The organism is Myxococcus sp. AB056, assembly GCF_006547365.1.
Taxonomy (GTDB): Bacteria; Myxococcota; Myxococcia; order Myxococcales; family Myxococcaceae; genus Myxococcus; species Myxococcus virescens.
Genome location: NZ_VHLB01000049.1, coordinates 1 through 57,671 on the forward strand (window position 1 = coordinate 1; position 57,671 = coordinate 57,671).

Annotated in this window: 14 protein-coding genes (1 of these 14 running past the window's edge); 7 read left to right on the forward strand and 7 right to left on the reverse strand. The window is 70.0% G+C overall.

All coding sequences use genetic code 11. The features are described from left to right. Positions 1 to 182: 182 nt before the first annotated feature. The 6 genes from FMP39_RS21370 to FMP39_RS21395 form a co-directional block, all read right to left on the reverse strand. Positions 183 to 1,370 (reverse strand): hypothetical protein, encoded by a 1,188-nt coding sequence (locus FMP39_RS21370; protein ID WP_141592143.1) that lies wholly within the window; start codon positions 1,368 to 1,370, stop codon positions 183 to 185. A gap of 2 nt (positions 1,371 to 1,372) precedes the next feature. Beyond that, complete coding sequence (locus FMP39_RS21375) at positions 1,373 to 2,101, reverse strand: ImmA/IrrE family metallo-endopeptidase (protein ID WP_141592144.1); 729 nt, start codon at positions 2,099 to 2,101, stop codon at positions 1,373 to 1,375. After that, entirely contained in the window at positions 2,098 to 2,475 is a 378-nt protein-coding gene (locus tag FMP39_RS21380) for a hypothetical protein (protein WP_228558189.1), read from the reverse strand. The genes FMP39_RS21375 and FMP39_RS21380 overlap by 4 nt, the downstream gene beginning before the upstream one ends. Next, positions 2,462 to 2,998, reverse strand: coding sequence for an RNA polymerase sigma factor (locus tag FMP39_RS21385; RefSeq protein ID WP_228558190.1), 537 nt, complete (start codon positions 2,996 to 2,998; stop codon positions 2,462 to 2,464). Before FMP39_RS21385 ends, FMP39_RS21380 begins: the two co-directional genes overlap by 14 nt. Before the next feature lie 756 nt (positions 2,999 to 3,754). Further along, on the reverse strand, positions 3,755 to 4,972 hold the full coding sequence (locus FMP39_RS21390; RefSeq protein WP_141592146.1) for a glycoside hydrolase family 19 protein: 1,218 nt from the start codon (positions 4,970 to 4,972) through the stop codon (positions 3,755 to 3,757). A 171-nt stretch (positions 4,973 to 5,143) separates the two neighbouring features. Next, a complete protein-coding gene (locus FMP39_RS21395) occupies positions 5,144 to 6,511 on the reverse strand; it encodes an MFS transporter (protein ID WP_141592147.1) in 1,368 nt (455 codons plus the stop codon). Between the two features lie 357 nt (positions 6,512 to 6,868). Here FMP39_RS21395 and FMP39_RS21400 point away from each other — a divergent pair, with 357 nt between their 5' ends. Further along, positions 6,869 to 13,333 (forward strand): MupA/Atu3671 family FMN-dependent luciferase-like monooxygenase, encoded by a 6,465-nt coding sequence (locus FMP39_RS21400; protein WP_141592148.1) that lies wholly within the window; start codon positions 6,869 to 6,871, stop codon positions 13,331 to 13,333. Between the two features lie 20 nt (positions 13,334 to 13,353). On the opposite strand, the gene FMP39_RS21405 is transcribed toward FMP39_RS21400, so the two are convergent. Beyond that, positions 13,354 to 14,139, reverse strand: a complete 786-nt coding sequence (locus FMP39_RS21405) for a phytanoyl-CoA dioxygenase family protein (protein ID WP_141592149.1) — start codon at positions 14,137 to 14,139, stop codon at positions 13,354 to 13,356. A gap of 691 nt (positions 14,140 to 14,830) precedes the next feature. Between FMP39_RS21405 and FMP39_RS21410 the strand changes: the two genes are divergently transcribed. The 6 genes in view from FMP39_RS21410 to FMP39_RS21435 are tightly spaced (at most 14 nt apart) and all read left to right on the forward strand, a layout consistent with a single transcriptional unit that may run on beyond the window. Next, complete coding sequence (locus FMP39_RS21410) at positions 14,831 to 21,820, forward strand: type I polyketide synthase (RefSeq protein WP_305036074.1); 6,990 nt, start codon at positions 14,831 to 14,833, stop codon at positions 21,818 to 21,820. Continuing rightward, complete coding sequence (locus FMP39_RS21415) at positions 21,817 to 27,405, forward strand: type I polyketide synthase (protein WP_141592151.1); 5,589 nt, start codon at positions 21,817 to 21,819, stop codon at positions 27,403 to 27,405. The genes FMP39_RS21410 and FMP39_RS21415 overlap by 4 nt, the downstream gene beginning before the upstream one ends. Positions 27,406 to 27,419: 14 nt before the next feature. Next, entirely contained in the window at positions 27,420 to 32,993 is a 5,574-nt protein-coding gene (locus FMP39_RS21420) for a type I polyketide synthase (RefSeq protein WP_141592152.1), read from the forward strand. A gap of 12 nt (positions 32,994 to 33,005) precedes the next feature. Then, positions 33,006 to 48,554, forward strand: coding sequence for a type I polyketide synthase (locus FMP39_RS21425; protein ID WP_141592153.1), 15,549 nt, complete (start codon positions 33,006 to 33,008; stop codon positions 48,552 to 48,554). Next, positions 48,551 to 54,991: a type I polyketide synthase gene (locus tag FMP39_RS21430; RefSeq protein WP_141592154.1), complete on the forward strand. Its 6,441-nt coding sequence runs from the start codon at positions 48,551 to 48,553 to the stop codon at positions 54,989 to 54,991. The genes FMP39_RS21425 and FMP39_RS21430 overlap by 4 nt, the downstream gene beginning before the upstream one ends. Continuing rightward, on the forward strand, positions 54,988 to 57,671 hold the 5' portion of the coding sequence (locus FMP39_RS21435; RefSeq protein WP_141592155.1) for a non-ribosomal peptide synthetase. The gene runs 1,864 nt beyond the window's last position; only the first 2,684 of its 4,548 coding nucleotides appear in the window; it begins with the start codon at positions 54,988 to 54,990; the stop codon falls past the right edge of the window. The genes FMP39_RS21430 and FMP39_RS21435 overlap by 4 nt, the downstream gene beginning before the upstream one ends.

Sequence of the window (57,671 nt, forward strand, 5' to 3'; positions counted from 1 at the left end):
GGGTTGGTGGGCCTCGCCACGCGGTGGCCGGGCGGTGGATCGCCCCAATTGCCTGGATCCTCCGACACGCCACCCGACCGGGTCGCAGCCGGTCCTGCTGCGGCGGGTTGCCCCCGGAAAGTCCCGGCACCCGGCGCGCGTTGCCCCCTGCCGTCGTCAGCCATGTTCATGGTCCCCCTGGCCTATTGGCGCTTGCTGTGCTCGTTGAAGAACTCGAGGTTGGCTCCAGCCTGGGCATAGGCGTCATGCACGAGGCCCATGAACCCATCCTCACCGAAGGCACTCCGGCACGACGCTTCCGCGACATCGAGCAGCATGGGGAATCCCCGCTCGGGTCGGAGGATGCTGTCCGCCATGGCGACTCGCGCCGCGAGGTGGACGTGGTCGCGATGCGCATAGAATGAGCGGGGAGGGGTTCGGTCGGATGCGCGAAACACACCGGAGATGACTTCGGGGCAGCATTCCTGCACGAACCTCGCCGCGAAGTTCTGGCTGCGGTCCCCGTACTTCCATTGCTCGATGACCCGCCTCCCAAAGCGCTCGAGCGTTTCGAAGATGACGTACTCGCCAGCCTGGAGCGCATGACCGATGGTCAGGATGCCCCGCTCATCGAGGGTGCTCGGAACGAACACGAACTTCTTCTGCTGGAGGATGAGACGCCTGAGCACATTGATGGATTCGCGCAGGAGGCTCATGTAGCCCGAGCCCGTAATCAGTTCGTAAGCGCATGGATTGCCATGCCCGATACGCCACTCCGCTTCGGACTTGTCCACGAGCACGGCCCGTTCGGCGTAGGTCTTGATACCGCGACGCGCCAGTTTGGAAAGCGACCTCTCGTTAGGACTGGCCGACCTGTCCATCCGCTGGTTGATGCACGCGAGTGCCTCTTGAACTGGATTCGAACGCTGGTCCGACATCTCCTTCCGGAACAGCCGCTGAGAAAATGTTCCGCTCGTCCCTCCGTAACCCACCGCGGCGATTCCAATCTGGGTGATTCCGATTGGAAGGCTCTCGTGGCTCGTCGAGATGCTGTTGACGGCCTCCACCTTCCCGGAGAAGAGCAGGCTCTGATGGACCGTGGCCAATTCTTCGGGCGTGGCCCTGTAGACCCCAGCCTCCTTGGCACCACCACGAGAGTTCGCGGAGATTTTCGGAAGGACTTGTTGCCGGATGATCTTCTTCACGACGCCCTCCTTGTCCACGGCACTGGCGATTTCCTTTCGGAACCGCGCCATGACGCTTGCCAGGTCGAGCCCCTGCGACCATGTGTCGAGGTTGAGCGTCGTCAGCAGATCCTCTCCAAACGCATCGAAGAAGTCGTCGTCACCGACGAGGTCCGCTCCGTCTTCGGCGTGAAAACCACCCGCCATGCCTAGCTCCTGTCTTCGCCAAGAAATTCGATGATGGAGAATCGCTGGGCGCGCTCCTGTCGCATGAGCGCGCGGGCATGGTCCCTGGCCTTGTCTTCAGGGAGACCGAAGCGGCGGGCCACCCGCAGGACGCCGTCTTCTCCTGGGGTGATACGGAGCATCCGCCGCACGAGCTCTGCTGGCGCGAGGAACTCGAGCGCCAGCCGGTCGGCACGGCGTTCGGCTTCCGCAATGGCTCCGGAGGCCAGGTGCCCGGATGGGGTCCTGTCCATGAGCTTGACCTGGACGCCCAGTGGGACCTGCCCGAAAACCGAGGACAGTCTTTCCTCCAGGCTTGGGTTTCGCTTTCCGTCGAGGACGGGGAGGATTCCTTCTCCGAAGTAGCGCAGGGCTCGCTCGCGGGGAATCACATGGTCGAGCACGAAGTGCGCGACCTCATGTGCCACGGTGAAGCGCTGTTCATCCTCCGAGTCACCCGTGTCGTGGAAGAGCAGGGCGCTCCCTTTCCAGGCGACCATGCACCCGTAGATTTCCCGGTGGGTGTCGGAGATGGGGTGCGGAACCTTCCGCTTCGATGTCCACGCCGCCACGTGCGCTGTCGTGAGCCTGGGGATGGGCACCGTCTCCACGGACAGTTGGTAGGGGGCCTCTACGGCCAGGTCGCGTGGATAGGAGGTGCACTCCTGGAGCCCACTGATGGCCATGGCCTCATCCAGCCAACGACCCATCATGGAGTCTCCTCATCGTCACGAATGCGGTCCCTCGCCGCGATTTGGATGCGACTGGCGCCGGTCACCGCCTCGCCTTCGTTATCGGAGGTCAGGGCGTCGATGACCTCGACGTGTCGAAGCACTCGGACCAGGACTCGCTCGTTGACCGCGAAGCGCTGAGCGACCGCGATGGTCTGCCTGGCAAAAGAAGCGCCAACGGGACGTCGGCAGAGGGACAGCCAGTGAAGCGCTTCCAGCGAGCAACCCAGTTCGTTCGCGAGGTCCGTGGTGGTGATGCCTTCAATCGCGCGGTAACGCTCGAACGCATGGCCAAGCATCCAGGCTTTCTCTGTGCTCCGCCTGGCCGCAGTCTCAAGCCAATCAGGATTCGTCACCGAAAACCTCCCTTCCAAAGCGCACCAGCCACTTCATGATGCGGTCACGGTTGCGCTTCACTTCGCGCTGGATGTCGACTGCGGGGAGCGCCCCCAGGCCGAGGACCTCGGCGAACCGCTGGGTCGACCGTTCTCCCTGGAGCATGAGTCCGAGGAACGCGCGGTCCACCTGGGACAGGTCGGATTGTTCGATGCGTTCCACGACGCGCTTCACCTCCGCGGATTGCTCCAAACAGTCTTTCGGAGACCTCCCCAGAAGTTCGAAAAGGAGGCCGAATTTTTCTTCGCGCGCCTGGCGCCTCGTCGCCGAGCGCTGCCAGTCAGTGACGGTGTTCTTCGCGGATTGCGCCAGGTAGGAGAACAGGCGACCTCGCTGCGGATCAAAGCGCTCGGGGGCTTCGAGGTAGTCGAGCAACACGTCGATGGCGGCGTCCCGGGCCATTTCGTGGGTGCATCCTCGGGCGTACTTCACGGCCGCGATGATGGGGTCGACGAAGACCGCAAACGCGTCCACGTTCGCCACCGACTCTCGCTGGAGGATGCGCGCATGCAATGCGACGTCCTCGTCTCGTGTTGGAATTCCCATCCTGACTCCTCATCGGAAGTTTCCGTGGACGCGCTCGATACGTGCGCGCATGTGATCCTTCGGAGCCGCACTGGTGAGTTCGACGGAAACATGCATCTGCGCCACCCAAATGGTTCCTGGCAGGCGCGCCGCGTGTCTGTACCTCCCGGGTGGTATGTTCATGGACGGTAATGCAGACAGTGGAGTCAATGCACCTGGGCTCCATGCGTTGGCGTGGGCGAGTCAGGTTTGCCAACGGCGCAGGTCGTCGCGGACTCGGCGTCTGCGAAGACACCCTGCTTCAGTGTCTGATGTTGTGATGCACTGCGTGGTCTCCTGCATTCCAGCCGGAGAGGAGCGGGGGCTTCGCGAGACACGGACTGTTCAGGAGTTCCGGCGCGCGTTGCCCATACCACCCAGGTGGTAAAGACAGACCCATCCCTCAACTGCACACTTCGGGGCGGATGCTGAACTTGTCCGATGCAACCCAGGGCGGCTCGGGGGGACGTTCCGGGAGCGCGGCCGACGCGGGGAGCGCCGTCAGGCGCGGCAGCGCGTTCCTTCGGGAGACGGGGCAGGGGGCTGCCCGGTTCCGGACGCGGGTGCTGCCGGGGCGTGGTGCTGGAGCCGGGCGGCCTGGAACAGGAGGCCGCCCGGCGTTCGGCGTTCGGCGTGAGGTGGAGGTGCGATCCATCCCCACCTTGGTGACGCGGCTCAGCAGCCCAGGTTGCCGCCAGGGCTCACGCCGAGCATGTTGGTGAAGTGCTGATAGTTGTTGATGCGGCTCTGCACCTGGCCCGGGTTGCCACCGTTGCACTCCAGCGAGCCATTGATGGTGCGGATGGTCTCACCGAAGCCATAGCCGTCGACCATGGCGCGGTGCGCGGACATGGTTCCGGCGCCGGCCTGCGTGGTCCAGAACCAGAACGCGGAGCGCCACGCGGCGTTGGCGTCCTGGGCCAGCAGGTCCGGGTTGGTGTGAAGCGGCAGCCCCAGCGCGGCGCCGGCGGCGCAGTAGTTGCCATTCCAGGACAACTGGATGGGCCCACGTCCGTAGTACTTCTTGCCCGCGACGCAGTAGCAGCCCGGTGGACCCCATGAGCCGCAGTAGTCACCGCGATTGATTTCCTCCACGTACACGTAGTTGCCCGTCTCATGGGCTGTGTTGGCGAAGAAGGCCGCCACCTCGCGCTTGCGCGTCTCCAGTGAGCCCGTGTTGGCGAAGGCCGGGAAGGTGTTCGCGGCGGCGATGAGGCTGCTGTACGTGTAGAAGGGGTTCCGGTTCGGGAACATGGCGTTGAACGTGGACTCGCTCAGGATGGCGGCCAGCCCCGTGCCGGGGTTGCCACCGCCCCCGTCGATGCGGTCGAGCGTCCAGCGCTGATTCGTGCGCTGCTCGTAGGGGTACTGCACCAGCTCCGTGCCGTTGGCCGTGTTGCCCCAGTACACGTCAATGGCCATGTCCGTGTGACGCGCGCGGATGCTGAACTCGCTGCCCACTTCCTTCACGAAGCGGAACTGCTGGTTCGCTCCGCCCCCGTAACTCCATTGGTGGACCAGCGCGTTCGGCGCGGTGCTCACCTCCTTGATGTCGAGCGCCTTGTTGCTGTTCACGTTGATGATGCTGAAGTAGCCCCCGGACGTGGGCGTGACGCGGAAGCGCTGCGCATTCGTGCCGTTGCAATCCCATTGCTGCACCTTGGCGCCGTCCGCCGTGCTCGACGAGGCGACGTCGATGCACTTGTTCGTCATCACCGAGCGGATGACGTAGGTGCCTTCGGTGATGGTGTCGACAATGGCGGCGCCTTCCACCTGGCCCACCGGTTCGAGGGCGGCGGGCACTGGCTCGGCGTCGCCACAGCCTCCCAGGGCGCTCAGGCCCCCACAGATTCCCAGCAGGGCCAGACTGCGTGACACGAACTTGCCGGACATGCTTGTGCTCCTTGCGGTCGAGGGTTTCTCGGGCGCGCCGCGCCTGGGGCGGGCGGAGGCCTTGGCTCCGGGGGCCGGAGCCGCAAGGACTGTATGGCAGTCGGTAAAACAGGAATAACCTGACGGCGCCGCCGGGCGCGAAGCGTTGACCAGCGGACGCGCCGCGGCGGCTCAGGCTTGCTGTTGCGCCGCGGGGATACCCTGGGGCAGCAGCGCGTCTGGGAGCTCGTCTTCCACGCCGCGCACGCGTGGGGAGGACGCGGTCAGCACGACGCAGCCCGCCAGCAGGAGGCCCAGGACGACGTAGAGCAGGGCGATGCCTCGACCCGGGCCGGTGCCCAGCACCTGGCCGAAGGTGTTGGCCAGGGCGCCGTCCGGCGCCATCCAGGGGTCGAAGACCTTGTCCGTCAACGGGCCCGCGAGCAGTGCGGCGATGGGCGGGGCGACCAGCGCGAGCATCCGGCGCGTGGCGAACACCCGTCCCTGGATGGCGGGAGGCACCTTGCTCTGCCAGATGGCCTGCGAGCAGCCCATGGCCACCGGCGCGGTGAACATGAACACGAAGGCGGCGCAGGCGACGACGAACACGCTGGCGGGGAGCGCCGCGGCCAGCAAGGCCACGCCCGCGACGAGCTCCGCGCCCAGCACGCCCCGGATGCGACGCTTCGGGCCGCCCCAGACGCCCATGGTGATTCCACCCGCCACCATGCCGACGCCGGAGCAGGACACCACCAGGCCCAGCGTCGTCGGGTCCGTGAAGCTCAACACCAGCGGGGTGATGAGCACCGTCACCAGCACGGTGATCAGGTTGACGGCGGAGCTGAAGCCCAGCAGTCCGAGCAGACCGGTGCGCTCGCGGATGAAGCGCCAGCCCAGCGCGATGTCCGTCCACAGCGACTTCCTGGCCTCGGTCCGCGCGGCGTCTGGTTCGGGCTGGGGGATGCGCACACTCAGCAGCGTGGCCACGGCGAAGAGGAAGGTCGCCATGTCGATGAGCAGCACGCCTTGCAAGCCGATGCGCACCACCAGCACGCCCGCCAGCGCGGGGCCCAGGAGCTGGCCCGCGCTCATGGCCAGTTCCACCATGCCGTTGGCCCGGCCCAGGTTCTGCTTGGAGACCAGCAGGGGCGTGGTCGTGGAGAAGGCCAGGACGCGGAAGGTGCTGAAGGCGGCGCTCATCGCCAGGGGGGGATAGAAGTGCCAGTTTTGAAGGGGCCACAGCCCGGCGCGGTCCGCCGCGACAAGACACCACATCAACCCGATGGCTGTCATCGCGCCCAGGTCCGCCAGCAGCATCACCCGCTGACGGTTGCTGCGGTCCACCATGGAGCCCGCGACGGGCGCGAGCAGCACCATCGGGAGGAACCCGAAGAACGACGCCAGCGAGTACTCCGTGACGGAGTCGCTGTTTTGGTAGACGTAGACACCTACCGAGAACTGGGTGAGGCCCGTCCCCAGCGATGAGATGAGCTGACCCAGCCAGATGAGACTGAAGACCCGGGCAGGGTTCGTGACGACGTTCCTGCTTGAGAATGCCATGCCGTCAGCGGGCCTTCCGCGGGCGTGCGCCGCTCGGTGTCAGATGCATGGCTAGAGTCTTCGTGAGCAAGGCCAGGACGTCTACCTGGATACCACGTTCTTTTTATCAGGAACCGCTATCGCTGTAATAATCGTTCTTATCGTTTATATGGACAAGCAGGCAATGTCGGTGGCACAAGCTGCGCTGTATCAAGGGGGCGGGCTCAAGCGAGGTCCGAGCGTGCTTCCTCTTCCGGGTGAAGCGGCATGTTGGCTCGGGGGGCCTTGGCCGGAAGATGTTTGCCGGGAGGTTCTCCGTGCTCAGCCGGATGTCGTGGCCGCGTGTCAACCCGGGCCGTGTCCAGCGCAGGAGAAGACATGACCGAGCACATCGAGCCGCGAGCTCACCGTTTCCCCACCCTGGTGGACGTGTTGTGTCAACGCGCCGAGTCCCAAGGCGACGCGCTGTTGTATCGCTTCCTGGAGACGGGAGACGTGGACGGCCCGGTGGAGGAGTGGACCTACCGGCGGCTGGATTCACGGGCGCGGTCGCTGGGGGCTCGGCTGCGTGCCCTGGGGGCGCAGGGGGAGCGGGCGCTGCTGCTCTACCCGCCCGGCCTGGAGTTCGTCGCGGGCTTCATGGGCTGTCTGTATGGCGGCGTCATCGCCGTGCCGTGTTACCCGCCGGACCCCACGCGGTTGGATCGAACGCTGCCGCGCCTTCGCGCCATCGCCCGGGACTGTGGCGCGCGCTACGTGCTGACGACGAGCACCATCCAGGAGATGGCGGAGTTCCTCACGCCGCAGGCTCCCGAGCTGGCTGAATTGCAGTGGATTGCCAGTGACGCGGTGCCGGAAGCCGAGGCCGCGGACTGGAAGCGCCCGGACCTGACGTCCGAGTCGCTGGCCTTCCTGCAATACACGTCGGGTTCCACGGGCAACCCGAAGGGCGTCAAGGTCAGCCACGCCAACATCCTCCACAACGAGTCGTTGATTACGCGTGACTTCGGGTTGCAGGCGGAGCGCTCGGTGGGCGTGGGCTGGTTGCCCATGTTCCATGACATGGGGCTCATCGGAAAGGTGTTGCAGCCGCTCTACCTGGGCTTCCCGTGCGTGCTGATGTCGCCCATCGCGTTCCTTCAGCGGCCCTTGCGCTGGCTGGAGGCCGTCTCTCATTTCAAGGGGACGTGCAGTGGTGGACCCAACTTCGCGTACGACCTGTGCGCGCGAAAGGCCCGCGCCGAAGACGTGGCCCGTCTGGATTTGAGCCACTGGGACCTGGCCTTCAACGGCGCGGAGCCCGTGCGGCGCGAGACGATGGAGCGCTTCGCGGAGACGTTCGCGCCCGCTGGCTTCCGGCGCGAGGCCTTCTATCCCTGCTATGGCCTGGCAGAGGCGACGCTCATCGTCAGCGGCGGCGTGAAGGGAACGCCTTGTGTGCAGGAGCGCTACGACACCGGCTCGCTGGAGCTGGGGCGCGCGAAGCCCGCGTCCGACGCGGCGGAGGGGCCCACGGCGCGCACGCTGGTGTCCTCCGGTCAAGGCGCGCCGGACCAGCGGCTGCTCATCGTGGACCCGGAGACGCGGATGCCTCGGGCCTCGAACGAGGTGGGTGAGGTCTGGGTCGCTGGCCCCAGCGTGGCGGGTGGGTATTGGGATCGTCCGGAGGAGACGGCGCATGCCTTCGGCGCGCGGCTCGCCAACGGAGAGGGGCCCTTCCTCCGCACCGGTGACCTGGCCTTCCTGTCGCCGGAGGGCGAGCTCTTCATCACCGGCCGTCTCAAGGATCTGCTCATCGTCCGGGGCCGGAACCTGTATCCGCAGGACCTGGAGATGACCGCGGAGCGCGCGCACCGCGCGGTGCGTCCCGGTTGCAGCGCCGCCTTCTCCGTGGACGTGGAGGGGGAGGAGCGGCTGGTGGTGGTCTCCGAGGTCGACGTGCGCGAAGGCTTCGACGGCGCGGCGGTGGTGGGCGCGCTGCGCCGCGCGCTGGCCGATGAGCACCAGGTGCATGCGCACACGGTGGTGCTGCTCCAGGCCCGGAGCATTCCGAAGACGTCGAGCGGGAAGATTCAGCGCCGCGCCTGTCGTGATGGCTTCCTGGCGGGCTCGCTGGAGGTGGTGGAGGTGTCGGGCGAGGAGGCCGCTCCGGTGCCGGAGGCCGTGCCTTCCACGCCGTCCGCGCCCCTGCGTGAGCGCCTGGCCCTGGCGTCCGAGGAGGCCCGTCCGGCGCTGCTGGTGGACTTCCTCCGCGTGGAGGCCGCGCGGGTGCTGCGCACGGCGCTCGCGTCCCTGGCGACGGAGACGTCGCTGGCCAGCCTGGGGCTCGATTCGCTGATGGCGCTGGAGCTGCACGGCCGGCTGGAAGAGGAACTCGGTGTGTCGCTGCCCGTGGCCTTCCTCTGGCAGCACCCGACGCTGGGGGCCGCCGCCGCGCACCTGGTGGACGCGTGGAAAGGCTCCGCTGCGCCCGCCGCGCCGCCGCTGAAGGCCGGCGCGCTGGATGGCGAGCTGCCGCTGTCTCCCGGTCAGCAGCGCCTGTGGTTCCTGGACCGGCTGGTGCCGGAGAGCGCGCTGTACAACGTCCACTTCCAGCTCCGGCTCTCCGGGGCGCTGGACGTGCCCGCGCTGGAGCGTGCGCTGCAAGGGCTCCTGTCGCGTCACGCGGTACTGCGCGCGGCCTTCCCCGAAGTGGAGGGCCAGCCGCGCCAGCTCCTGCCGCCCGTGCGTCCGCTGGACGTGGCCCGCGAGGACCTGCGGGCGCTGTCGCCCGCCGAGCGTGACGCGCGGCTGAATCAGCTGGCCCGGGCCCAGGGCGAGGCCCCATTCAATCTCTCAGAGGGCCTGCTGGTGCGCGCGGCGCTGGTGGCGCTGGAGGACCAGGAGCACGTGCTCCTTATGACCCAGCACCACATCGTCACCGATGGCTGGTCCATTGGCGTCCTGGCCCGGGAGCTGGCCGCGCTGTACCGCGCGGAGGTGGCTGGCGCCGCCGCGTCGCTGGGCGCGCCCGCCTTGCAGTACGTGGACTACGCGCGTTGGCAGCGCGGGCTGGGCGGCGCGCTGGACGGGCAGCGTGCCTACTGGGCGCGGAAGCTGGAGAACCTGCCGCGCCTGGAGTTGCCCACGGACTTCCCGCGTCCCCGGGAGCCGGGCTTCCGCGGCGCGCTCCACCGTTTCGCGCTGCCGGCCGAACTGGTGGATTCGCTCAAGGCGGTGGGCCGGAGCGAGGGCTGCACCTTCTTCGTCACGCTGGCGGCGGCCTGGGCGGCGCTGCTGCACCGCTATAGCGGTCAGGACGACTTCGGCCTGGGCACCATCTTCGCGCAGCGGGACCGGGCCGAGCTGCGCGACGTGGTGGGGTTCTTCGCCAGCACGCTGGTGCTCCGCGCGGACGTGTCGGGTGCGCCCCGTTTCCGTGAGCTGCTGGGCCGCATGCGGCACACGTTCCACGAGGCCCTGGCGCACGCGGACCTGCCCTTCGAGGAAGTGGTGGGCGCGTCGCGCGCGGTCCGTGGCGGCGACAACCCGCTGTTCCAGGCGAACCTGGTGTTGGAGAGCCTGCCGCCGGTGGACATGGACGTGCCGGGCATGCATTGGCGTCCGGTGCTGCCCGTGCCGGACGGCGCGGTGGAGGGCACGGCGAAGTTCGACCTGCAGCTCGCCGTCGTGGAGACGCCGCGAGGGCTGGAGGGCGCGCTGGAGTACCGCTCGGACCTCTTCTCGGCGGAGACGATGGCGCGGCTCGCGGGACACCTGGAGGCGTTGCTGAGGGGCATCGTCGCTGCTCCGGACGCGCGAGTGGAGGACCTGCCGCTGCTCGACGAGGCGGAGCGCCGTTCACTGCTGGAGCGCTGGAACGACTTCACGGCGCCGCTCTCCCAGGACCCTTCGCACTGCATTCACGCGCAGTTCCGTGAGCAGGCCGCCCGCACGCCCGACGCGGTGGCGGTGGTCGCCGAGGACGGGACGCTCACCTACGCGGAGCTGGCGCGCCGTGCGTCCGCGCTGGCCTTGCACCTGAGAGGCCTGGGCGTGGGCCCCGAGGTGCGCGTGGGCCTGTGCGCCGAGCGTTCGGTGGAGATGGTGGCGGGGATGCTCGGCATCCTCGAGGCGGGCGGCGCCTACGTGCCCCTGGACCCGGACTATCCCCGCGAGCGGCTCACGTACATGCTGGAGGACTCGGGCGCGCGCGTGCTCGTCACGCAGTCCCATCTGGCGGGGACGCTGCCCGTGGCCGGCCTGCACACCGTGCTGCTGGATACGGCGGAGCCCTACGCGGCGACGCCGGCGTCACCGCTGGCCCTGGGGACCACGCCGGACAACGCGGCGTATGTCATCTACACGTCGGGCTCCACGGGACGGCCCAAGGGCGTGGTGGTGCCGCACGGGGGCGTGGCCAACTTCTTCGCCGCCATGGACGTGCGCGTGGGCCACTCGCCCGCGGGCGCCTGGTTGGCCGTCACCAGCATCTCCTTCGACATCTCCGTCCTGGAGTTGCTGTGGACGCTCACCCGCGGCTTCAAGGTGGTGGTGCAAGGGGAGGGGGCCTCACTCAAGGCGCCCGCTCGCGCCGCGGGGGCCCGGAAGCGCCCCATGGACTTCAGCCTGTTCTACTTCGCGGATGACGCGGAGGTGTCGCGCGGGGAGAGCAGCTACCGGCTGTTGCTGGAGGGCGCGAAGTTCGCGGACACCCACGGCTTCGCGGCGGTGTGGACGCCGGAGCGCCACTTCCACGCCTTCGGCGGCCTGTACCCCAATCCCTCCGTGGTGGGCGCGGCTGTCGCCACCGCGACGAAGCGCGTGGCCATCCGCGCGGGCAGCGTGGTGCTGCCCCTTCACCATCCCGTGCGCGTGGCGGAGGAGTGGTCCCTGGTGGACAACCTGTCCGGCGGGCGCGTGGGCATCTCCGTCGCTTCCGGCTGGCACGCCAATGACTTCGTCTTCGCGCCGGAGAAATACGAGAAGCGCCGCGAGCTGATGATGGAAGGCATCGACACCGTGCGCCGGCTGTGGCGCGGGGAGACGGTGCGCTTCCCGGGCGGCGGCGGCGCGCAGGTGGATGTGAAGCTGCGCCCCCGTCCCGTGCAGGCGGAGCTGCCTGTGTGGCTCACCGCCGCGGGAAACCCGGAGACGTTCATCACCGCGGGCCGGCTGGGGTGCAACATCCTCACGCACCTGCTGGGGCAGACGTGGGAGGACCTGGAGAAGAAGCTGTCTCTCTACCGTCAGGCCTGGCGCGACGCGGGCCACGCGGGCGAGGGCCACGTCACCCTCATGCTGCACACCTTCATCGGCGAGGACATGGCGAAGGTGCGCGAGGTGGTGGAGCAGCCCTTCCGCAACTACCTCAAGAGCTCGGCCGACCTGATGCGGGGCCTGGGGAGCACGCTGGGCATCGACATGGATTCGGCCACGGAGGCGGACCTGGACCGGCTCGCCGGCCATGCCTTTGACCGCTACTTCGAGACGAGCGGCCTGTTCGGCACGCCGCGTTCGGTGCGCGAGCGCGTCGGGCAGCTCCAGGCCCTGGGCGTGGACGAGGTGGGCTGCCTCATCGACTTCGGCATTCCCGCCGACACGGTGCTGGCCAGCCTGCCGCTGCTGGACGAGGTGCGGCAGCGCTGCGTGCGGGACAGCCGCCGCGCGGGCACGGCGAAGACGATTCCCGAGCAGCTCCGCGAGCACGGCGTGACGCACCTGCAGTGCACGCCGTCCCTGGCGCGCGCGCTGCTGTCCGAGCCCGAGTCCGTCGAGGCGCTGGGAGGCCTGCAACGGCTGCTGGTGGGCGGCGAGGCCCTTCCGGGCGCGTTGGCCGCGTCCCTGCGCAAGGCGTTGCCGGAGTCCGCCGAGCTGCTCAACATGTACGGCCCCACGGAGACGACCATCTGGTCCTCCACGGCGCGCGTGGCCCCGGAGGAGACGGCGGCCGTCGTCTCCATCGGCACGCCGCTGCTGCGCACGTGCTTGTACGTCCTGGACGCACGACTGCAGCCGGCGCCGGTGGGCGTGGCGGGTGAGCTGTACATCGGCGGCGCGGGCGTGGTGCGTGGCTACCTGGGCCGGCCCGAGCTGACGGCGGAGCGCTTCATTCCGGATGCCTGGGCCCGTGAGCCCGGGGCCCGGCTGTACCGCACGGGGGACCGCGCACGGTGGCGGCCCGACGGCACCATGGAGTTCCTCGGCCGCGTGGACCACCAGCTCAAGGTGCGCGGCTTCCGCATCGAGGCAGGGGAAATCGAGGCGGCGCTCACCGCCCAGCCCTCTGTGCGCGAGTCGGTGGTGGTGGCGCGCGAGGATGTGCCCGGCGACGTGCGGCTCGTGGCCTACGTGGTGCCCGCGCAGGGCGCCACCGTGGAGGTGTCCGCGCTGCGCGACGCCCTGGCTCAGCGGTTGCCGGAGCACATGGTTCCGTCGCTCGTCATGGAGCTGCCGGCGCTCCCGCTGACGCCCAATGGCAAGGTGGACCGCAAGGCCCTGCCCGCGCCGAACGTGGTGCGCTCCGCGAAAGCGGCCTTCGTGGCGCCGCAGGGGCAGCTGGAGGAGCAGATTGCCCAGGTGTGGCGCAGCGTCCTCCGTGTGGAGGAGGTGGGCGTGCACGACAACTTCTTCGACCTGGGCGGCCACTCGCTCCTGATGGTGCAGGTGCACACCCAGCTCAAGTCGGTGCTGGGACAGGACCTGCCCCTGCTGAAGCTGCTGGAGCACCCCACCATCAGCACCCTGGCGCGTTTCGCGCGGCAGGGGCCCGCGGCGGCGCAGTCCCAGGTGGAAGCCGCGCAGGACCGGGCCAAGCGGCAGTTGGAGAGCCTCAAGCGTCAGCGTCAGCGCGCCAGGAAGTAGCGACGCGGGGCGCGTGCGGGCTACGCGCGCGTTTCCTCCAGCGCCTGCCGGATGGCGCGTGCCACCGGCGAGGCGTCGTCCTCCGGGCCCTGAACCGCGAAGGGCGTGCGGGACAGGAGCGGCGGCTGGGCCATGAAGCGCGGCCGGGTTCCCTGGTGCGGCTGGGCGGCATGGACCAGGAAGGGGTGGCACAGGTACACGGTGCCGGCCTCTCCCGTGGCGAGCGCGAGCGGCCGGTGGGCCGACACATCCAACTTCCCGGCGAGCTCCATGAACGTCAACCCCGCGTCTCCCGCAGGGGCCAACACGCGGGCGACGTCCCGGTGGGAGCCTACGCGGATGCGGGTGGGGGCGTCGTCCTCGCCCACGTCGGAGCAGAGGAAGAGCATCAGCAGGGCGCGGCCTTTCGACGCCACATTCACCCGCCAGGAGAAAAATGAACTCGGGTCGTCACCTGGGAAGCTGGCATCGACATGCCAGCCGTCGTCTCCAGGTGCGTCCGGGCTGGGAAAGCGCACGGGGAAGGTGCCCAGGCTGCCGCGAGGGAGCCAGCGTCCGGGGCCCACCAACTGGTCGAACGCGCCTCGCAGCCGGGGCGTGTTCGCCGCCAGCCGGAAGGGCTCCTGCGCATAGTCCCCGAGCCGGATGACTGGCTGCTTCCAGGTGGCCGGATTGTCCGGGGCACAGCCCGTGTCGCGCCAGAGCAGCTCGCGGCACGCGTCCGCCAGCTCGCGGGGAAACGCCTGGTCCAGCCGGACGAATCCACGCTCGATGAACTGCTCCACGTCGCTTGGGGAAAGTTCCATTCGGTTTGCCTCCTCGTGGTCTGGGGCTCGTCGCCCGCAGCGCGGCACTGTATTGATTTATCATAAGAATTCATACGCCCGGTGATTGCTTCGCGGCGCGGAGCTCGGGCTGCCCATCAGGTGGAGCCGGCTGGCGTGTGCAGGACACATCCAGGCCATTGCGTTTGCTGGTGGAATCCCCTGGGCATCGGCCCTGGGGGACGCTGTGCGACTGATAGGCTTTATGTATATGGGTTCTGCGATTTCCCCGAAATGGAGGCGGCGCTCGCTCTGAGTGGCGGGTGTGTCACGTCTGGGGAGTGTTTTGTTCGCAATTAGTTCTACTGGAGTCACCCATGTGTTTGCTTCGGGGTTTGTTGATTCTCAAGTCAGGCATGCTTCATTCGAAGTCTTGGTGAACGAGAGACATGGGTTGCTCCGTTTGGAGTGTCCGGTTCTCGTGAAAGTGCACGAAATGGCTTCGTGCTGACGGGCTTGCGCCGTCGTTATGGATTTGGCATTGATCCGTTCTTCCTTTTATCGGGTCTATCGAGGGGGGAGGCGGACTGCGTCCGTCGTCATCTCGTTTGCTGCGTAAAAGCCCGGCTTTCGAGCGTGCCAGTTAGAGGTCCGAGTGTCGCCACAAAATGGGTTGTCGAAGGCGGGTTTGGCCGAAGTGCGGGCTCGTTTGACCGCGGTCCTTGCTCAGCGATTGGGAATCGAGGCTCACACGCTGGATGTCCGAGAGCGCTTCAGCCTGTATGGGCTTGATTCGCTGAAGGCCACCGGCTTCATCGCGGAGGTGGGGGCGATGCTGGGGCGTTCATTGTCGCCCACGCTTGCCTGGGAATATCCCACGTTGGATGGGTTGGCCCGCTACCTCGCGGGTGAGCAGGATGGCGCGTCGTCGCATTCCCTGGCACGTATCGCCCGGGCCCATGAGCCCATTGCCATTATTGGATTGGCCTGTCGTTATCCCCAGGCGGCGAATCCAGAGGCCTTCTGGCGCCTGCTCGTGGGCGGGACGGATGCCATTACGGAAGTGCCGCCGGACCGGTGGGACGTCAACCGCCTTTATGATCGAGACCCCGCGGCGCCCGGCAAGGTGATTTCCCGCTGGGGCGGCTATCTGGACCGCGTGGATGGCTTTGACCCGCTCTTCTTCGGCATCTCACCGAAGGAGGCGCTCCACATGGACCCGCAGCAGCGGCTCATGCTGGAGCTGAGCTGGGAGGCGCTGGAGGACGCGGGCATCGCCGCGGACCGGCTGCAGGGCTCACCCACGGCGGTCTGCTTCGGCGCCGCGTGGATGGACTACGAGATGACGCTGCAGCGCTTCGGCATGAAGCGCATCTCCTCGTACACGTCCACGGGCTACCACCACAGCGTCCTGGCCAACCGGGTCTCCTACGTCCTGGGGCTGCGGGGGCCGAGCTTCTCCATCGACTCGGCCTGCTCGTCCTCGCTCACGGCGGTGCACCTGGCCTGTGAGAGCCTGCGCAGGGGCGAGTCGACGCTGGCCCTGGTGGGTGGTGTGAATCTCACCATCGCCCCCGAGAGCACGGTGTCCCTGTCCAAGCTGGGGGCCCTCTCTCCAGACGGGCGCTGCTACACGTTCGATGCCCGCGCCAACGGCTTCGTGCGCGGCGAGGGCGCGGGGGTGGCGGTGCTCAAGCCGCTCTCCCTGGCGCTCGCGGACGGCGACGCCATCTACTGCGTCATCCGCGGCAGTGCCATCAACAACAACGGTGGCAGCAACGGCCTCACCGCGCCCAACCCGAAGGCGCAGGCGGAGGTCATCCGCCAGGCCTGCGCCAATGCGGGGGTCGAGGCGGCGGAGGTGCAGTACGTCGAGGCGCATGGCACGGGCACGCAGTTGGGAGACCCGCTGGAGGCACAGGCCCTGGGCGAGGTGCTCGGCGCGGGACGGCCCGGGGGCAAGCCCCTGCTCATCGGCTCCTGCAAGACGAACATCGGGCACCTGGAGGCCGCGGCGGGCATCACCGGGCTCATCAAGACTGCGCTGTGCATCAAGCACCGCGCGCTTCCGGCCAGCCTCCACTACGAGAAGCCCAATCCGCTCATTCCCTTCGAGGCGCTGGGCCTGGCGGTCCACCACACCCTGGGGGATTGGCCGGAGCCCGACCGGAAGCTCATCGCGGGCGTCAGTTCCTTCGGCTTCGGGGGCGCGAACTGCCACGTCCTGATGGAAGAGGCCAGTCTTCCTGAGGCACGGCTCCTCCACCTGTCGGGTGAGACGACGGAGGCGCTGCGGGGCGCCGCGCAGGGGCTGCTCGACCGCGTGACGGCCCGGGAGCACCTGCCACTGGCCGAACTGCTCCGCGCGGCCGAAGCGGACGCGGGCACGCAGGCGCACCGCCTGACGGTGACGGTCCGGACCCGGAAGGACCTTCGTGCGGGCCTGGAGAACTTCCTGGCAGGCGTGCCGCGCCCGGGCGTGTCCGTGGGGACGGTGGCGGAGGACGCGGTCCGTAAGCCGGTATTCGTCTATTCGGGACACGGCTGCCAGTGGCCCCGCATGGGCCTGCCGTTGCTGGATACCGAGCCCGTGTTCCGGGCGACGCTGCTGCGCTGCGATGCGCTCATCCGGGAGTACGAAGGTTGGTCGCTGCTGGAAGTGCTGGCCGCTGACGACGCGGCGGCGCGGCTGAGCCGGCTCGACATCGGACTGCCCGCGATTGTGTCGGTGGAGATGGCCCTGACGGACCTCTGGCGCTCGTGGGGCATCGAGCCCGGCGCCGTGGTGGGGCACAGCATCGGCGAGGTGTCGGCGGCGTATGCGGCGGGAGTCCTGGACATCGAGGACACCATTCGCGTCGTCTGCGCCGAGAGCCGGCTGATGCACACGCAGGCGGGCAAGGGCAGCCTGGCGGTCGTGGGCGTCCCGTGGGCGGAGGCCGCTGAACTGCTCGTGGGCTACGAGGGGCGGTTGTTCCGTGCCATCGACTCGGGCGCGGGTTCGACGGTGTTGTCGGGGGATGTGGACGCACTGGCCGAGGTGCTCGCGTCGCTGCAACAGCGCGGAGTCTTCTGCCGGCAGGTGGACATCGACGTTCCGGTGCACAGCCCCCGCATGGACGTGCTGGCGAACGCGTTGACCGAGGCGCTTCGGGACATCCGGCCCCGCCCGGCGCGTGTTCCCCTGATCTCGTCCATCACCGGCGCGGAGATCGACGGCGCGAGCGCGGACGCCTCCCACTGGGTGCGGAACATCGCGTGGCCCACGCTCTTCACCGGCGCGCTCTCCCACACCATCCAGGAGGGCTACGACACGTTCCTGGAGGTCAGTCCGCATGCGATTCTGCGGCACCCCATCGACGCGACGCTGAAGCACCTGGGGCGGCAGGGCCGCGTGGTGCCCTCCCTGCGGCGGCAGGAGGATGAGCGCGCCACGCTGTTCGATTCGTTGGGCGTGCTCTACGCGGCGGGGCAGCCGGTCCGGTGGGATGCACTCGTCGCGCGTGGGGTGGACCACGACGGGGAGGCGGTGCACCTGCTGCCCCTGTCTGCGCGGAGCCCGGAGGCGCTCAAGGCGCTGGCCGCGGATTGGCGCGACTTCCTGGCTGGGGAGCCGGGCGCGTCGCTCGATGATGTCACCTACACCGCGAGCGTGCGTCGCGGCCACCTGTCCCACCGCTTGTCGGTGGTGGGCGGCTCACGACGGGAGCTGGCGGAGGCGCTGGACGCCGTCACGCGGGGGGAACTCCCGCCGGGTGTGAGCGAGGGACGGGTGAGTCCCGAGGGACGGGCCAAGGTGGCCTTCGTCTTCCCGGGACAGGGCTCCCAGTGGTTGGGCATGGGGCGTCAGCTCCTGCGTGAGGAGCCGGTGTTCCGGTCCGCCATCGAGGCGTGCGAGCAGGCCATGCGGCCGCACGTGGACTGGCCGCTCACGGCGGAGCTGCTGGCGGACGAGCAGCATTCGCGCCTGCAGGACATCGACGTGGTGCAGCCGGTGCTTTTCGCCATGCAGGTGGCGTTGGCGGCCCTGTGGCGCTCGTGGGGCATCGCGCCGGACGCGGTGGTGGGGCACAGCATGGGCGAGGTGGCCGCGGCGCACGTCGCGGGCACGCTCTCCCTGGAGGACGCGGCGCGCATCATCTGCCTGCGCAGCCAGCTCCTGCGCCGCAAGAGCGGGCAGGGGGCCATGGCAGTGGTGGAGCTGGGGCTGGCGCAGGCCCGCGAGGCGCTGGCCGGCTACGAGACGCGGCTCTCCGTCGCGGTCAGCAACAGCGCGCGCTCCACGGTGCTCTCGGGTGACACCGACGCATTGGAGTCGCTGCTGCCGAAGCTCGAAAGCCAGGGTGTCTTCTGCCGCCGGGTGAAGGTCAACGTCGCCTCTCACAGTCCGCAGATGGACTCGCTGAAGGACGACCTCCTTCGGGTGCTCGACGGTGTCGCGCCTCAGGGGGCGCCCGTGCCCATCTACTCCACGGTGACGGGCCAGACGAGCGACGGCGCGGACTTCCACCCGGCCTACTGGGTCAGCAACCTGCGCGAACCGGTGCTGTTCCACGGTGCTGTCGAGCAACTCCTGGCGGATGGCTTCACGGTGCTGGTCGAGGTGAGCCCACATCCGGTGTTGCTCGCGCCCATCGAGGAGACGCTGCGCGAGTCGAAACAGGGGGCCATCGCGCTCGCGTCCGCGCGGCGACAGATGCCCGAGCGCCGCTGCCTGCTGGAGTCCCTGGCGGCGCTGTACGCCTGGGGTTGCGCGGTGGACTGGAAGGCGCTGCACCCGGTGCAGGGCCGTGTCGTCGCGCTCCCACGGTACCCGTGGCAGCGGGAGCGCTTCTGGCTTCCGGACGAGGCGGAGGTGGATGCGCAGCCGGAGGGCGTGGCCCCCGCGGACCGGAAGGGACATCCCCTCATCGGTGGTTCGCTCTCCTCGTCCGTCCAGCCCGGGACTCACTTCTGGGAGCGGACCGTGAGCACGGCGGCGTTCCCGTATCTGGCCGACCACTGCGTGTGGGGGGACGTGGTCTTCCCGGGCGCCGGTTACGTGGAGATGGCGCTGAGCGCCGGCGCGGAGGTGTTGGGCGAGACGGGGCTCGTGCTGGAGGACGTCTCCTTCAGTGAGATGCTCGCGCTGGAGCCGGGCCAGTCGAGGTGCGTGCAGGTGGTGCTGTCCGAGGAGGAGCCGGGCCGCGCCACCTTCCAGATTGCCAGCCGCGCGGAGGGCGAGACGTCCTGGCGCAAGCACGCGTCGGGGACGGTGCGGCGGGAGTCGCGTGCGGGCGCGGCTGTTGAATCTCCCGAGGCGCTCCGGGCGCGCGTCACGGTGGCGGTCTCCGCTGAAGCGCACTACCAACGCCGGCAGGCGCAAGGCCTCATGTACGGCCCGACGTTCCAGGGGCTGCGGGGCATCTGGCGCAGTGAGCAGGAGGCGCTGGGACGCCTGGAGGTCTCCGACACGGTGGCCTTGGAGGCGGGGGCGTACCGGCTCCACCCCGCGCTGCTGGATGCGGGACTGCAGGTGGCGGTGGAGCTCCTTGCCCCGCTGACCGCGACATCCGCTCCGGCGACGCATGTGCCGGTGGGAATCGGGCGGATTCGTTTCTTCCAGCGTCCCGGGCGCGCGGCCTGGGCGCGAGTGAAGGTCCGTGAGGAAGGGGCCGCGAGCGAGCGCGAGCGCACTTTCGACTTCTGGTTGCTGGATGAGCAGGGACAGGTGCTGCTGGAGCTCGAAGCGCTGCGCCTGTACCGCCTGGATGTGGGCGCCTCCGCCCGCAAGGAGCTGGGCGCGTGGCTCTACCAGGTGGACTGGGAGGAGCGGCCGCTGCCGGCGGAGCTGGCGTGGCCCGAGCACACGCCGGGAAGCTGGCTGATTCTCCAGGACGGCGGCGGGGTGGGGCAGCGGCTGTCCGCGCAGCTCCTCACGCGAGGCGAGACGTGCGTGCTCGTCGCGCCCGGTGAGGCGTACCGGCTGACCGGGCCGCGGAGTGCCGAGGTGGACCCCCGGAATCCGGAGCACTGGCGCCGGTTGCTCACGGACCTGCTGGGCGCGGGCGTTCCGCCTTGCCGCGGCGTGGTGCACCTGTGGAGCCTGGACCTGGCCTCGACGGAGGCGCTGACGCTCCAGGCGCTGGAGGACTCGCGGCGGCTGGGGACCACCAGCGTGCTGCACCTGGTGCAGGCGCTTTCGGGGGCGGGCTGGCGGGATTCGCCCCGGCTCTGGCTGGCCACGCGTGGGGCACGTTCCGCGGGCAAGGCGGCAGAACGTGTCGCGGTGGCGCAGGCTCCCCTCCTGGGGTTGGGGCAGGTGCTGGCGGTGGAGCAACCGGAGCTGCGCTGCACCCGTGTGGACCTGGAAGGCGGCGCGGACGTCGCGGCGGATGCGCTGCTGCGGGAGCTGTCATCGACCGCGTTCGAAGACCAGACCGCGTGGCGGGGTGGTACGCGACGGGTGGCGCGGCTGTCTCGTGCGGCGGATGCGCTGTCTGCCCGTGAACCGGCGACGCTGCTGCGCGAGGATGGCACCTACCTCATCACGGGGGGCCTCGGTGGCCTGGGGCTGGAACTCGCGCGCTGGCTCGTCTCCCAGGGCGCACGTCACCTGCTGCTGATGGGCCGTCGCGCTCCCTCCGCGGAGGCGGAGCAGGCGCTGGCGGCGCTTCGTGAGGCCGGCGCTCGGGTGGAGCCCTTCCAGGGCGACGTCGCGCGGCTGGAGGACGTGACGGGCGCGTTGGCTCGGGTGGAGGGCGCGATGCCTCCGCTGCGTGGCGTGTTTCATGCCGCGGGGCTCCTCGAGGACGGACTGTTGCTCAACCTCACCGAGGCGCGCTTCGCCTCGGTGTCGGCACCGAAGGTCCTGGGCAGTTGGAACCTGCACGCGCAGACCCGGCACCTGCCGCTGGAGCACTTCGTCCTGTTCTCCAGCGTGGCCGCTTCGCTGGGCACGCCGGGACAGTCGAACTACGCGTCGGCGAATGCCTTCATGGACGCGCTAGCCCAGGCCCGCCGGGCGGAGGGGTTGCCCGCGCTGAGCATCAACTGGGGCACCTGGACGCAGGTGGGCCTCGCGGCGGCGCAGTCCATCCGCGGCGAGCGCCTGGAGGCACGTGGCCTGGGTGGCATGGCGCCGGACAAGGCGCTGGCGGTGCTCGGCATGCTGCTGGGACAGGAGCGGCCACAGCTCAGCGTCATGGCCTTCGAGCCGCGCCAGTGGCTGGGCTTCTATCTGGCCGCGGCACAGTCGCCGTACTTCACGAAGCTGGCGCAGGAGCCGTCCAGCCGGCCCGCTGTGAGCGCGGGCAAGAGCCGGATTCGGGAGCAGCTCGAAGCGGCCCGTGCGTCCGAGCGTCGCGGCCTGCTGGATGCGCACCTGCGCGAGCTGATTGGCGGGGTGCTGCGGATGGCGCCCGCGCGCATCGAGCCACGGACACCGTTGGTGACCTTCGGGCTCGACTCGCTGATGAGCATGGAGATTCGCAACCGCCTGGAGGCGGCGCTCGGGCTGAAGCTCAGCGCGACGGTGGTGTGGACCTATCCGACGGTGGCCGCGCTGGCGCCGTTCCTGGCGGAGAAGCTTGCGCTTCCGCTGGAGGACTCCCGCCCCGAGCCCGCGCTGGAGGTGGCACCGGCGAAGGCCCCCCAGGCGGATGTGACTGCCAGCGAGATTGACGACCTGTCGGAAGAAGAAGTCGAGCGGCTGTTCGCTCAGAGGATGGCGCAAGGCTCATGACGACGTTCGCGGAGAAGATTGCGCAGTACTCCCCCAAGCGGCTCGCGCTGCTGGCGATGGACCTCAAGTCGCGGCTGGACGCGGTGGAGGGCAGCCGGTCGGAGCCCGTGGCCATCATCGGCATGGGCTGCCGCTTCCCGGGCGGAGGAAACGACCCGGCGTCGTACTGGAACCTCCTGTGCAACGGCGTGGATGCCGTCACGGAGGTGCCATCCTCGCGGTGGACCCGTGAGGACATGGCGCGGATGGACCCCGAGGCCCAGGAGAAGCTGGGCGCGAAGTGGGGCGCCTTCATCAACGCGGTGGACCAGTTCGACGCGGACTTCTTCGGCATCTCTCCGCACGAAGCGCACCGGATGGACCCGCAGCAGCGCATCCTCCTGGAAGTGGCGTGGGAGGCGCTGGAGAACGCGGGCCAGGACATGTCTCGGCTGGCGGGGAGCCGCACGGGCGTGTTCGTGGGCGTGTACAGCGATGACTACGCGCTGTTGCAGGTGGGGAATCCGGCGGCGCGCGACTCCAGCAGCGTGACGGGCGCCATCAACTGCGTGGTGCCGGGGCGGCTGTCGTACCTCATGGACTTCCAGGGCCCCAGCCTGTCCGTGGACACCGCGTGTTCGTCATCCCTGGTGGCCCTGCATCTGGCCGCGCAGAGCCTCCGGCAGCAAGAGTGCACCATGGCGCTGGCGTGCGGCGTCAACCTCATCCTGTCGCCGCTGTCGTCGAGCCGCGTGTCCCGTGCGCAGGCGCTCGCGCCGGATGGACGCTGCAAGACCTTCGATGCCCGCGCCAACGGCTTCGTGCGGGGCGAGGGCTGCGGCGTGGTCGTCCTCAAGCGGCTGTCGGATGCGCTGGCGGCGGGGGACACCGTCCTCGCGCTCATCCGGGGTTCTGCCGTCAACCAGGACGGCAAGTCGGCGGGATTGACGGCGCCCAACGTGCTCGCGCAGAAGGCGCTCATCCGCCAGGCGCTCCAGAGCGCGAACCTGGAGCCCGCCGACATCGACTGCATCGAGGCCCATGGCACCGGGACGTCGCTGGGCGACCCCATCGAGATGGAGGCGCTCCACGAGGTGTATGCGCAGGGGCGCACCGCGGAGCAGTCGCTGGTGGTGGGCGCGGCGAAGACGAACATCGGCCACCTGGAGTCGGCCGCCGGCATCGCCGGCATCATCAAGATGGTCCTGTCGATGCAGCACGGGGCCGTCCCGCCGCTCGCGCACTTCCAGCGGCTCAACCCGCGCATCGACTTCGGCGGTGAATCCCTCACGGTCCCCACGAAGCTGCACCCCTGGCCCGCGCGGGAGACGCGCAAGCGCCGGGGCGCGGTCAGCTCGTTTGGCATCAGCGGCACGAATGCCCATGTGATTCTCGAAGAGGCCCCCGTGGCCGCGGCGGCGCCCCCTGCGCCTTCTCGCGGGGCGTACCTGCTGCCGTTGTCCGCGCGCTCACCCTCCGCGCTTCAATCATTGGCCCGGAAGTACGCGGACGTCCTCACGTCGTCCCCGGAGTTGCCGCTCCGGGATGTCTGCTTCACCGCGGCGCTGCGGCGGACCCATCACGAGTACCGGATGGCGGTCGCGGGGGACTCGGCGGAGGCGGTGGCGCGGCAGCTTCGGGAGTTTGCCTTGGAGGGGCCTGCTCCGGCGGCGACGGACACGGATACCCGGCGCAAGGCGGTCTTCGTCTTCCCGGGGCAGGGCTCGCAGTGGGCCGGCATGGGGCGGCAGCTCCTCGAACAGGAGCCTGTCTTCCGTGAGGCCGTGGAGCGCATCGATGAGGCCATGCGGCCCCACGTCACGTGGCGTCTGATTGACGTGCTGCGCGCACCCGCCGAGGACTCCCGGCTCCAGGACATCGACGTCGTGCAGCCGGTGTTGTTCGCCATGGCGGTGGCGCTGTCCGCGCTCTGGCGCTCCTGGGGCGTCGAGCCGGACGCGGTGGTGGGGCACAGCATGGGTGAGGTGGCCGCGGCGCACGTCGCGGGCGCGCTCTCCCTGGAGGACGCGGCGCGCATCATCTGCCTGCGCAGCCAGCTCCTGCGGCGCATCAGCGGCCAGGGGGCCATGCTCGCGACGGAGCTGACCCTGGAGGACGCGCGCAAGACGCTGGTGGGCCGCGAGGACCGCGTGGCCATCGCGGTCAGCAACAGTCCGACCTCCACGGTGCTGTCGGGGGAGAATGCCGCGCTCGAAGCGATTCGCGCCGAGCTGGAGTCGCGCAACGTCTTCTGCCGCTGGGTGAAGGTCGACGTGGCCTCGCATAGTCCGCAGGTGGACCCGCTGCGGGACGAGCTGCTCTCCGTGCTCTCGGCGGTGCGGCCCGGACGCTCCAGCGTGCCCATTCACTCCACGGTGACCGGCGCCTCCTGTGACGGCTCCGGCTTCGATGCCGCCTACTGGGTCCGCAATCTGCGCGACCCGGTGCTCTTCTCCTCGTCGGTGCTGCAACTCGCCGAGGCTGGGCACTCCGTTTTCCTGGAGATGAGCCCGCACCCGATTCTGCTGCCCGCCGTGGAGCGCTGCCTTCAGCACGCGGGCCGCGAGGGCGTGACGCTTCCGTCCCTGCGCCGCGAGGAGGCTGAGCGGACCGTGCTGCTGGAGTCCATGGGCGCGCTGTACCGCGCGGGACTCCCCGTGCAGTGGAAGCGCTTGTTCCCGGAGGGTGGGGCGCCGCTCCCGTTGCCAACCTATCCCTGGCAGCACAAGCGGTACTGGCTGGACGCGGTGGCCACGCCCGTGGCGGTGATGGTCGAGCCGCGGACCTCCCTCAAGGGCCGGCCGGTGAGCGTGGCTCACGGCGTCGATGGCCAGGTCTTCGAGCTGGAGCTGGGGAGCCACTCGCTGCCGTGGCTGGGTGCGCACCGGTTGGGTGGCGTCGCGGTCGTTCCTGCCTCGGCGTTGGTGGAGCTCGGGCTGAGCGCCGCCGCCGATGCGTTGGGCACTGGGGGACGGGTGCTGTCCGGCGTCGAGTTCGAGCGGGCGCTGGTGCTGCCGGAGACCCAGCGGCGGCTCGTGCAGGTCCACCTCTCTTCCGAGGCAGGAGGCAAGCACGAGTTCCACATCCACAGCCGCGCGGTGGGCGGGGCCTCGTCCGAGGTGGGATGGGTGCGCCATTGCCGGGGCCATGTCCAGGTGCTCAGTGCCTCGATGGGCGCGTTGGCGTCCATCGACGCGGTCCGTGCGCGCTGTGTGGAGCATGTCCCGGGCGCGGCGGTCTACGGCGAGCTGGAGCGCTGCAACGTCCAGTACGACGAGCCGCTGCGGACACTGGGCGAGGCGTGGCGGCGGCCGGGGGAGGCGCTGGGCCGGGTGGTGCTGGGCGCGGAGCGACTTCAGGAGGCGTCCCAGTATCAGCTTCATCCCGCGTTGCTGGACGCCGCGCTCCAGACGCTGGCGCTCGCGCTGGCGGCCGAACCGGGGCAGGCAGCGCTCTTCATGCCTCTGGGGATCGAATCCTTCGAGTGCGTCCCTGGCAGCGCGGACATCCGGTGGGCTCACGTATCCATTTCGCCAGCGTCTCGTCCTGAGGAGCGGCTGGGCACACTGTCCCTGCTGGACGCGGAGGGTCGCCCGGTCGCGGTGGCGCGCGGTGTCCGGTTGCGGCACGTGGCGGTGGAGCGGCTGCTCGAGGTGTTGGGAGAGGTCCGCGCGCAGGACTGGTTCCACGACGTGTCGTGGGAGCCGCGGCCGGCGGGGACACCCCAGTCGGCTCCCACGGATTGGCTTGTGTTCGCGGACCGGGGTGGTTGGGGCACGGCATTCGCCGAGGAGCTGCGGCGTCAGGGCACCCCTTTTGTCACGGTGACCACGGGGGACGCCTTCCAGCGTCTGGGTACGCGGAGCTTCGTGGTGGACCCGCAGCGGCCGGAGGACATGGCGCGCTTGCTGCGAGAGCTTCCAGCGCTCGCTGCTGGCCACGAAGGCCGGGCGCTCTTCCTGTGGGGCCTCGACGAAACGTTGGATGGGCAGACGGCAGTGCCCGCGTCCACGGTGGCGGCGCTGCACCTGGTGAAGGCCCTCATGGAGGTGCCAGGGCGTGCGCGGCTCTGGGTGGTGACGCGGGGCGCGCAGGTCACGGGCGTGGGGACCGAACGTGTGTCGCTGGCCCAGTCACCCCTGTGGGGCATGGGCCGGAGCGTCTCGCTGGAACAGCCGGGCGTTTGGGGCGGCCTCATCGACCTGCCGCCGAATCGGTCGCCGGATGAAGTCACCTCGGTGCTGCGGGAAGTCTCCGCGTTCGGAACGGATGGAGAGGACCAGCTCGCCTTCCGCGATGGGCGCTCGCTGGTCCCCCGGCTCACACGGGGAAGGACAGGGACGGCCGAGGAGGCGCTGCGCCTGCGCTCGGACGCGACGTACCTCGTCTCGGGCGGCCTGGGCGGGCTGGGGCTGAAGGTGGCGCGGTGGCTGGTGGAGCGGGGCGCGCGGCACCTGGTGCTGCTGGGCCGCAGTGGGGTCTCCGGTGCGGATGGGGCGGCGTCGGTGCGGCGCCGCGAGGAGCTCGAGTCGCTCCGGGCGCTCGGGGCGACCGTCACGCCCATGGCTGTGGACGTGGCAGACCGCGAGCGGATGGCGGCAATCCTGCGAGACATGGCGGCGACGCTGCCTCCGCTGCGCGGCGTGATTCATGCCGCCGCGCTCATCACGGAGTGCCGGTTGGAGGACCTGGATGTCGCCGCCACGACGGCGATGATGCGTCCGAAGGTGCTCGGGAGCTGGGTGCTGCACGACCTGACGCGCGGCCTCTCGCTCGACTTCTTCGTGATGTTCTCGTCGACGTCCACGCTGTGGGGCGCCTCTGGCCTGGCGCACTACGCGGCGGGCAACCAGTTCCTGGAAGCGCTGGCGCACCACCGCCGGGCCGAAGGGCTGCCCGCGACCGCTATTCACTGGGGGACGTGGGACGAGATTGGCGGAGAGCGCGCCGACAACGCGCGGGGCTACGCACGCTTCGGGCTGAACCCAATGGCCTCGGAGCGCGCGCTCGATGCGATGGGACAGGTGCTGCGGTCGGGCGCGAGTCACAAGACGGTCGCCTCCGTGGACTGGTCCGTGCTCAAGCCCATCTGGGAGGCTCGGCGTCGCCGGCCCTTCCTGATGAACATGGGCGCGGCGTCGCCGGCCACGAACGGTGGTGCCACCTCGCGGGCACGGTTGCTCTCGGAGTTGAAGGCGCTCCCTGCTGAGCGCCGGTTCGACACGCTCGTGCAGCGCATCCAGGGCGAGGTGGGGCGCATTCTCGGCTTCACTCCCACCGATTTGCCCCCCGTGGACCGCGGCTTCTTCCAGATGGGGATGACGTCCCAGATGTCCGTGGAGCTGCGCAACGTGTTGCAGCGTGGACTCGAGAAGGAGCTGCCCGCGAGCCTCGCGTTCGACCACCCCACCGTCGTGGCGCTGGCGAAGCGTCTGGCGGGGAGCGTCACCACGGTGGACATCCCATTGCCCACGGTAGCGGCGGCTCCGGTGCAGAAGTCATCCCCGGTGCCTTCGGACGTCGGCGACCTGTCGGAGCGGCTGGCGCAAGTCTCGGAGCTGTCGGACGACGAAGTCGAGCGGTTGATTGCCCTGAAGCTGAGCTGAATCGGACGACTGCGATGAGCAAGGAATTCTACGAGAAGATTTCGAGCCTCTCTCCCAAGCGGCTCGCGTTGCTGGCGCTCGACCTGCACGCGGAGAGCGAAGCCCTCAAGCGCGCGCGCTCGGAGCCCATCGCCATCGTCGGTGCGTCCTGCCGCGTTCCCGGAGGCGTGCGGACACCCGAGGACTTCTGGCGCCTGCTGAGCCAGGGGGTGGACGCCATCACCGAGGTCCCGCGTGAGCGGTGGGACGCGGAGGCGCTCTTCGACCCCGACCCGAGTAAGCGAGGCCGCACCTATGCTCGCTGGGGCGGCTTCATCGACGGTGTGGACCAGTTCGACGCCGCGTTCTTCGGCGTCTCACCCCGGGAAGCGTCGCGGATGGACCCGCAGCAGCGGATGCTGCTGGAGGTCGCGTGGGAGGCGCTGGAGCGCGCGGGCCAGCCGCCGGACCAGCTCGCGGGAAGCAAGTCCGGTGTCTTCCTGGGCATCATCGGCAGCGACTACGCGCAGCTCCAGGCGCGGCAGCTCGGCGATGCGCCGGACATCTATCACCTGACGGGGACCTCGCTGAACGCGGCGGCGGGCCGCCTGGCGTACACGCTGGGCCTCCAGGGGCCGTGCATGTCCATCGACACGGCGTGCTCGTCATCGTTGGTGGGGCTCCACGTCGCCTGCCAGAGCCTGCGCAACCGCGAGTGCGATCTGGCGCTCTCCGCGGGCGTCAACCTCATGCTGATGCCGGACCCGACCGTTGCCCTCTCCAGCAGCCGAGGGCTGGCGCCGGACGGACGGTGCAAGACCTTCGATGCCGCCGCCAATGGCTTCGTGCGCGCGGAGGGCTGCGTCGTCCTGGTGCTCAAGCGGCTCTCGGATGCGCTGGCCAACGGCGATGAGATTCTGTCGCTCGTCGCGGGCTCGGCGGTGAACCAGGACGGCGCCAGCAGTGGACTCATGGTGCCCAACGGACCGGCGCAGGAGCGGGTCATCGAGCAGGCGCTGGCGAGCGCGGGGCTGAAGCCCTCGCAGGTCTCCTTCGTCGAGGCGCACGGGACGGGCACGTCGCTGGGCGACCCCATCGAGCTGCAAGCGCTGGCGCGGGTTCTGGGCGCGGGACGGAGCGCGGATACGCCACTGTACGTTGGCTCGGTGAAGACGAATGTCGGGCACCTCGAAGCGACGGCGGGGCTCACGGGCATCCTGAAGACGGCCCTCTCACTGCGCCACGAGGCGATTCCTCCGAACCTGCACTTCCACCGCCTCAACCCGGACATCGTGCTGGACGGGGCGCCTGTCGTCGTTCCCACGGCGCTCCAGCCGTGGCCCCGCGCCGAGCAGCCTCGCCTCGCTGGCGTGAGCGCGTTTGGCATCAGCGGCACCAATGCCCACGTCATCTTGCAGGAGCCGCCGGTGCCGTCATCACGGCCTGCCGTCCCCGCTCGTGGCGCGGAGTTGCTCGTGCTGTCGGCGCGTAGTTCGGAGGCGCTCCAGGCCATGGCCGGGAGTCACGCGCATTGGCTCGCCGCGCATCCGGAGGTGTCACTCCGCGACATCTGCGCCACGGCGGCCCTGTCGCGCTCCCACCATGAGCACCGCCTCGCGCTCGCGGGCCACACGCACGCTGAACTCGAGGAGAAGCTCGGGGCGTACGCGCGTGGAGAGCCCGTGCCGGGCGCGGCCACGGGACGTGCATCGGGGCAGACCCGGCGCCGGGTCGTCTTCGTGTTCCCGGGGCAGGGCTCGCAGTGGCTGGGCATGGGCCGGAAGCTGCTGGCGGAGGAGGCGGCGTTCCGCGAGGCCATGGAGCGCTGCGACGCGGCCATCCAGGCGTGCGCGGGCTTCAGCGTCCTGGGGGAGCTGGCCGCCGAAGAGGGCAAGGGCCGCCTCCATGAAATCGACGTCATCCAGCCCGTTCTCTTCGCCATGGAAGTGGCGCTGGCGGAGCTGTGGCGCGCCTGGGGCATCGAGCCCGACGCCGTGGTGGGGCACAGCATGGGCGAGGTGGCCGCGGCGCACGTGGCCGGAACGCTGAGCCTGGAGGACGCGGCGAAGGTCATCTGCCGCCGCAGCCGGCTGCTTCGAGGCGTGAGCGGGCAGGGCTCCATGCTCCTGGTGGACCTGACGTTGGAAGAGGCGAAGCAGGCCCTTCATGGCTGGGAGTCGCAGGTCTCCGTCGCGGTGAGCAACAGCGTGCGCTCCACGGTGCTGTCGGGCGCTCCTGGAGCCCTGGAGGACATCGCCCAGCGGCTCAAGCAGCGGGACGTCTTCTGCCGCTTCGTGAAGGTGGACGTGGCCTCGCACAGTCCTCAAATGGACCCGCTGCGGCCCGACCTGCTCGCGGCGCTCCAGGACCTCGCGCCGCGCGCGTCCCGTGTGCCCATCTGCTCGACGGTGACGGGGCGGATGACGGATGGCGCGGAGTTCCGTGCCGGCTACTGGGCGGACAACCTGCGCGAGCCGGTGTTGTTCTCGAAGGCCATCGAGAAGCTCGCGGTCGACGGCCATGACCTCTTCATCGAGCTGAGCCCGCATCCCATCCTCTTGCCCGCCGTGGAGCAACACCTGCGGCACCTCGGACGAGAGGGGACGGTGCTGCCCTCGCTCCGCCGTGACGAAGACGAGCGCGGGGCGATGTTGTCATCCCTGGGCGCGCTCTACGCCGTGGGGCACGAGGTGGACCTTAAGCGCCAGCACCCCGTGCGGGGCCGGCTCGCGGCGCTGCCCACGTACCCGTGGCAGCACGAGCGCTTCTGGATTGAGTCGTCCACGCGGACCCGTCGTGCCCGGGACGCTGGCCACCACCCGTTGCTGGGCACGCACCTGTCCCTGGCGGGCCAGGAAGGCGCACACCTGTGGCAGACGGAGCTGTACGCGGACAGCCCTTCGTATCTGTCGGACCACGTCGTCCATGGGGAGGTCGTGCTCCCCGGCACCGGGTACTTGGAGATGGCGCTCGCGGGGGCCTCCGAGGCCTTCGGGCCGGGACGGCTCGCGCTGGAGGACGTCATCTTCCAGGAGATGATGGTGCTTCCTCGGGAAGAGGCGCTGTCGGTTCAGATGCGCGTCATCCCGGGGGCGGATGGTACCCGTCGCTTCCAGGTCTTCAGCCGCCCGGTGGACGGCGTCGGGGCTTGGACACTGCACGCTGAAGGGCGCTTGAGTGAGAGCACGAGAGCGGAGCCCTTCGCGCTCGACGAGGCGCGGGCTCGGTGCCCTGAGCTTCTGGAGGGCGAGAAGCACTACCAGCTCATGCTGGAGCGGGGCGTCGACTTCGGACCCAGCTTCCGCCTGGTGAAGGAGATGTGGAAGGGGGAGGGCGAGGCGGTGGCGCGCCTGGAATTGTCACCTTCCGTCGCGGCGGAGATGACGGCGCATCAGCTCCATCCGGCGCTGCTGGATGCCTGCTTGCAAGCCATCAACGGCGCGGGGCTGGGGGACCGTAGGGGAGAGACGTTCGTCCCGGTGGCGGTGGACTCGCTGCGCATGCACGGGCGGCCCGGACATGCGCTTTGGAGTCACGCTCGTGTCCGGCCGGGCACGGGCGGTGGCCCGGGCTCGATTGAAGCCGATGTGACGTTGCTGGACGCGGAGGGCAACATCCTGATGGAGGCCCGCGGCCTGATGGCGCGCCGTCTGGATGCGGTGCGGCGCCGGTCCGCGGATGAAATCGACCAGTGGATGTACCGGGTGGACTGGCAGGAAGCGCCGCGTGAGACGCCCACGGCCGTCTCGGAGTCGAAGCCCGGCACCTGGCTGGTACTCGCGGACCGTGCTGGTTTCAGCGCGAAGCTGCGCGCGGTGCTGAGCGAGCGTGGGGAGCGGTGCATCCTCGTCTCTCACGGCGAGGAGACCCGGCTCATCGAGCCCGGCCACTACGTGGTGGACCCGTCACGAGCGGAGGGCTTCACGCGGATTCTCGACGCGGAGTTCGGCGCCGGACGCCCCGCATGCCGTGGCGTCGTGCACCTCTTCAGCCTGGATGTGCCCGGCCTCGAGGCTGGCGCGGATGCGCTGGTGAAGGCGCGCACGCTTGGCGCGGCGAGCGCGCTCCACCTCACGCAGGCCCTGGTCGCGTCGGGCTTCCGGGACATGCCTCGGGTGTGTTTGGTGACGGAAGGTGTCCAGGCCGTCAAGCCGGGTGAGCAGGTGGCCCATGTCGAGCAGGCGCCACTCTGGGGCTTGGGACGCGTGCTCACGTTGGAGCATCCCGAACTCCGGTGCTGCAGCGTGGACCTGGGGGCTCGCGATGAGGTCCAGGCTCGGGCGCTGGCCGACGAGCTCCTCGCGTCGAGTCCGGAAGAACAGGTCGCGCTCCGGGGCTCCGCGCGGTTCGTGGCGCGGCTGTCGCGCATGGAGCGCAGCACGGCGGCGCCGGCGGAGTTGCGAGCCGATGCCACGTACCTGATTACCGGTGGCCTGGGGGGCCTGGGCCTGAAGCTCGCGGAGTGGCTGGTCGACCGGGGCGCCCGCCACCTGGCCTTGCTGGGGCGCAAGGGCGCGTCCGCGGAGGCGCAGCCGGTGCTGGATGCGCTGCGTGCCGGCGGCGTCGAAGTCCGGGTGTTCAAGGCGGACGCGGCGGCGCGCCCGGACCTGGAGCGGGTGCTGGGAGAGGTGGCGGCGGAGATGCCTCCACTCCGGGGTGTCTTCCACGCGGCGGCGGTCCTCGATGACGGCGTGTTGGTGAACCTCACCGCCGAGCGTCTGCGCACGGTGATGGAGCCCAAGGTCCACGGCGCCTGGCATCTGCACACGCTGACGGCATCGGCGCCGTTGGAGCACTTCGTGTTGTTCGCCGCGGCGGGTTCGCTGCTGGGCTCGCCGGGGCAGGGCAACTACGCGGCGGCCAACGTCTTCCTCGATGCGTTGGCGGCGTACCGGCGTGGGCTCGGCCTGCCGGCGCTGAGCGTTGACTGGGGGGCCTGGGCCGGTGTGGGTCTGGCCGCGGCGGCCGAGGCGCGCGGGGAACGCATCACCCAGCGCGGCGTGGACACCATGCCACCGTCGCAAGCGCTGGAGGCGTTGAGCCGCATCCTGGGCAGCCCTCTGTCGCGCGTGGTGGTGATGCGTTTCGACCTGCGGCAGTGGAGCGAGTTCTACCTGACGGCGGCGCGCTCGCCCTTCCTGTCGCGGCTGGCGCGTGAGCAGGCCAGCGCCGCGAATGTTCCCGCTGTTCGCGGTGCCTTCGTGGAGACACTCCGGGCCGCGGAGGTGCTGAAGCGCGCGTCGTTGCTGGAGGCGCACCTCTGTGAACAGGCCGGCCATGTGCTCCGGCTGGCGCCTTCGCGAATCGACCCGCAGGAGCCCCTGGGCAGCATGGGGTTGGATTCCCTGATGGGGCTGGAGATTCGCAACCGGCTCGAAGCCAGCCTGGGCCTGAGGCTTCCCGCGACGCTGGTCTGGCGGCACCCGACGGTGGCGGCGCTCGTCGTGCACCTGGCTGAACAACTGCAACTTCCCATCACGACCCAGGCGGAGCAGCCGCGGGATGAAGCCGCCACGCTCGAAGCCGCGATCGTCAACAACGTCAAGCAACTCTCGGACGACGAAGCCGAGGCGCTGCTCGCGGAGAAGCTCGCCGCGCTGGCCGATTGAAGAGATTCCGACATGGCAAATCGCACTGACGAGTCGAACGAGCTGTCTCCCGCCAAGCGCATGCTGGTGGCGCTGGAGAAGATGCAGTCGCGGCTGAATGCCGTGGAGGGCGCCGCGAAGGAGCCCATCGCCATCGTGGGCATGGCGTGCCGCTTCCCGAAGGCGGACGACGTGGAGGCGTACTGGCGTCTGCTCGAAGGGGGCGTTGACGCCGTGCGGGAGATTCCGCTCGACCGTTGGCCTCGGGAGGACGTCTCCGGCCTCACGGAAGGCGCGATGCGCTGGGGCGGCTACCTGGACGCGGTCGACGGCTTCGACCCGGGCTTCTTCGGCATCTCCCCCCGCGAGGCCGTGCGGATGGACCCCCAGCAGCGCCTGCTGCTGGAGGTGGCGTGGGAGGCGCTCGAGGACGCGGGCCTGGACGTCGACAAGCTGTCGGGCAGCCGCAGCGGCGTCTTCATCGGCGCCTGCAATGACGACTACCACTGCATGCAGGTGGAGCAGCCGGAGACAGGTGACGCGTTCAGCGCCACGGGCGTTGCCGCCAGTGTCCTCTCCGGCCGCCTGTCCTATCTCTTCAATTTCCAGGGCCCGAGCCTGGTGGTGGACACGGCGTGCTCATCCTCGCTCGTGTCGCTCCACCTGGCCTGCCAGAGCCTGCGCGCGCGCGAGTGCAACATGGCGCTCGCTGGTGGCGTGAACCTGATTCTCTCGCCGCAGTCGGTGCAGCTCGTGGCCAAGCTCCAGGCGCTCGCGCCGGACGGCCGGAGCAAGGCGTTCGACGCCTCCGCCAACGGCTTCACCCGTGGCGAGGGCTGCGGCATCGTCGTGCTGAAGCGGCTGTCGGATGCGCTCGCGGACGGCGACCACATCCTGGCGACGATTCGCGGCTCGGCCATCAACCAGGATGGCAAGTCGACCGGGCTCACCACGCCCAACGTGCTCTCGCAGCAGGCCCTCATCCGCCAGGCGTTGGACAGCGCGGGGCTGAAGCCGGAGCAGGTGAGCTACGTGGAGGCGCACGGCACCGGGACGCCCATCGGTGACCCCATCGAGGTGGAGGCGCTGCGCGAGACGTACGGTGCGCCTCGCGCGGATGGTGGCGTGTGTGGCATCGGTTCGGTGAAGACGAACCTGGGACACCTGGAGTCCGCGGCGGGCGTGGCAGGCATCATGAAGGTCGTCCTCGCGATGCGTCACCAGCGCATCCCGGCGCATTTGCATCTCAAGCAGGTGAACCCGCGCATCCAGATGGAGGGCAGCGCGCTCACCATCCCCACGCGGCTCACCCCGTGGGAGACGGCCGCCGGACAGCCCCGCCGCGCGGGCATCAGCTCGTTCGGCATCAGCGGCACCAACGCCCACGTCATCCTCGAAGAGGCGCCCGCTCCGGCGGCGAAGGAGGCGCTGCCACAGCGGCCGGAGCTGTTGCCCCTGTCCGCGCGCAGCCGTGAAGCCCTCCAGTCCCTCGCGGAGCGTCATGCGGAGCGCCTGGGCCGCGGTGGGGCGGCGAGCCTCTCCGACGTCTGCTACACGGCGGCGTCCCACCGCACGCATCACACCCACCGGCTCACGGTGCTGGCGGACGCCCCCGAGCGCACGGCGGAGCGGCTCCGGGCCTTCGCGCGAGGCGAACTGCCCGAGGGCACCTGGACGGGGCGCAAGGCGTTCGGCGCGCGCCGGAAGGTCGTCTTCGTCTACCCGGGGCAGGGCGCGCAGCGAGCAGGCATGGGCCGGGCACTGATGGCGCAGGAGCCGGTGTTCCGGGACGCGCTCGTCCAGGTGGACCTGGCGCTGCGGCCCCATCTGGGCTGGAGCGTGCTCGACGAAATCGCCGCGGACGATCAGCGCTCGCGCTTGGCGGAGATCGACATCAACCAGCCGGTCCTCTTCGCCGTCGAGGTGGCGCTGACAGCCCTGTGGCGCTCGTGGGGCATCGAGCCCGACGCGGTGATGGGGCACAGCATGGGCGAGGTCGTCGCCGCACACGTCGCTGGCGCGCTGAGCCTGGAGGATGCCTGCCTCATCATCTGCCACCGCAGCAAGCTGATGCGGAGCCTGGGCGGCCAAGGCGCGACCATGGCGCTGGTCGAGCTGTCGGTGGAGGAGGCAGAGGAGGCCATCCGTCCCTGGAGCGGCAAGCTCTGGTTGGGCGGACTGAATGGCCCCCGGTCGCAGGTGCTGTCGGGGGAGCCGGAAGCGCTCCAGGAGGCAGTCGCGGCACTGGGGCAGCGCGGTGTCTTTACCCGCTGGGTGAAGATGGACGTGCCGTCGCATACGCCGTTGGTGGAGGTCATCAGCCGCGAGCTGGAGGGCCGCGTGGCGCGAATCTCCCCGCGTGCCGCGCAGGTGCCCGTCTGCTCCACTGTGACGGGTGAGTTCCTGGACGGAGCCAGGCTGGACGCCGCCCACTGGGGCAACAACCTCCGCCTCCCGGTGCGCTTCGAGGCGGCGACGCGGCGGCTCCTGGCGAGCGAGCACTCCGTGTTCATCGAGGTGAGTCCGCACCCCGTGCTGCTCCCGGCCGTCGAGCAGACCCTGGGCGCCGCGGACGCGGAGGGCGTGGTGCTGGCGTCCCTGCGGCGTGGAGCGGACGAACGGCACACGATGCTGTCCTCGCTGGGCGCCCTCTACGCGACGGGCCACCGCGTTGCGTGGAACCGGCTGTACCCGAGCAAGGGCCAGCTCGTGCCGCTGCCCACGTACCCCTGGCAGCGCGAGCGCTTCTGGATGGAGCCCGTGTCCCGTGAGGCACGGACGTCGAGGTCCACCTCCGGGCATCCGCTCATCGGTGAGCGCATCGACCTGTCCGCGCAGGGGGATGTCTCCCGGCTGTGGCAGGTGCAGCTGGGCCCGAAGCACTTCCCGCTGCTGTCGGAGCATCGCGTCCAGGGCGTGCCCGCCTTGCCCGCGGCGGCCATGGCCGACATGGCGCTGAGCGCGGCCAGACAGACGCTGGGGGCGCCCGTATCCCTGGAGGAGGTGAGCTTCAGCGCGCTCATGGCGTTCCCGGAGGACGAGGAACGGGTGCTCCAGCTCTGGCTCTCCACGGAGCGTTCAGGGACGCACGCGTTCCGGCTCTTCAGCGCGCCCGTGCTGCGGGAGACGCCGTCGGATGAATTGAACTGGACGCTCCACGCGGAAGGCACCCTCCGCCAGAGCGACTCGGCTATCGCGGAGCCCGCTGGACTCGAGGCGTTGCGTGCGCGGCTGAGTACCCCGGTGTCGGTGGAGGCGCACTACCAGGGCCTTCGCGACATCGGCCTGGACTATGGCCCCAGCTACCGCGTCGTCACGGAGCTCTACCGCGCGGAGAGTGAGGCGCTGGGCCGCGTGCAGCTCGCGGGCGAGCGGACGGCAGAGGACGCCCGGTACAGTCTGCACCCCGCGTTGCTCGACGGTTGCTTCCAGGTCCTGGCGGCGGCGTTGGGAGGCGTGGACGGCGAAGGCGGCGTGTATGTCCCTTCGTCCTTCTCCCGGCTGCGCGCCCTGGCTCTGGCGGAGGCCGCGCTCTGGAGTCACGTCCGCATCGTCAATGGGGCTGCTTCGGGGGCGAGCGCCATCGAGTGCGACGTCACCCTCCTGGATGAGCAGGGACGGGTGGTGGCGGAGGTGCAGCGGCTGGTCTGCAAGAAGGTCTCCGCGGGCAGCCAGCCCGCTGATGAAGTGGACCGCTGGACGTACTCCGTCCAATGGCAGCCGCAGCCTCGCGTCGCTCGGGAGGATGCCGTGGCTGGGCGGGGGGCGGGCCGATGGCTCGTCTTCGCGGATGCGCGTGGCGTCGGCCAGTCCTTGGCCCGGGGGCTCGCGGAGCACGCCGAGGTCAGCGTCGTGGTGGAGGCGGGGGCCGCCTACGCGCGGCTCTCCGAAGACCACTACCGCGTCAACCCGTCGCGCCTGGAGGACTTCCAGGCGCTCCTCCGAGACGCCTTCAGCGAGCAGTCGCCGTGCAAGGGCATGGTGCACCTGTACGGGCTCGACGTGGCGTCCAGCGTGGCGGAGCCAGAGACCTTCGAGCAGGCCGTGACGCTGAGCGGGACCAGCGTCGTGTCCCTGCTCCAGGCGTGGGCCCAGCGGGGCTGGCGCGACGCACCGCGACTGTGGCTGGTGACGTCGGGACTGCACGTCCTCGCCCGGGATTCGGCGCCGGGGGCTCCGGCGGCTGCTCCTCTCGCGGGCCTCGCGGCAGTCATCACCCATGAGCACCCGGAGCTGCGCTGCGCTCATGTGGACCTGAGCGCGCAGCCGTCCCCCGAGGAAGTCACGTCGCTGGCCGCGGAGCTCCTCGCGGACAGCGCGGAGGACCGGATTGCGCTGCGCGGAAGTCAGCGCCACGTCGCCCGGTTAGGGCGGGGAGTCGCTGGTGGGAAGGTGACGGAGCCCCGTGAACTCTCGGCGGAGGGGACGTACCTCATCACCGGCGGCCTGGGCGGGCTTGGGCTGGAAGTGGCGAAGTGGCTCATCCAGCGAGGCGCCCGGCACCTGGCGCTCACCGGCCGGAGCGCGCCCACCGACGAGGCGAACCGGACGCTGGGCGAACTCCGGACGAGCGGCGCCGAGGTGCGCGTCTATGGGGCGGACGTCACCCGCGCCGACGACGTGACGCGCGTGCTGGCTTCGATGGAGGCGGAGCTGCCGCCGCTGCGCGGCATCGTCCACGCGGCGGGTGTCATCGCCGACGGTGTGCTCGCGCAGCTCGACGCGGAGCGGCTCCGCACAGTGCTGGCGCCGAAGGTCCAGGGCGCGTGGAATCTGCATGCCCAGACGCTGGGCCGCCCGTTGGACTTCTTCGTGATGTTCTCTTCCGCCGCGTCGATGCTCGGCTCGCCGGGACAGGGCAACTACGCGGCGGCCAACGCCTTCATGGATGTGCTCGCGCACCACCGGCGTGCGGCGGGACTCCCCGCGTTGAGCGTCAACTGGGGCCCCTGGGCCGAAGTGGGTCTGGCCGCGGTGGCGACGAACCGGGGCGACCGCCTGGCCTTGCGTGGCGTGGGCAACATGCCGCCAGCGCAAGCCCTGGATGCGCTGGGGCGCCTGCTGGCGAAGGAGGCCGCGCAGGTGGCCGTGGTGCCGCTCGACCTGCGGCAGTGGCGTGAGTTCTACCTGAGCGCGGCGCAGTCGCCCTTCCTCTCCGCGCTGATGCAGGAACGGGTGAGCACGCCGGCTTCGCGCAAGGGGACCGCGCGGGAGATGCTCGCGGCGGCGGAGCCTTCCCAGCGGCGGGGATTGCTGGAGGGCTACCTGCGCGAGCAATTGGGACGCATCCTCCGCATGGAGCCGGCGCGCATCGACCCCGAGCAACCGTTTGGCGACTTCGGAATGGACAGCCTGACCGGATTGGAGCTGCGCAATCGGCTCGAGTCCGGGCTGAAGCTCACGCTGTCCGCGACACTGGCCTATGCCTATCCCACGGTGCAGACGCTGACGGCGCACCTGTTCGGCAAGCTGGAGCCCGTCCTCGACGCCGAGTCGCGCGTCACGGTGCGTCCGGTGGTGAAGGAGGCGCAGGTTGTTCCGGCGGTGGGGACGACGGCGCAGGGCCCCGAGCTGCTCGCCATCGTCGGCATGGGCTGCCGCTTCCCGGGCGGCGCGAATGACCCGGAGGCTTACTGGCGGCTGCTGAGTGGAGGCGTGGACGCAGTCCGCGAGGTGCCCGCCGACCGTTGGAAGAGCAGCACGGACGCGGCGGAGCACAAGGGCACGCGCTGGGGTGGCTTCCTGGACCGGGTGGATGGCTTCGACCCGGAGTTCTTCGGGATTGCGCCGCGTGAGGCCGTGGCAATGGACCCGCAGCAGCGCTTGCTGCTCGAGGTCGCGTGGGAGGCGCTGGAAGACGCGGGCCTGCCGAAGGCGCGCTTGTCGGGCACTCGGACGGGCGTCTTCGTCGGCGTCTGCGGCAATGACTACGCGATGCTCCAGGCGGAGCGCGACGTGGAGGGCGACGTCTACTCCGTCATCGGCTGCTCCAACAGCGTGATTGCCGGGCGGCTCTCGTACCTGCTGGACCTGCGGGGGCCGGCCATGTCGGTGGACACGGCTTGTTCGTCCTCGCTGGTGGCCCTGCACCTGGCCGGCCAGAGTCTGCGCAACCGCGAGTGCGACGCGGCGCTCGTGGGCGGCGTCAACCTGCTCCTGTCGCAGCGGCCCAGTTCCTGGCTCTCCAAGCTGACGGCGCTGTCTCCGGATGGGCGCTGCCGGACCTTCGACTCGCGGGCGAATGGCTTCGTCCGGGGTGAGGGCTGCGGCGTCGTGGTGCTGAAGCGGCTCTCCGATGCGCTAGCCAGCGGAGACAACGTCCTGGGCGTGATTCGCGCATCGGCGGTGAACCAGGATGGTGGCTCCACCGGCCTGACGACGCCCAATGTCTTGTCGCAGCAGGCCCTGATTCGCGAGGCACTGGCAGCGGCCCAGGTGTCGCCCAAGGACATTGGCTACATCGAAGCCCACGGCACCGGCACGCCGCTCGGCGACCCGATAGAGGTGGAGGCCCTTCGGGAGACGTATGGCCACCGGCGCGAGGATGACTCGCGCTGCTTCCTCGGCTCCGCGAAGACGAACATCGGTCATCTGGAGGCAGCGGCCGGCATGGCGGGCCTCATCAAGGTGCTGCTCGCGCTCCGGCATGAGGCCATTCCGAAGCACCTGCACTTCAAGGCGCTCAATCCTCGCATCTCCATCGAGGACACGCCCTTCGCCATCCCGACGCAGCAACAGCCGTGGCCCGTCTCCCAGCGGCGCCGTTACGCGGCGGTGAGTTCGTTCGGCATCAGCGGGACGAACGCGCACGTGATTGTCGAAGAGGCCCCCGCGTCTTCGCCCGTGCCTGAGGCCGCGCAGACCGCCGCGCGGCTGCTCACGCTGTCCGCGAGGAGCGAGGGCGCGCTGCGAGCCCTGGTTCGCTCGTACCACGCACTCCTGGCACAACCTGGGGCCGCGGCGCCGCGGCTCGAAGACCTGGCCTACACCGCGGCGCTGCGGCGCAACCCCCACGAACACCGGCTGGCGGTAGCTGGTTGTACGGCGGAGGAGTGGGGCGAACAGCTCCTGGCGTTCCTCGAAGGCGGGGCACCGCCGTACTTGACGACGGGCGTCGCGGAGGGGCGCCGGGAACAGGTGGTGTTCGTCTTTGGAGGCCAGGGTTCCCAGTGGCAGGGCATGGGGCGTGACCTCTTCGCGAGCAACGGGGACTTCGCCGCCGCGTTGCGTGACGTGGACGCGGCGCTGGCTCCGCACACCCGGAACTCCATCATCGACGCGCTGATGGCGGACGGGGCCGAGTCCCGTCTGGAGGAGACGGAGGTGGCCCAGCCCGCCATCTTCGCCATCCAGGTCGCGCTCGCGGCCGCATGGCGTGCACTGGGCGTCGTTCCGTCCGCGGTCGTGGGGCACAGCGTGGGCGAGGTGGCCGCGGCGCATGTGGCTGGAGCGCTGAGCCTGTCCGAGGCCGCTCGGCTGGTGGCGCACCGCAGCCGCATCATGCAGAAGGCGACGGGGCAGGGCCGCATGGCCTCCGTCGAACTGTCGCCCGACGAGGCTCAGCGCGAGCTGGCGCCCTACGCGGGCCGGCTGTCGGTGGGTGCCATCAACGACGCACGGAGCGTCGTTTTGTCGGGTGAACCGGCGGCGCTCGGAGCGGTGCTCGAAGCACTGCGTGCGCGAGGTGTCGCCACGAGGGACCTGGGCGTCAACTACGCCTTCCACAGCCATCAGATGGCACCGCTCCAGGCGGAGCTGACCCAGGTCCTGGGCCACATCGAAACGCGGCCGACGTCCGTCCCGATGTTCTCCACGGTGAGTGGCGAGGTCATCGACGGCACGGCACTCGACGCGGCGTACTGGGCGCGCAATGTCGGAGAGCCCGTGCGGTTCTCAGCGGCGGTGGAAGCGCTGCTGGAGCAAGGGCACCGGCTCTTCGTCGAGCTGGGGCCTCAGCCCGCGCTCGGCCGGTACGTGGAGCAGGCGCTGCGACGCCGTGAGCTGGAAGGCGCGGCGGTGCCGTCACTGCGCAAGGGGCGGGCTGGCCAGACGGTGATGCTGGGCGCGCTGGGCGGGCTCCACGTGAAGGGCTACCCCGTGGAGTGGAGTCGGCTCTTCCCGGAGGGAGGCCGTCTCGCGTCGCTGCCGCTCTACCCGTGGCAGCGCTCGCGGTACTGGATTGACGATGCCCCCGTGAAGGCGCTGACCCGGGCCTCCGTGGCCCGGAGCGCGGACACGTCGAATGTCCAAAGTCCGGGTGGCTGGGTCTACGACATCACCTGGCACGCCCGTGAGCGGGGGGCGCCTTCGCCGCGTGCGCCCAGGGGCGAGGGAGCCTGGCTCGTCTTCGGGAACCGTGAGGGCGTTGGTGCCGCGCTGGCGGCCCATCTGGAAGCCCTGGGCGAACCGTGCTGGCTGGTCGTGCCCGGGGAGGTCGCGGCCGTCGAAGGCCAGAAGGTGCGGTCCATTCAGCCCGACAACGCGGAGCACTACGTGCAATTGCTCCAGGACGTGGGGCCGGTGAAGGCCGTGGTGCACCTGTGGGGCGCGGATACCGTGTCCGCCGCGGAGCCCACGCTCGCGGAGGTGGAGTCCGCGCAGAAACGAGGCGTCCACGCGGCGCTGCGCCTGGTGCAGGCGCTGGTGAAGTCACCGTCCGCGAGCGGCGCCCGGTTGTGGTTGTGCACGCGGGGGACCCAGCCGGTGGGCAACGTCACAAGCGGCTCGCCCGTACAGGCGCCGCTGTGGGGCCTGGGCCGTGTCCTGGCGCTGGAGCACCCGGAGGTCTGGGGCGGCTTGCTGGACCTGGACCCCGCCGCGCCGGAGGGCGAGGTGGAAGCGCTGTGGCGCGAGCTGTCCGGAGCGGATGGCGAGGACCAGGCGGCGCTCCGCGATGGCACCCGTCACGTGGCTCGGCTGGTTCCCTCGGCGCCTGCGGTTGGCGATGCCCGCCTCACGCTTCACGCGGATGCGACGTACCTCGTCACGGGTGGCCTGGGCGGATTGGGACTCCACGTGGCACGCTGGCTCGTCTCCCAGGGCGCGCGGCACCTCGTGCTGCTGGGCCGGAAGGGGCTGCCGAGCCGCGACGCGTGGGCCGCCATTCCCCGCGACAATGATGTGGGCCGGCAGGTCTCCGCCATCGAGGCCATGGAAGCGGAGGGCGCCGTCGTCCACGCCCTCAGCGCGGATGTGGCGGATGCGGCGCGCATGTCGGAGGTCATCGACGCCGTCCAGCGCGGACCGGCTCCGCTGAAGGGCGTCATTCACGCCGCGGGCGTCTCCACGCAGGTATCGCTGGAGGCCATGGACGAGGCGGCGCTTGCGTCCATCCTGCGCCCGAAGGTGGCGGGTGGCTGGGTGTTGCACCAGCTCACGCAGGGGCTGGACCTGGACTTCACCGTCTACTTCTCGTCGGGCTCGGCCGTGTGGGGCTCGGCGCAGATGGGGCATTACGCCGCGGGTAACCAGTTCCTCGATGCGCTGGCGCACCACCGCCGCGCGCGGGGCCAGCATGCGCTGAGCATCAACTGGGGGCCGTGGGCGGCCGAAGGCATGGTCGCGGAGGAAGGACTGCGCTGGTTCGAGCGCATCGGCGTGCGTGGTGTCACCGTGGAGGGCGGGCTCCAGTTGCTCGGAGCGCTGCTCGCCATGGACGTGACGCAGCGGAGCGTGGCGCAGATTGACTGGAGCCGCTTCAAGTCCGTGTACGAGTCGCGGGCGCCCCGGCCGCTCCTGGAGGTGCTCGGTGCTCCCTCCGTTCCCACGCCGGTGGCACCGGTGGACGGCAGCGAGACGCTGGCGCAGTTGCGCAACGCCACGCCCGCGCGGCGCAAGGAGCTGGTGACGTCGTGGGTGCGTGAGGAGGTGTCCCGAGTGCTGGGCTTCGCCTCCAGCGCGGCGGTGAAGCTGGAGCAGGGCTTCTTCGACACGGGCATGGACTCCATCACCGCCGTGGAGCTTCGGCGCAGGCTGGTGGCGCGCTTCGGTGTCCAGGTCCCGTCCACCATCGCCTTCGACCGTCCGACCGTCCTGGCCCTCTCCACGTATCTGCTCAAGGACGTGCTCCGGCTGGAGGAGGAGGCGAAGGAGGAGACAAGCCGCGTCGTGAGCAACGCGACGGAGCCCATTGCCATCATCGGCATGGGTTGCCGCGTCCCACAGGCCTCCGGCCCGGACGCCTTCTGGAAGCTGCTGGAGGGCGGCGTGGATGCCATCCGTGAGGTCCCCGCCTCGCGCTGGAAGGTAGACGACTACTACGACGCGCGGCCGGGCGTCCCTGGCAAGACGTACACGCGCTGGGGCGGCTTCCTGGACGACGCAGACCAGTTCGACGCCCAGTTCTTCGGGATTGCGCCTCGCGAGGCCTCGAACATGGACCCACAGCAGCGTCTGCTGCTGGAGGTCGCCTGGGAGTCGCTGGAGCACGCGGGACTCGCGCCCGCGCGGCTGGCCAACACCAAGACGGGGGTGTTCGTCGGCATCGGCAGCAACGAGTACGCGATGCTCAACGGCGTGGGGAGCGCGTCGGCGGCGGGTGACGCCTATATCGCCACGGGCAACGACGCGAGCTTCGCCGCGGGCCGGCTGGCCTACCTGCTCCGCTTCCAGGGGCCGGCGATGAGCCTCAACACGGCGTGCTCGTCGTCACTGGTGGCCGTACACCTCGCCTGCCAGGCCCTGCGTGGTGGCGAGGCCAACCTGGCGCTGGCGGGTGGCGTCAACATGACGCTCGCGCCGCACTCCACCATCTACCTGGCGCAACTCCGGGCCCTGTCTGCGGACGGCCGGTGCAAGACGTTTGACGAATCCGCCGACGGCTACGTGCGCAGCGAAGGCTGCGGCATGGTCGTCCTCAAGCGCCTGTCGGACGCGAAGCGGGATGGCGATGACATCCTCGCCGTCATCCGTGGCTCGGCCGTCAATCACGATGGTCCGAGCAGCGCGCTCACCGTGCCGAACGGCGATGCCCAGCAGCAGGTCCTCCGCGCCGCCCTGGCCAACGCGAACGTCGCGCCCTCGGACGTGGACTACATCGAAGCGCACGGCACGGGCACGTCGCTCGGCGACCCCATCGAGGTCCGCGCCGTGGCCAATGTGCTCGGAGAGGGACGCACGCCCGAGCAGCGGCTGCTGATGGGCTCAGTGAAGACCAGCATTGGCCACCTGGAGGCCGCGGCGGGCATCGCCGGGCTCATCAAGGTCGTCCTGGCGCATCGGCACGGCGTGATTCCGCCGCACCTGCACCTCAAGAAGCTCAACTCGCACATCGAGCTGAACGGCTTCCCGTTGGACATCCCGACGCAAGTCACCGCCTGGCCGGAGCGGGCGCGTCCACGAATCGCCGGCATCAGCGCCTTCGGCTTGAGCGGCACCAACGCGCACATCGTCGTGGAGGAGGCGCCTCGGCCGGAGCCCGTCAAGGCGCAGGCCGAGCGCGGCGCGCAGGTGCTCGCGCTGTCGGCGAAGACGAAGGGGGCGCTCGCGCAGCTCGCAGTCCGAGTCGGGGAGCACATCGCCCAGCGGCCGGAGCTGTCGCTCGCGGATGTCGCCCACGCGGCGAACATGCAGCGCACGTCGTTCTCTCACCGCATGGCGCTCGTGGTGGAGACGGCGGAGCAGGCCCGGGAGCGGCTGCAGGCTTTCGCCCGAGGGGAGGAAGTGCCCCGGCTGGCCCAGCACCGATTCGAGGGTGAGGAGCCCAAGGTCGTCTTCGTCTTCACGGGACAGGGCGCGCAGTACGCGGGCATGGGCCGTGAGTTGTACGCGACGGAGCCTGTCTTCCGCGCGGCCCTGGACCGGTGCAATGCCCTGCTCGAGGGCGAGTGGAGCGACTCACTCCTCTCCGTGATGCACGGGGCGGACGCGCGCATCGACGACACCGGCTACACGCAGCCGGCGCTCTTCGCGCTGGAGTACGCCCTGGCGGAGCTGTGGCGCTCCTGGGGCGTCGAGCCCTGGGCGGTGCTGGGGCACAGCGTGGGTGAGTACGTGGCCGCGTGTGTGGCGGGGGTGCTGGAACTCGAGGACGCGCTCCGGCTCATCACCAGGCGCGCGCGGCTCATGCAGGAGCTGCCTCGCAATGGGGAGATGGTGTCCATCACGGCGAGCGAGGCGGTCGTCGCGCAGGCGCTGACTCCGTACGCGGACCGGGTGTCGATTGCCGCGGTCAACGGGCCCGCGGACACCGTCATCGCGGGCGAGCGTGAGGCAGTGGAGGCCCTCTCCTCCGCGTTCCAGACGCAGGGCCTCAAGGTCCGGCGGCTCACCGTGTCCCACGCGTTCCACTCGCCGCTGATGGAGCCGATGCTGGATGCGTTCGAGATGGCGGCGGGACACCTCACCTTCCGGGCGCCGCGCATCCACCTGGCGTCCAACGTCACCGGGCAGGTGCTCGAGGAGGGCACGGTGCTCGACGCCGGGTACTTCCGCCGCCACGTCCGAGAGGCCGTGCGTTTCCACGACGGACTCAAGGCGCTGCGGGCGTTGGGGGGAACCGTCTTCGTCGAGGTCGGCCCGCATCCGACGCTCATGGGCATGGCGCTCAAGGGCCTTGGGGACGACGCGGGCACCTGGCTGCCGTCGCTGCGCAAGGGGCAGCCCGAGCAGGCGCAGGTTCTCTCCAGCCTGGCCGCGCTCTACACCCAGGGCGTGGATGTGGATTGGCGCGGGCTGAATGGCGAGCGCCGCCGCGCCCGTGTCGCGCTGCCCGTCTACCCGTGGCAGCACCAGCGGCACTGGCTGGATGCCCCCAAGACGCCCCGAACGGCCTCCACGCACACCACCGCGCAGGCGCTCGTCGGTCAGCGGGTGCGCTCGCCCTTGAGCAAGTCGCTGGTCTTCGAGGGACGCTACAGCGCGCAGTCGCTGCCGTTCCTGGAGGACCACCGGCTATACGGCACCATCGTCGTGCCCGGCTCGTGCCACATCGCGCGCATCATCGCGACGGCGGCGCAGTCGTTCGGAGCGGGGCCGTACACCATCGAGAAGTGCGTCTTCTCGCAGCCCATCGTGCTCGCGGACGACGAGGAGCAGCTCGTCCAGCTCGTGCTCGCGCCCACGGGACAGGGCCGGTACGACTTCGAGCTCTACAGCCTCTCCGCCACCGCCGACGAGGAGACCGAGGGATGGCTGCTGAATGGCACGGGAACGCTGGTGGTGGGAGACGGCCCCGCCCGTCCCGCGCCCCTCTCGCGGAAGGACATCGAGGCCCGCTGCGCGCGTCAGCTCGACGGAGGGCTCTACGAGCGCAACTGGGACATCGGCTTCAACCTGGGGCACGCGTTCCGCTGGATTGAACGCATCCACAGTGGGGGCCGCGAGGCGCTGTGTCAGATGCGCCTGCCCACGGACCTGGATGACCGGAGTCTGTACGTCCACCCGGGGTTGGTCGACTCGTTCCTGCAGGCGATGGGAACGGACCTCATCCGCGAGGACGCGATGCTGAGCACCGTCTACGTCCCCATCTCCGTGGAGCGCTTCCGCTTCCACGCGCAGCCGACCGGCTCCGTCTGGGCCTACGCCGTGCGACGGGACGCGGAGGAGGCGGTGGGCGAGGTCATCACCGGCGACGTCCTGGTGGTCGACTCGGAGGGGCAGGTGCTCATCGAGATTGAGGGGCTGAAGCACAAGCGAGCGCCGCGCGAGGCCCTGATGGCGGTGCTGCGCCACGGCCAGCGGGACTCCCTCTACGAACTGGGCTGGAAGCCGCAGCCCGTGCCCGAGGCTTCGCCCGAAGCCGGCTGCTGGATTGTGCTCGCCGACACCTCGGGCACCGCGGAGGCGCTCGCGGAGCGAATCCTGAAGCAAGGCGGCCGTCCGGTGCTGGTCCATCCGGGAGCGGCGTTCGTCCGTCATGGTGAAGGGCGCTTCACGCTGGATGCCCAGCGGCCCGAGGACTACGCGCGGCTGCTCCAGGAGGCGGTGCTGCCCGGCGAGTCCCTGGGCGGCATCGTCCACCTCTGGGCGCTGCGCGGGCCCGGTGGCGAGGATGTGGAGGCCCTGCGAGAGGCGCACCAACTGGGAGCGGGCAGCGCGCTGTCGCTGGCGCAGGCGCTGGCGAACTCCACCTTCACCGCACGCATCTGGTGGGTGACGCGGGGCGCTCGCGCGCTCGACACGCGTCCCACGCCGCTGGCGATGGAGCAGGTCCCCCTCTGGGGCCTGGGCGCCGTCTTCTCGCAGGAGCACCCCGAGCTGGCTGGCGCGCTCATCGACCTGGAGCCCTCCTCTGTACCGGGTGACGCGGCCGTCGCCATCTGGCGCGAGCTGGGCGCCACGGACGGTGAGCGGCAGGTGGTGATTCGCGAAGGGCAACGGCACGTGGCCCGCCTTCGCGCGTCGCGGGACGTGGCGCGGACGGAGTTGCCGCGCCTGAACCCCGAGGCGAGCTACCTGCTCACGGGCGGACTCGGCGGCCTGGGCCTCGCGCTGGCCGGGTGGATGGTGGAGCAGGGCGCCAGGAACCTGGTGCTCATCGGGCGCGGCGGCCCCAGGCCGGAAGCGCAAGAGGCCATCCGCGCGCTGGAGACGGCGGGCGCGAGGGTGCTCGTGCTCCAGGCGGACGTGTCGAAGCAGGAGGACGTCCGTCGCACCTTGGATGAAGCGGAGAAGCTGGCGCCTCTGCGCGGCGTGGTCCACGCGGCGGGCGTGCTGGATGACGGCGTCCTCCTGCAACAGGACTGGAAGCGGTTCACCCGGGTGCTCGCGCCCAAGGTGGACGGGGCGTGGCACCTGCACACGCTGACGCAGGGCAAGCCGCTCGACTTCTTCGTCCTGTACTCGTCGGCGTCGTCCCTGCTGGGCGCGCCGGGGCAGGGAAGCTACGCGGCGGCCAATGCCTTCCTGGACGCGCTGGCGCATCACCGGCGTGCCCTGGGACTTCCGGCGCTGAGCATCAACTGGGGACCCTGGGCCGAGGTGGGCATGGCCGCGGAGCTCGCGTCCCGCTACCAGGCACAAGGTGTGGAGGCCTTCACCCCGGCCGAGGCCCTGGAAGCCTTCGGCAAGGCCTTCAGCCGAGCGCAGCCGCAACTCACCCTGTTGCAGGTGCAGTGGTCGCGCTACCTGGCGCAGTTCCCACGGGGGGCGGCGCCCACGCTCCTCGCCGACGTGGCAGGGCAGGTGCGTGCCGAGTCCGAGGCGGACGGCCCGTCGGCCTCGGAGTTGCGGCGCCGGCTCGACACCGCGGAACCCCGCAAGCGCATGGCGCTGCTCCTGGAGCACGTCCTGGATGCGGCGGTGAGGGTGCTCGGCCTGGATGCATCCACACCGCTGGAGCCACGGCAGCGGCTGTTCGAAGTGGGCATGGATTCGTTGATGGCGCTGGAGCTGCGCAACCGGCTGCAGAAGACGGTCGGTGCATCGCTGCCTTCGACGCTCGTCTTCGACTACCCGACGGCGGAGGCCATCGCGGCCTACCTGCTGGGCGAAGTCTTCGGCCAGGAGCCCCAGCCGGCCGAGGAAGGACAGGGAGCGGCTCAAGACACGGCGCTTCTCGATCGAATCATGGAGCTGTCGCCGGATGAGCTTGCCGCCTCGCTCGAAGCGAAGCTCGCCGCACTGATGGAAGAAGGAACATGAGCAACTCGCCAAAGTCAGCTGAACCCTCCGCGTTGCAGCGCGCTGCGTTGCTCGTGGAGAAGATGCAGGCCCGCCTCGATGCGGTGGAACGCGCCCGGACCGAGCCCATCGCCGTCATCGGCATGGGTTGCCGTTTCCCCGGTGGCGCCGTCGATGGACCGTCGTACTGGCGGATCCTTCGAGACGGCGTGGATGCGCTGCGCGAGGTGCCCGAGTCCCGCTGGGACGTGCAGGGCTACTTCGACGCGACGCGCGGGATGCCGGGGAAGATGTACGGCACCCGCGGTGGCTTCCTCGATGACGTGGAGCACTTCGACGCCGAGTTCTTCGGCATCGCGCCGCGCGAAGCGGCGAGCCTGGACCCACAGCAGCGCATTGCCCTGGAAGTGGCGTGGGAGGCCCTGGAGAACGCGGGCGTGGCGCCTGGGCAGCTCATGGGCAGCAAGACGGGCGTCTTCATGGGCGTGATGTCCAGCGACTACATGGCACGCCTGCTCAAGGAAGACGACGCGACCCGCTTCGACGGGTACATGGCGACGGGCAACGGCTACAGCTTCGTCCCGGGGCGAATCTCCTACGTGCTGGGCCTGCAGGGGCCGTGCATGCCAGTCGACACGGCGTGCTCGTCGTCCCTGGTGTCGCTCCACCTGGCCTGCGAGAGCCTCCGGCGCGGCGAGTCCAACCTCGCGCTCGCGGGCGGCGTCAATCTCATCCTGTCCCCTGAGACGACGATTTGCCTTTGCAGCATGCAGGCGCTCGCGAGCGACGGCCGCTGCAAGACCTTCGACGCGGCGGCCGACGGGTACGTGCGCGGGGAGGGCTGCGGCATCCTCGTGCTCAAGCGCCTTTCGGACGCGCAGCGTGACGGCGACGACATCCTCGCGTTGATTCGTGGCTCCGCCGTCAATCATGACGGGGCCAGCGGCGGACTGACGGTGCCCAACGGACCGTCGCAGCAAGCCGTCGTGTCGAAGGCGCTGGAGAACGCGCGCGTGCCGCCGGCCCTCGTGGGTTACATCGAAGCTCACGGCACGGGCACGCCGCTGGGAGACCCCATAGAACTCCGGGCGCTGGGGGCCGTGTTGGGCAAGGGACGTCCGGAGGACCGGCCCTTCTTCATCGGCTCGGTGAAGACGAACATCGGCCACCTGGAGCCGGCGGCCGGAATCGCTGGCGTCATCAAGACGATTCTGTCGCTCCAACACCGGGAGATCCCGCCGCACCTGCACTTCCACACGCCCAATCCCCACGTGGAATGGGACCGCATCCCCGCGCGTGTCCCCGTGGAGCGAGTCCCCTGGCCGGCCCACGAGGGGCGGCGCATCGCGGGGGTGAGCTCCTTCGGGCTGAGTGGCATCAACGCGCACGTGGTGCTGGAGGAAGCCCCCGCGCCCGCGGCCACGCCCGCCGCTTCCGAGGTCGATACCGCGCAGCTCGTCGTCCTGTCCGCCAAGACGGCGCCAGCGCTAGCCGACCTGGCCCGGACGTGGAGCATGTTCCTGAAGCGCGAGGACGTGGGAACGCTCGCGGACCTCAGCTACACGGCGGCCCTGTGCCGCACGCACCATGACCACCGGCTCGCGCTCGCGGCGAAATCTCCGCAGGAGCTGGTCGCGCAGCTCGATGCGTTCGCCGCCGGAGAGAGCCACCCCGGTCTCTCCGTGGGGCGCCGGAGCAACAGCCAGAAGGTAGTCTTTGTGTTCCCCGGCCAGGGCTCGCAGTGGCTCGGCATGGGACGGCAACTGTACGCCCAGGACACGACCTTCCGTGAGGCCATCGACCGGTGCCACGATGCACTGGGCCGCTACACGGACTGGTCGCTGCGCGAGCTGTTGACGAACCCCGGTCAGCAACCGCGCTGGAATGACATCGACGTCATCCAACCGACGCTGTTCGCCTTGCAGGTGTCGCTCGCGGCGGTGTGGCGTTCACTGGGCCTGGAGCCGCACGCGGTGGTGGGGCACAGCATGGGCGAGGTCGCCGCGGCCCACGTCGCGGGGGCGCTGTCGCTGGACGACGCCGCGCGCATCATCTGCGAGCGCAGCAAGCTGCTCCGGCGGGTCAGCGGCCAGGGCGCCATGGCGGTGGTGGACCTCTCACGCGAACAGGCCGAAGCGGAGATTCGGGGCGCGGAGGACCGGATTGCCATCGCCGTCAGCAACGGCCCGAAGGCCACGGTGCTTTCGGGAGACCCGGCGGCGCTGAAGGAGGTGTTGGAGCGCCTGGAGAAGCGCGAGGTCTTCTGCCGTTGGGTGAAGGTGGACGTGGCGTCCCACAGCCCCCAGATGGACCCGCTCCGGCAGGACTTGCTGGAGCGGATGGCTGGCATCCGTCCGACGGGAAGCACGGTGCCGCTCTACTCGACGGTGACGGGCGCCCCCATCGATGGCCGGGAGCTGAGCGCCGCGTATTGGGTGCGCAACCTGCGGCAGCCCGTGCTGTTCGCGGACGCGGTGCAGCGTCTCATCCAGGACGGGAACGTCCTGTTCATCGAGCTGAGCCCGCATCCCATCCTGGTGCCCTTCGTGGACGCGATGCTGCGGGAAGGCGACGCCTCCGGCCGTGGCCTGGTCGTCCCGAGCCTCCTCCGGGAACAGGAGGAGTGGCCATCACTGCTCGCGTCACTGGGCGCGCTGGCCACCCGAGTGGACCGCGTGGACTGGCTCCGGCTGCATCCGGACAAGCGGCGGCGAGTGGCACTGCCGGCGTATCCCTGGCAGCGGGAACGGCACTGGCTGGAGCTGAGGCCCACGCGTGCCGCGGGAGGCCGCTTCGTTCGAGCAGGGGCGGGTGCCCATCCGCTCCTGGGCGTTTCCTTCACGACCTCCGTGCAGCAGGAGACCCGCTTCTGGGAATCTACACTGAGCGCGAGCGAGCCCTCGTTCCTCGCGGACCATCGCGTGGCGGGCTCGGTGGTGGTGCCAGGCGCGGCCTATCTGGAGATGGCGCTGTCCGCGGCGCACGCGATGTCGGGAGGCACCGCGCACGAGCTGGTCGACACCTCATTCAAGGAGGGGCTGCTCCTGCCCGAGGGCCAGGAGCGCACCGTCCAACTGGCGCTGCACGGCGAGAAGGGCCGCACCCTCACGTTTCAGCTTTCGAGCCAGAAGGCGGAAGCCGCGGGGTGGATGACGCACGTCGTGGGCAGGCTCCGCCTCTTGGACGCTGGGCAGGCGGGGCAGGCGTCCGAATCGTTGGAGGCCATTCGCGAGCGCTGCCCCGACGTCCTGACCCAGGCGGCGCATTACGAGACGCTGGCTCGCAACGGCGTGGCCTACGGGCCCGCGTTCCAGGGCGTGCAGCAGGTCTGGCGAGGACGAGGGGAGGCGCTCGGCCACCTCCGCCTGCCGGAGTCATTGGCCGCGCGGGCCTCGGCGTATCGAATCCATCCCGCGTTGCTCGACGCCTGCTTCCAGTTGGTGTCCGCCGCGGTGCCTCCGGAGGACGTGCCACAGGACGTGGGGCCCGCCGTCCCGGTGGCGCTCGAGAACCTGCGGCTTCACGCACCGCCCCAAACGGAGGGCTTCTGCCACGTTCGGCTGCGGACACCCGAGGGCACGCGCCGGGGCGTCTACGAGTTCGACCTCGTGCTGCGCGATGCGTCCGGCACGCTGCTGCTGGAGGCGCTGGGGCTGCGGGTTCAGCAACTGGATGCTCCCGTGGCTGATGCGGAGGGCCGGGACCTCTACTTCGCTCAGGCGTGGCGCCATGCCCCCTCCGTCGAGCAGCTCCCCGCACAGGGCACCGAGGCGGGCGGACGTTGGTTGCTCATCACGGATGGCAGCGAGCTGGCGGACACGGTGGAGGCACAGCTCCGCGCGCGCCAGGGCGAAGTCACCCGTATCGACCTGGGTGGCTCCAAGCCGGGCCGCCGCACCGTGGACGTGTCGTCGCCTGTAGCCTTCGATGAGGTGCTGGCGGAGACGTTCGGCAAGGGGGCCGCTGCGCGCGGCGTGATTCACCTGACGGGCCTGGAATCGGGCGACGTGGACCCGTTGATGGGCTGCGGCGGCGTGCTGCACCTCGTGCAGGGGCTCTCCCGGATGGGCCTGTCGAGTCCGCCACGTCTGTGGATGGTCACGAAGGGGGTCCACCATGGTTCGGACAGCCGCTCCGCTTCGGACGTCGTGCAGGCGCCATTGTGGGGCCTGGGGCGCACGCTCGCGCAGGAGCACGCCGAGCTGAAGTGCACACGGGTGGACGTGTCCGCGGTCATGCGCACCGAGGACGCCACCGGCGCGCTGGTGCGCGAGCTGCTCGTGGCGGACGCGGAGGAGGAAATCTCCCTCCGGCCTGATGGGCGACATGTCGGCCGAATCGTTCGTGGCACACCCGGCAGGGCCTCCCATGAGGCCATCGTCCCCGCCGAGGGCCAATCCTTCCGGGTCGAGCGTGATGCTCAGGGGCTGCAGGAGTACCGGTCCGCGGCCCGCCGTCCGCCGGGGCCTGGAGAGGTCGAACTCGAAGTCGACGTGGCGGCGCGTCCGTGGCTCGGCGGGGCGTCGAGCCCGGTGCGCTGGGACGAAGCAGGTGCCACCGCATGCAGTGGGCGCATCGTGGCGGTGGGCGAGGGCGTGAAGGACGTCACCGTGGGCGAGGAGCGCATCGCGCTCGTGACGTCGGGCCTCGGGTCACACCTGTGCGTGCCTGTTGGGCACACCGCGCCGCGTCCGCCCTCGTCGTCGCATGAAGAGGCCGCGGCGCTGGCAGCGACTGTGCTGCCTGTCTGGTACGGCCTGTTCCACCTGGGACGCTTGGAGAAGCGAGACCGTGTATGGGTCCTCGGGGCTTCGAGCGGACTCGGGCGAACGGCCATCCAGCTGGCACGGCGCATGGGGGCGGAGGTCTTCGCCGAAGCCACGACGAATGACCAGCGGGCCTCCTTGCTGGAGCTCGGCGCCGCCCACGTCGTGGACCCCACGGACGCCTCATTCGCAACGGGGCTGTTGGATGCGACGGGAGGCCGAGGGCTGGACCTGGCGGTCATCGCGCCGGGCGCTGTCGGCCTTGAGCCGAGCCTCGCCGTGCTGGCGGAGGGGGCTCGCGTCATCGACCTGAGAGGGACGTCCGAAGCGCCTTCCGCCGGGGATGCGAACGTCGCGTGGTGCGTGGTCGACGTGCACACCTTCGCGCGCCGCAAGCCCGATCGGTTCGCCCGGCTGTGGCGCGAGGTGAAGGATGCCTCCGAGGCTGGGGGCCTGCCCTCCACCGTGAAGGTGGTGAGCACGCTCACCCTGAAACATCCCGGGGCACGCGTGGTGGTGCCGGCCACGGGGGCTCGACGCCTCCGCGCGGATGGGACGTACCTGGTGACGGGCGGCCTGGGAGGACTGGGCTTCGCGGTGGCGAAGTGGATGGTGGAGCAGGGCGCACGGCACCTCGTCCTCCTTGGGCGTGACGCCACGTTGACGCCAGCGCAACAGGCGGACGTGGCCACGCTCGAAGCGGAGGGGGCGCGCGTGCGGGTGATGGCGGCGGATGTGTCCGACCGGCCTCAGCTGGCCCGGGTACTCGCGGAGATCGCCGAGGGTGGAGCACCGCTGCGAGGCGTCATCCACGCGGCGGGTGTGCTGGATGACGGCGTCCTGTTGCAGCAGACGGTGGAGCGCTTCCGCCGGGTGATGGCGCCCAAGGTTCTCGGGGGCTGGAACCTGCATGTCCTGACGCGCGACCTGCCGCTCGACTTCTTCGTGCTGTACTCGTCGGCGGCCTCCCTGTTCGGCGCACCCGGGCAGGGAAACTACGTGGCGGCCAATGCCTTCCTCGACGCGCTGGCCTATCACCGCCGGGTGCTGGGGCTGCCGGGCTTGAGCATCAACTGGGGACCCTTCTCCGAGGTCGGTCTGGCCGCCGCGCAGTCCAACCGGGGAGAGCGCCTGGCTCAGCGGGGCTCCGACAGTCTGACGCCCGCGGAAGGCAACGCCATCCTGGGCCGGCTGTTGGATGGCGACGTGACGCAGATGGCGGTCATGCCGCTCGACCTCCGCAAGTGGGTGGAGTTCTATCCGCGAGCGAAGTCCTCGCAATGGCTGTCGGAGCTCGTCCCGGCCAGCGTGGGGGAGGGCGTGCAGGCCGCCCGGGATGTGGCGCTGCTTGAAGCCCTGCGGACGGCGACACCTCGGGACGCGCGGGTGGCGCTGGAGAAGTTCGTTCGCGAGCAGCTGGGCCGGGTGCTTCGGCTCGACTCCGCGCGCATCGACGCCGAAGCGCCGCTCCAAGGGTTCGGGCTCGACTCGCTGATGGGGCTCGAGCTGCGCAACCGGTTGGCGTCGGGACTGGGGCTGTCGCTCCCGGCGTCACTGATTTGGAAGCACCCGACGCTGGATGCGCTCTGTGCGCATCTCCAGAGTGAAGTCATGGATCGCGCCCTGGTCGAGACGCTCGCAATCCAGGCAGAGGCGGCCGCAACCAACGACAACGAGGTCTTCGTCCTATGAGTGTACGGGAGCTGTTGGGCACCCTCGCGGCCAGGGGCGTTCGCCTGCGCGTCGACGGTGACAAGCTGGTGGTGGAGGCGGGCAAGGCCGTCCTCACGCCGGAGCTGCGGACCGAGCTGGCGGCGAACAAGGCCGACATCCTCGCGTTCCTGCGCAAGCACACCGCGCGCGACGAGGTGGGCAGCGGCCCTGAGCAGCCCGTCACGAGGCCCCAGGTCATCCCGCTGTCCAGCGGGCAGGAGCGACTCTGGTTCCTGGACCGGCTGTCACCGGGAACCGCGCAGTACAACGTCCACCTGGGGCTGCGGGTGCGCGGCGCGCTGGACACGGTGGCGCTGCGCCGGAGCCTGGACGAACTGGTCCGTCGGCACGAGGTCCTCCGGACGTCCTTCCCGGAGGTGGACGGGAGTCCAAGGCAGGTCATCGCGTCGCCCGACGTGGGCGCGACGCTGAGCGTCGTGGAGGTGCGGGGGCTGTCGGAGGTGCAGCGCGACGAGGAGGTCCAACGGCGCTCGGAGACCCTGGCCCAGCAGCCTTTCGACCTGGCCCAGGGCCCCCTGTTCCGCGTGACGCTGGTGTCCCTGGACGCCGACGACTCCGCGCTCTTCGTGACGAAGCACCACATCATCACGGATGGCTGGTCGCTCGGCGTCTTCGTCCGGGAGCTGTCGGCGCTCTACGCGTCTTTTGTACGGGGACAGGCCGCGGCCTTGCCGCCCGTGTCCATGCAGTTCGCCGAGTCGGCCCTGCGTGAGCAGGCATGGCTGGCGGGGGCCGCTGGCGCCCGGGAGCGGGCCTTCTGGAAGGAGAAGCTCCAGGGGCTGCCGCCGCTTCAGCTCCCCGTGGACCGGGGGGGCTCCAGCGCCACCAGCCACCGGGGTGCGACCGTGCCCGTGGCCTTCTCGCCCGGGTTGAGCGAGGCGCTGCGCGAGCTCGGCCAGCGTGAAGGGTGCAGTCTCTTCATGGTGCTCTACGCCGCGTTCGCCGCGCTCCTGCACCGCTACTCGGGGCAGCTCGACTTCGGCGTGGGGACTGTGACCGCGAACCGGGGGAGCGTGCCGCCGGACCTCATCGGCTTCATCGCCAACACGCTCGTGCTCCGGAGTGACGTGTCCGGGGACCCGACCTTTTCGCAGTGGCTGGCCCGGGCGCGCAAGACGGTGCTCGACGCCCAGGATCACCAGGCGCTGCCCTTCAGCGAAGTGGTGAAGGCGGTCGGCGCATCGCGTGAGGGCGGGCTCAACCCGCTGGTGCGTGCCTGCTTCACGCTGGAGAACATCCCCGCGCCCACGCTGGACCTGCCCGGGACGCGCTGGTCATTCCTGGGCGGTGCACCCGACGGCAGCGTGGAAGGTGTCGCCAAGTTCGAGCTGTCCCTCATCCTGGCCTCCGGCGAACAGGGCCTGGCTGGCATGCTCGAATACTCGCGTGAGCTCTTCGACGCCTCGACGGCGGAGCGGATGGTGGGCCACCTCCAGGTGCTGTTGGAGGCCGTCGTCGCGAAACCAGAGACGCCACTGTCAAAGCTGCCCGTGCTGTCGACGGAAGAGCGGATGCGGCTGCTCACGGCTTGGAACGGCCCGGTGCTCGGCGTCCCGGCGCTGTGCATGCACGAGCTCATCCAGGCCCAGGTGGAGCGGACGCCGAACGCCGTGGCCGTGGTGAGCGGAACGCGGACGCTGACCTACGCCGAGCTCAATCGCCGGGCGAACCAACTGGCCCATCACCTGCGGCGGTTGGGCGTGCGGCCCGAGGCGCGCGTGGGCCTCTGCGTCGAGCGGACGGAGGACCTCGTCATCGGCCTGCTGGCCATCCTCAAGGCCGGCGGCGCCTACGTGCCACTGGACCCGGCCTACCCGAAGGAGCGGCTGGCGCTCATCCTCGAGGACGCGCAGGTGCCCGTGCTGCTCACGCAGCAGCGGCTGCTCCCGGAGCTTCCCGCCACCGAGGCACGCGTGGTGTGCCTGGACGCGGATGCCGCCGCCCTCGGCGCCGAGCCGGAGGTGAACCCCGGGCGTGTCACGACGCCCGATTCGCTCGCGTATCTCATCTACACCTCGGGCTCCACCGGCAAGCCCAAGGGCGTGATGATTGACCACCGGAACGCCGTGGCCTTCTTGCAGTGGGCCCAGAGTGTCTTCTCGCCGGAGTCGTTGGCGGGGACGCTGGCGTCGACGTCCATCTGCTTCGACCTGTCCGTCTTCGAAATCTTCACGCCCCTGTGCTGTGGGGCGAAGGTCATCGTCGCGAAGAACGCGCTGGAGCTGCCCGAACTGCCCGCGGCGAAGGAGGTGACGCTCGTCAACACCGTGCCCTCGGCGATGGGCGCGCTGCTGCGAGGGGGCGGGGTGCCGGCGTCGGTCACCATCGTCAATCTGGCGGGCGAGGCGTTGGCGGGAGCGTTGGTCGACTCCATCTACGCCCTGGGCCACGTGAGAGATGTCTTCAACCTCTACGGCCCGAGCGAGACGACGACCTATTCCACGTTCACCCGTGTGAACCGGGGCGAGACGCCGACCATCGGCCGGCCCGTTGGAAACACCCAGGTCTACGTGCTGGATGCGAACCGGGAACCCATGCCCGTGGGGGTGCCGGGCGAGGTCTACATCGGCGGGCATGGTGTCGCGCGGGGTTACCTGGGCCGGACGGAGCTGACGGCGGAGCGGTTCGTCACGTCTCC

Excerpts from the sequence above, each read along its gene's own strand:
- FMP39_RS21425 (WP_141592153.1), top strand. The coding sequence starts at position 33,006 with ATGGCAAATCGCACTGACGAGTCGAACGAGCTGTCTCCCGCCAAGCGC.
- FMP39_RS21375 (WP_141592144.1), bottom strand. The coding sequence starts at position 2,101 with ATGATGGGTCGTTGGCTGGATGAGGCCATGGCCATCAGTGGGCTCCAG.
- FMP39_RS21390 (WP_141592146.1), bottom strand. The coding sequence starts at position 4,972 with ATGTCCGGCAAGTTCGTGTCACGCAGTCTGGCCCTGCTGGGAATCTGT.
- FMP39_RS21430 (WP_141592154.1), top strand. The coding sequence starts at position 48,551 with ATGAGCAACTCGCCAAAGTCAGCTGAACCCTCCGCGTTGCAGCGCGCT.
- FMP39_RS21400 (WP_141592148.1), top strand. The coding sequence starts at position 6,869 with ATGACCGAGCACATCGAGCCGCGAGCTCACCGTTTCCCCACCCTGGTG.
- FMP39_RS21395 (WP_141592147.1), bottom strand. The coding sequence starts at position 6,511 with ATGGCATTCTCAAGCAGGAACGTCGTCACGAACCCTGCCCGGGTCTTC.
- FMP39_RS21420 (WP_141592152.1), top strand. The coding sequence starts at position 27,420 with ATGAGCAAGGAATTCTACGAGAAGATTTCGAGCCTCTCTCCCAAGCGG.
- FMP39_RS21415 (WP_141592151.1), top strand. The coding sequence starts at position 21,817 with ATGACGACGTTCGCGGAGAAGATTGCGCAGTACTCCCCCAAGCGGCTC.
- FMP39_RS21405 (WP_141592149.1), bottom strand. The coding sequence starts at position 14,139 with ATGGAACTTTCCCCAAGCGACGTGGAGCAGTTCATCGAGCGTGGATTC.
- FMP39_RS21370 (WP_141592143.1), bottom strand. The coding sequence starts at position 1,370 with ATGGCGGGTGGTTTTCACGCCGAAGACGGAGCGGACCTCGTCGGTGAC.